The following is a 57671-nucleotide window of genomic DNA, read 5'->3' as shown; positions in this document are numbered from 1 at the left end:
TAAACTTTTCTATCTCATCTAATTGTTGTTTTACAGTTGTATAATCATCTGCTTTTAAAATTTTTATTGGATCACAAAAGCATTTATGCTGACCTTCAAAATCAATATAGATTTTCATATTAATAGCACTTATGAACAAAGTTATACATCATTTGCAATCCTGATTCGGTTTTTATGGCTTCTGGGTGAAATTGAACTGATTCAATTGGTAGTGTTTTATGACGTAGACCCATGATTAGTCCTTGTTTGTTACGTGCAGTGACGATTAGTGGTGAATTTTTTTGCAAAAGCTTATTGTAAGCAATTAAAGAGTGATAACGTACTACAGAAAGAGGGTTTTTAAGTCCTAAAAATAAGCCTTGCCTATCATGAGTGATTTCATCGATTTTGCCATGCATGGGAGAGGGGGCTTTAGTTATCGAATAGCCAAAATGTTGTGCGATAGCTTGGTGCCCTAAGCAAATTCCAAGAATAGGACAACAGTGAGCAAACGTTTCAACCACTGAAAGTGATATACCAGCATCATTGGGTGTTCCAGGACCAGGTGAAATAACAATTTTAGAAAAAGTTAACTTTTTTAACTGTTCAATCGTCATTTCATTATTTTTGATAACAGCAACCTTAACACCTGCTCGACAAAGATAATCGTAAATATTAAACGTAAAGGAGTCATAGTTATCAATTAATAAGATCAAAATATTTGCCTACTATTTACTTAAATTTTTTATTGCTGTATTGCCAATTAATAGATCTTATTACATTTCTATCTGATTAGAAAATTTTTTAATTCTTTAATATTTTTATAAAGTTAAATAGATAATAAAATTAATATAAACTTAACCGAGAATATAAAAATAATAGCAAATGCCTTAGAAAAAATGAAGTTATATATGAGGTAGATGATAGAAGAAATACCAAATAGTAATGCCGAGTATTTATTAGGGAAACGTTAATCCGTTGGACAATAGGTATAAAAGGCTACCGACCTGTTGATTATTACTACATGTTTGCAGATATTCCTTTGCATGATTAATAAATTGGATACTACTGTGTGTGGAAAATTAAGTAAACCATTATTAAATGAATAGTGTGATAAAAATAAAAAATTATAAATAAAACCTTTGACCAAATATTATTTTAATGATTATCATATCAAGGTTGGATTATCTAAATCGTGTTAAATTTCTTTACTATTAATTACAAAAATTAAAAGTATAAGAAGCTCATTGAATGAGCGAGTTGTAGTAAATGACATATATGAGTTTTTGATATTTTTAGATGTATTGACATAGTAGATTTCAGTGAGAAATTATGATACGCACAATAAAAGATAACTATGTTATTAATTATATTTAATAACATATTAATAATTAAATTTTTTATTAAATAGTGATTTGGAAATAATTGAATTTTTAAAACTGAATTCATCACACTTAAAATATAGTTTTCTTAATAGTTTAGATAGATTTTCAATAAGTGAATGGCAAGATTGCTTTAATTGAGAGTAATAACTTGTAGTAAAACATTAAAAATTGTGACTAGTTTTATCTAGCTATAAATGAATTATATAGTGTAGATGTTATTTTTTATGTAGTAGGGAACTAATATTGCGTATTTGGTAAGCTTGTAATATTAGTTGTTATCTTTGTTGTTTAATTGTGGATATATATTAACTATAAGTTTTTTTTAAAAATAAAAGTGAATATGCTCTTATTTTAGAAAATTTAGGTGAAAAGAAATAAAAGGTGAAATAAATTATGAACAAAAGTTTTTATCGAATCGTTTTTAATAAAGCGCGTGGATTATTTATAGTTGTATCGGAAATTGCTAAATCACATCAAGTAATTGCAAGCAATAGTTGTAAAGCAAAAACTAATAATATCAAAGAAGACATGACTAAAAGAGCAAAATTATGCGCTTTAAAACCATTGATTTTTCTGTCTTATGCTACATTAGGGATGATCAGTATAGTTGAATCAAGTTATGCTAACAATATTGTTGTCGATTCATATGCAAATCAATATCAACAACCTCATATTCGACAACTGAATAATGGTACCACAATTATCAATATTGCAGCACCAAATAATCGAGGTGTATCGCACAATAAATATACTCAATTTGATGTGTCAAAACACGGAGTAATTCTTAATAACTCTGTTAATAGTTCAAAGACTCAGTTGGCTGGATTAACTGTTGGTAATCCATTATTAAAAAATAGTGCCAAAGTTATTTTAAATGAAGTTAACTCGCGGAATATTAGTAAATTAAATGGGGCTATCGAAGTAGCTGGTCAAAAAGCACAAGTAATTATAGCTAATCCAGCAGGTATAACCTGCGATGGATGTAGCTTTATAAATGCCGAGCGAGCGACGTTAACCACAGGTAAACCCATATTACAGGATGGAAATTTAAAAGGTTATCAAGTTGATCGTGGGCATATTGAAATTACAGGTAATGGTCTAAAAAATACTGGACAAGATTATACAGATATTATAGCGCGTAGTGTAACTATTAACGCTGATTTGTGGGCAAATAAAGAAATAACTGTTGTAACAGGCAGAGGTTATGTAAATGCTGAACTTAATAATATCGAGAAACACGGATTTAATAATCTAGATCAACCAGAGTTTGGTATTGATGTTTCAGCTTTAGGTGGTATGTATGCAGGTAAAATAAAAATGATTGGTACTGAAGATGGAGTAGGAGTGCGTAATAATGGTCGATTAGGAGCAAGTGCTGGTTCAATTTTGATTTCTGCTGACGGTAAAATAATTAATTCAGGCAATATCAATGCAGTACAAGATGTGGAGTTAATTAGTAATAAAGGTATTGAAAACCATGGTAATGCAATAAGCAAAAAAAATATTACTTTTACGAGTAAAGAAGAAATTAAAAACCTAGGTAGTGTTGTTGCTCAAGAAAATCTTGATTTAAAAGCAGGAAGCTGGATAGGAAATCAAGGTAAATTGACTGCAATAAAAACTATTACAACTGATAGTAAAGATTTTACAAATAGTCATAATGGTGAAATCTCAGCAAAAAATATTGCTATTAATAGTGATGTAGGAAAAAATTATGGCGTTATCAAAGCAAATGGCGAAGTTAAAATTACTGCGTCAGAGACCGAAAATAACGGTAACTTATCAGCAGAAAAAATAACCATTTCAAGTGGCAAAATTAAAAATGATTGGTATGGCGTTATTGACTCAATTGATATTAATTTGATAGGAAAAGCTATTGAGAATTATGGTGAGATTAATGCTAGCTCTAAATTAGAGATCCATACAAATGATTTAAGTAACTTTAGTAAGTTATTCTCAAAATTTAATATCGCTGTATATGGTCAAAATATTATTAACCAACAAAAAGGAACGATTTATTCTGAAGACTTTATGACTTTTAATACAGAAAAATTATTCAACGATGGAAATATACATGGTGAAATAATAAAAGTTTCTGATGCTGAAGAGTTTGTTAATGGTAGTCATGGTGAAATTTTAGGCCGACAATTATATATTGATTCTAATAAAGTCAAAAATGAAAACATTCTTAAAGTATCTCAGATTTTGCGTATGACTGGTAATTACTTACTAAACGATTGGTTTGGTAAAATAGAAGCTAATCTTGTTAACTTATTAACTAATAAATTTGAAAATTACGGATTAGTCAGCGGTGTTGATGAAGTACATTTAGACAATAAAGAGCAATATAATTTAGGCGAAATATTGGCAAGAAATAATTTATTAATAAAAGGTAATAACTTTAAAAATGACTGGAACGGCAAATTAAAGGCTAATAACATTAGGTTAACTCAATACGATATGGGGGGGGATTTTAATTTAACAAATTATGGTACATTTAATGCAATTAATAAACTAACTATTGACCTTCAAGATATCAATAATCATGGACAATTATTAGCTAATAGAGATGTTACGATTAAAAGTAATAATTTCAAGAATGATTGGAATGGTGTAATAAAAGCTGATTATATTTCTATAGTAGGTGGAAAATTTGATAATCATAAAGAAGTCAGTGCTGTAAAAGAGCTAAATATCAATGCTTATGATGTGTATAACCAAGGCACATTATCCTCAAATAATTCGTTAGGAATAAGTAGTAATCGATTTAAAAATGATTGGAAAGGTGATGTTATTGGGCAATACATTGATATTATTGGTGGAGTGTTCCAAAACTATAAAAGTATATCTGCTACAAATGATCTAAATATAAATGCTGATAATATATATAATAATGGAGAAATTTTGGCTAACAATAATATAATTGTAACAAGCGATAAATTTAAAAACGATTGGGAAGGAAATATAAAATCGGAAAATATCAATATTAATGCGACAGAGTTTATTAATTATGGCTATATAAATATGGGTAATATGATAAATATTAGTGCAAAGGATATATATAATGAAGGAAAATTACTATCAGATATGCATATCCGTTTAAAAGCTGATAATTTTAAAAATGATTGGCATGGTCTAGTCAATTCGATCTATATTCAATCTAATGTTAAAAATATAATTAATTATGGCTCAATTATAGGTATAGTTAATGAAGAAAACATGTTATAACCAACCCCAATTATTACGTTTATAAATTCTGTTATTTATAAGTAGCATTGAGATTCTAGTTTACCGATCATTTTTATGATCAGGTAAGTTAGAATCTATAACTTTTTGTACAGAAAGATAATTTATTTTAAAAATAGCTTGTTACAATCATTTAAAAGAATATTGAAGGAATAATTAAATATGTTCGTAAATAACCTAAAACGCCATAATTCTCTATTATCCATTTTCCATTTTTAAGTACTAAAGTCGAAGTTGCTGCACTGCTTACATTTGGTATGGAATTTCGTTGTCAGTTACTTTACTTACCATGGCAACATGTCCATAGTTATTTTGAATAATTTATGATTAACACACTGATAATAATAGATTTTTATAAATTCAACATGTTGATGTTTTTGGCCTAAGTTATAACCGTTCTTAGTAATATTTCTTCCAATTACATTATAGATGTTACCGTTATAATAGGCTTTCCACCATTAAATTCATCAATAACTCTGCCAATTTCTTTGTTTAATCAATTTTAGTATTGGCAAAAGAATATGAATCAAAGGTATAGTAGCTTAATATTGAAAATAGCTAAATAAAGAGCAGGCTTTTTCTATATTTTAATAACATTTTTATTTCTATCGTTTTAATTATTTATTCGTGTTTATTTTATTGAGAAATAAATTTAGTTCATAATTAAAAATTTAGTAATAGTAAAGTTATTAATGAGTTTAAAATTAAACTAGAAATTTAGTATTTATTTTTTATATAAATTATTTACCATGGTAAGAAATTATATTTCGTATTTAGAATCTAAATTAGTATTTTATCATTAAAATAAATATGTTCGAATTATAATAAAATAAGGTTACAAAATGATTAAGAAAGTTAAAATAAATGTTGTCGGTCGTATGTAAGGTGTAGGGTTTCGTTTTTTACTTATCAGTAAACCCAAAAACTAAGTTTAGTTGGTTATGTTTGAAATTTATCTAATGGAGATGTTGAGATTATTGCTCAAAATGATAGCTGACAAATAAACAAATTAATAAAATGGGGATCCTGCTTCTTCGTTCATCTCACATGTTAATAATTTTGATTTATTGCCAAAAAACGATTTAACATTATTTTAATGTTCGATATTAATTTAATAAAAAATAAAGTAGAATAATCGAAGTTTTTATTTTATTAAAATAATAATTTTCCCTAATTTCAATTAACTTTAATTGCGTGATTAACTTATGTTATGAATAAAAAAAATTTAATCTATATTTTACTTCTTATCATAATTATTGGTGCCTATTATAATTATCAAAAAAATGATGATGTAACTACACAACCAACAGCAATTTTACCTAATACGCCGATCTATCAAAGTGATGATATGATTACAAAAGTTTATGATATATCAGGCGAAATTCTTTATGAAATTGAATCTGCCCATGTTTGGTATTTTGATGATACGGAAAATACAGAGTTTGATTTACCTAATTTAACACTTTATGATAAAGATCATGTAGCAACATGGCATATCCGTGCTAAAAAAGCAACGTTAACTAACGATAAACTCATTTACCTTTATCAAGATGTTCAATTGGATAATTTGATTCCCGATGCACAATTACATCAAGTAATTACCGATAATGCGGTAGTTGATTTAACAACACAGCATGTGACATCAAAAGATCCAGTTATACTTAAGGGAGCCGGATTTTATTCAACAGGAATTGGATTAAATGGAGATTTACAAGCCAAAACAGCCGATATTCTAGAAAATATAAAAACATACTATAATACTGAGGTAAAGTAAAACATGAGTTCGCAAAAAAAGGTCGTTATTTCACTATTTTTATTGCTGCCTGTAACATTTAGTTGCTTTGCAGCTGATTTTAACAATCAATCACCGGCTGAAAAACAAGAACAAAAAACACTTGTTGATAATAAGCCGATTACCATTGACGCCGACAATCAACAAATTGATATTGAAAAAAATATGATTACTTTTAGTGGAAATGTGCATGTTGTGCAAGAAGGGCTAACCATTATTGCAGATAAAGTCGTTATTACGGATATGCAAGATTCATCAAAACAAAAAATTACTGCTTATGGCAAACCAGTTAATTTTAAACAGATACTCCCTGAAAAGAATAAAATTGTTACGGGGCATTCTGCTCTAATTATTTATGATGTGAAGCAAAATAATGTGACATTAAAAGGTAATGCTGAATTATTTCAACAAGATAATCACATTACTAGTCAACTTATTAGTTATGATGTGAAAAAACAACAAATTTCTGCGCACCCAGGCAAAAATGAAAGAGTAAAAAGTACTATCATCCCAAACCAAATTAAAGAGATGAATAAATAAAATGTCAATTTTAAAAGCGGAAAATCTGGTCAAAGTATATAAGAAAAAACGCGTTGTTGAAAATGTCAGCTTAACTGTAAATTCAGGTGAGATTGTTGGATTATTAGGACCAAATGGCGCAGGTAAAACCACAACTTTCTATATGGTAGTTGGTATTGTTACTTTAAATGCTGGAAAGATTTATCTTGATGATCATGATATTAGCATTTTGCCTTTACATGAACGGGCGCAAAAAGGTATTGGTTATTTACCACAAGAAGCGTCTATTTTTAGAAAGCTTTCGGTTATTGATAACATTATGGCGATTTTAGAAACGCGCAATGATATTGATAAAAGAGAAAAAATTAATCGAGCTGAAGAATTACTTGAAGAATTCCATATTACTCATATTCGTGACAGTATAGGGCAATCTTTATCTGGTGGTGAGAGACGTCGAGTTGAAATTGCTCGAGCATTGGCGGCCAATCCTAAGTTTATTTTACTTGACGAGCCTTTCGCGGGAGTTGATCCGATTTCAGTAATAGATATAAAACATATTATTAAACATCTTAGAGATCGAGGGCTGGGTGTTTTGATTACCGATCATAATGTGCGTGAAACGCTTGATGTTTGTGAACGAGCTTATATTGTCAATAAAGGGCATTTAATTGCTGAAGGTACCCCAAATGATATTCTAAGTAACGAATATGTTAAAAGGGTTTATCTAGGTAATGAATTTAGATTATGATAAAACCAAGTTTACAACTGAAAATTTCTCAACAGTTATCGATGACGCCACAATTACAATTGGCGATTAAATTACTACAGTTGTCAACTTTAGAACTCCAACAAGAAATTCAAACTGCGCTTGAAAACAATCCATTGCTTGAAATTGATGATCAATATGACGAAGTGAACGTTAAACAAAACGATGAAACAGAAAATATTGATACGCGTGAGGCTTTAGATAGCAAAGAAATTCCTGATGATATTCCACTGGATGCATCTTTAGATGACATTTATAGCGCTGGAACTCCATCTGGAACTAACTCAGATTATCGTAATGATGAATTGCCTATCTATCAAGGTGAAACTCACGAAACATTACATGATTATCTGGAATGGCAACTTGAACTAACACCCTTTAGCGATACAGATAGGGCGATAGCGGTATCTATTATTGAAGCTATAGATGAGAGAGGCTATTTAACAGTTTCAACAGAAGAAATACTTGAAGAGCAAGGTAATGATGAAGTTGAAATTGCCGAAGTTGAAGCAGTATTGAAACGAATATGGAATTTTGATCCTATCGGTGTTGGTGCCAGATCGTTGCAAGAGTGTTTGTCTATTCAAATTCAACATTTAGACACTCCATCATTAGTTAAACAAATTATTGATAATTATTTAGACTTATTAGCCATACGCGATTATAGAAACTTAAAAAAAGTGTTAAATACAACAGATGAACAGTTAAAAGAGGCTGTTGATTTTATACAACGTTTACAACCTTATCCCGGCGATTTGGTTAATACTGCTTCTCCAGACTATGTCATACCTGATGTCATGGTAAAAAAGGTACAAGGAAAATGGATTGTGTATTTAAATAGCGATACAGTTCCAGCTTTACGTATTAACCAGCAATACGCTGATATGGCAAAATTAGCAAATGAAAGTGATGGGCAATATATTAGATCTCATGTGCAAGAAGCTAATTGGTTTATTAAAAGCATCGAAAACCGTAACGAAACCTTATTAAAAGTCAGCCAATTTATTGTTGAGCATCAGCAAGCTTTTTTTGAACATGGTACTGAATACATGAAACCAATGATTTTGTCAGATGTTGCAACGGCAATTGATATGCATGAATCGACCATTTCTCGTGTAACAACTCAAAAATATTTGCATTGTCCAAGCGGAATTTATGAACTTAAATTCTTTTTCTCAAGTCATGTTAATAATGATTCAGGTGGTGAGGTTTCATCTACAGCTATCCAAGCATTAATTAAAAAATATATATCGGCAGAAAATAGTAAAAAGCCATTAAGTGATAGTAAATTAGTTTCGATACTTGAAGAACAAGGTATTATTATTGCACGTCGCACCGTAGCAAAATACCGTGAAGCCTTATCAATTCCACCATCAAGTCAACGAAAACAGCTTTAAATTTGAATTTAAATTTTTTGGATATATATCGCTTATTTTAATCATGGGCGCAATTTGCGCCCTTTAATAAAATTAAGCTAAAAAGCTTGGAATTTTATGTTCAAAGTCGCTAATTGCATCTTCATGTTGTAGGGTTAAGCCAATATTATCTAACCCATTTAACAAGCAATGACGTTTAAAAGCATCAATTTTAAATGAATATTGCTTATCGCCGGCAATGACCACTTCATTAACTAAATCGATGGTAAATTCAACGCCTTCATTAGCTTCGACAATTTTAAATAGCTCATCGATATCTTCTTCGGATAAATTAACCAGTAATAACTGATTGTTAAATGAGTTATTATAAAAAATATCGGCAAAACTTGAACCAATAATAGTTTTAAATCCATAATCAGCAAGTGCCCATGGAGCATGTTCACGAGAAGAACCACAACCAAAATTTTCACGTGTTAATAAAATACTGGCACCTTTATAGCGGGGTTTATTCAAGACAAATTCAGGGTTAGGCTGTTCGCCAGCATCATCTAAAAAGCGCCATTCATGAAAGGCATGTTTACCAAATCCAGTGCGTGTTACTTTCTGTAAAAACTGTTTTGGAATGATTGCATCTGTATCAACATTAGCCGCATCCAAAGGAACGACTAGCCCAGTATGTTTTGTAAATTTTGCCATGACAAGTCTCTCCTTAAAATGGTTTGCGAATATCTGTAAAATGACCAGTAATAGCTGCGGCTGCTGCCATAGCAGGACTAACTAAATGTGTTCTAGCATCGCGTCCTTGGCGACCTTCAAAATTACGGTTGCTGGTTGATGCGCAGCGATCTCCCGGGGCTAATTTATCATCGTTCATTGCAAGACACATAGAGCAACCTGGTAAGCGCCATTCAAATCCTGCATCAATAAAAATCTTATCTAATCCTTCGGCTTCAGCTTGTTCTTTCACTGGTCCTGAACCAGGTACAACTAATGCTTGTACACCTTCAGCAACTTTACGGTCTTTAGCAATTTGCGCAGCAGCTCGTAAATCTTCTATACGTGAGTTTGTACAAGAACCAATAAATACTTTATTGATCTTAATATCAGTCATTTTGGTACCAGCGGTTAATCCCATATAAGCTAATGCACGCTCAGCAGAGTGTTTTTCAATAGGATCAGCAAAATTATTAGGATTAGGTACTGTTGCATCAATTGAAGTTACTTGACCAGGGTTCGTTCCCCAAGTGACTTGTGGTGCGATATCTTTTCCTTCTAACGTCACAACTGTATCAAAATGTGCACCTTCGTCGGTTTTTAGCGTTTTCCAATAAGCAACCGCTTTGTCGAAGTCTTCACCTTTTGGTGAAAATTGGCGATCTTTTAAGTACTCAAAAGTGACTTCATCTGGTGCAATTATGCCAGCTTTAGCTCCCATTTCAATTGCCATATTACACAACGTCATGCGTCCTTCCATTGATAATGATTTAATAACATCACCACAAAATTCAACTACATGACCTGTACCGCCAGCACTGGTTGTTTTGCCAATGATAGCTAAAATAATATCCTTAGCGGTAATGCCATCAACAACATCTCCTTTAACTTCAATTTTCATAGTTTTAGCTCGACCTTGTTTTAAGGTTTGAGTTGCTAATACATGCTCAACTTCGGAAGTACCAATACCAAAAGCTAATGCACCAAATGCGCCATGTGTTGCAGTGTGCGAATCACCACACACAATAGTCATACCCGGTAAAGTCATACCTTGCTCAGGACCGACTACATGGACAATACCACGTAGTGGGCTTTGTAAATCATATAACGAAACACCAAACTCTTTGGCATTTTTTGCCAGTTCAGTTAATTGAATGCGAGCCATTTCGCTGCAAGCATTTAAATCATTACTTTTGGTTGAAGTATTATGATCCATAGTTGCAAAAGTCTTATTGGGCTGGCGAACTTTACGATTCATTGCACGCAGGCTATCAAAGGCCTGTGGAGAGGTGACTTCATGAACTAAATGACGATCAATATATAAAATAGGCGTTTCATTTGGAGCCTCATAAACGACATGCGCATCATATAATTTCTGATACAGTGTTTTTGACATTGCAGATTCCTTATTATTTTTTACAACTGGTATTAGTTTTAAACTTTGACATTATTTACTAATACTATAATTAATTGAATTAAAAAGGATACAAGGAGCAGTTTATTCTGCATACTTGAGTATCCCTTTACTACACATTTAACATAGCTAATTCAATTAAATAAGCTTACAAATAATATCTCCCATTTCATCAGTTGAAACAGGTTGTTCTTTTTGTGCAAGATCGATAGTACGATAGCCTTGCTCTAATGCTTTATTTACTGCTGTTTCGATAGCTGAGGCAATATTATCACGTTTAAAGCTATAACGGACTAACAAAGCTAATGACAAAATTTGTGCTGCAGGATTAGCAATATTTTTACCAGCAATGTCAGGTGCGCTACCACCAGCAGGTTCATATAAGCCAAAGCCTTGTTCATTAAGACTAGCAGAAGGCAACATACCCATTGAACCAGTTATCATGGCACATTCATCGGATAATATATCTCCAAATAAATTTGAGCATAAAATAACATCGAACTGAGACGGATCTTTAACAAGTTGCATTGTGGCATTATCGATATACATATGCTCAAGTTCAATATCAGGATAGTTTTTAGCTACTTCATTGACCACCTCGCGCCACAAAATTGAGGTTTGTAAAACGTTGGCTTTATCAATTGAAGTTACTTTTTTGCGACGTAAACGTGCAGCTTCAAATCCCATTTTTGCAATACGTTCTATCTCAAAACGATGATAAACTTCAGTATCAAATGCTTTTTCTTGAGCACTACTACCTTCACGTCCTTTAGGTAATCCAAAATAAATACCGCCAGTTAATTCGCGCATACATAAAATATCAAATCCACGCTCAGCAATATCGGTGCGTAATGGGCAAAGATCTTCTAAGCCTTGATATAAACGAGCAGGGCGCATATTAGCAAATAATTTGAAGTGTTTACGTAGTGGCAATAACGCACCACGTTCAGGTTGCTTTTCAGGTGGTAAATTAGACCATTTAGGACCACCCACTGAACCAAATAAAATAGCGTCAGCTTTTTCACAGCCTTCAAGTGTTTCATTAGGTAATGGGCAACCATGAATATCAATTGCTGCACCACCCACATCATATTCACTAGTAGTAATAGAAAGTTGATATTTTTGGCGGATAACATCTAATACTTTATAGGCCTGTCTCATTACTTCAGGGCCAATACCGTCGCCGGGAAGTACTGCAATATGGTAGTTTTGTGACATTTTTTATTCCTTTACAATCTAAATTAATTTTCATGTTTTGCTGTTAAACGGCAAAACAAATTATTTTTTAGTCATGATGTAATTTTTGTTTTTCTTGTGCAACTTGATTTGCTCTATATACATTATTCAATACATTAATTAAAGCCAAAGCCGATGAGTGAACAATATCAGTTGCAAGCCCCACACCATGGAACTTACGACCTTTATATTCGGCAACAATATCAACTTGTCCTAAAGCATTTTCACCTTGTCCTTTAGAAGCTAATTGATATTTTACAATCGAAATAGGTTCGCCAGTAATACGGTTGATAGCTTGATAAACAGCATCAACAGGACCGTTACCCGTTGCAGCATCAGAATACTTTCTATCACCAATTAACAAGCTAACCGAAGCGGTTGAAACAACCGTCGAACCTGATTGAACATTAAAATAATCTAAAACATAATGTTCTTTTTCATCTTTTAATTGATTGATAAATATTAATGCCTCTAAATCATAATCGAATACTTGGCCTTTTTTATCAGCTAATTCTAAAAATGCCTCATAGACTTGATCTAAGTTATAATCTTTATCGTGATAACCAAGTTCTTCTAAACGATGTTTAACGGCGGCTCGTCCTGAGCGAGAGGTTAAATTTAATTGGATTTGATTTAATCCGATTGATTCAGGGGTCATAATTTCGTAAGTTTCACGATTTTTTAAAACCCCATCTTGATGAATTCCTGAGGAGTGGGCAAAAGCGTTACTACCAATAATTGCTTTATTACTTGGAATTGGCATGTTAGTAATTTGGCTAACAATTTGGCTGGTACGATAAATCTCTTGATGATTAATATTTGTGTGAACGTTTAAGATATTTTGACGAACTTTAATCGCCATAATAACTTCTTCAAGTGCGGTATTACCCGCACGTTCTCCTAAACCATTCATCGCCCCTTCAATTTGCCGAGCACCTTCTTGAACCGCGCTAATCGAGTTAGCCACCGACATGCCCAAGTCATCATGACAATGAACAGAGATAATCGCTTGATCAATGTTCGGGACACGTTCAAATAGGGTACGAATAATGCTACCAAATTGATAAGGGACAGTATAACCGACAGTATCCGGAATATTGATCGTTCTTGCCCCTGCTTTAATTGCTGCTTCAACGATACGACATAAGTTATCAATTGGGGTACGGCCTGCATCTTCACAAGAAAACTCCACATCATTAGTATAATTACGTGCACGTTTAATACAGTGCACAGCTCTTTCAATGACATCATCAAATGTCATTTTTAATTTATCTTTAACATGTAAGGTTGATGTTGCCATAAAAGTATGAATTCGAAACTGATCTGCAACTTTTAATGCTTCGGCAGCAACATCAATATCTTTATCAACACAACGAGACAGTGCACAAACACAGCTATCTTTAATGGTCTTAGCAATCGTTTGAACTGATTCAAAATCACCAGGAGATGAAACAGGAAAGCCAACTTCCATCACATCGACCCGCATTCGCTCTAAAGCAAGCGCTATTTGTAACTTTTCTTTAACGCTCAAACTTGCTTGTAACGCTTGTTCACCGTCACGTAATGTAGTATCAAAAATAATGACTTGATCGTTCATTGTTCTTCCTTTTATATATTTTGGCGCTAGCTCGGTATTTCAAGTTATAAAAACAAAAAAACCCGCACTTTAGCGCGGGTTCTTGTTTATTTGTTGAGCTGTTTATTAAATAACTTTTTTACTCCACACACAAGCTATCCGCGCAAGTTGATGCGAGGAGGAAACTGAGGTCGAGTAATAAATAGCTAATAAACATAAAAATCTCTATTTATAAATTCAATGAAAAACTAAATTGGTGATATTTTTATCAAATGATGATGATTGTGTCAACGATTATTTCCTCCTGTATTAATAATTTTCAATAGAAGAATACCTATTAACATAGTCTGCATGTCATTTTAAAAAATATAATCAGTTTGATTAGCACTTAAGTATCAAAATGAAACTATTAGATTAATAAGTTGAGCTAGGAATAATTCTAATTATAATATAAGTTATTTTTACATCTTAATGGGGACAAACTATGAACATTGTGGATATTTCCGAAAAACGCTACACAGCTAAACATTATGACGAAACACAAAAAATCCCAGCCGATAAAATAGAACAATTATTAACCGTATTAAGAAACAGCCCATCATCAGTTAACTCACAGCCATGGCATTTTTATGTTATTGATAATAACGCTGCAAAAAGTAAAATTTTACCGGCTATTACTGAATTTAACCAATCTAAAGTCACTGGATCTTCACACACTATTGTCTTTTGTATCAAAACCCCATTAGATGAAGCACATTTAGTTAACCTGCTTAATCAAGAAGAAAAAGATGGGCGCTTACCTACAGCAGAATTAAAACAGGCTCAAGACCAAGGAAGACGCTATTTTGTCCAATTAAATAGTGCAACACCCGAATCGCAACAGTGTTGGGAAGGAAAACAGGCGTACATTGCATTAGGACAATTACTTTTTGCTGCGGCAGCGATTGGTATCGATTCAACAGCCATTGAGGGATATAATTCTGAAAAAATGGATGAAATCTTAGATCTTAAAAGCAAAGGACTTAAAAGTATTGTTGTTGCCACATTAGGTTATCGAGCCGAAAATGACGGTAATGCCCATCGACCAAAATCACGCTTACCGAAAGAGCAACTTTTTACGTTTTTATAAACAAGAATAACGTTTTCAAATTATCCCACTTAGTAAAGGTGGGATATCTTAAAATAGCTTTATATTATTTCTGATGATAATTTTTATATTGCTTGAATTTATGCTCCAACACTTGTCATTATTCTGGGGATAAATTTTTAATAAAAAAGAATTAATCATTATATTTTTGAGTATAGAATAAATAGCCTTTGTTAAATTTTTCAATTTTATAAAATTAAGGATATTTAAAGAGCCAAGATATGCATTCAGATTGGATTTGAGCAATTTTATATAAATCTACAGTTAATATTATTTAATTACTCATATTATTATAAATAACCCTAGACCCAATACTCAGAATCATTACAATATACGCTATCAATTACACATCAACTGATGTGATTTGCTATTTTAAACAAAATTAACGGATGATGTTTTATGGCGCAATATGTTTATACCATGAATCGCGTAGGGAAGATTGTTCCCCCTAAACGCTATATTTTAAAAGATATTTCTTTAAGTTTTTTTCCGGGTGCAAAAATTGGTGTACTCGGTTTAAATGGAGCGGGTAAATCCACTTTACTACGAATTATGGCGGGTGTTGATACCGAAATTGAAGGCGAAGCACGCCCACAACCTGATATTAAAATTGGTTATTTACCCCAAGAACCGAAATTAGATCCTAAACAAACTGTGCGTGAAGCCATTGAGCAAGCGGTTAGTGAGGCTAAACAAGCATTGGCTCGATTAGATGAAGTATATGCCGCTTATGCTGATCCTGACGCCGATTTTGACAAATTAGCCAAAGAACAAGCGGAGCTTGAAGCCATTATTCAATCGCAAGATGCTCACAATCTGGATAACCAGTTAGAGCGAGCCGCTGACGCACTACGTTTGCCAGATTGGGATGCGAAAATTGAAAATTTATCAGGTGGTGAACGCCGTCGAGTAGCAATTTGTCAATTATTACTTGAAAAGCCTGATATGTTATTAATGGATGAACCGACCAACCACTTAGATGCCGAATCGGTAGCATGGTTAGAACGATTCTTACATGACTACGAAGGTACGGTTGTTGCAGTAACTCACGATCGCTACTTCCTAGACAACGTTGCAGGTTGGATTTTAGAACTTGACCGAGGTGAAGGCATTCCATGGGAAGGCAACTACTCATCTTGGCTTGAACAAAAAGATCAGCGCCTAGCGCAAGAAGCCTCGACCGAATCGGCACGTCGTAAATCGATCGAAAAAGAACTCGAGTGGGTACGACAAAATCCGAAAGGGCGCCAAGCAAAAAGCAAAGCCCGCCTAGCTCGCTTTGAAGAACTCAACAGTAACGATTACCAAAAACGTAACGAAACTAACGAGCTCTTTATTCCAGCTGGACAGCGTTTAGGCGATAAAGTGATTGAAGTAAGCAATCTAACTAAATCGTATGGCGATCGTGTGCTGATTGATAACTTATCTTTTAGTATTCCTAAAGGGGCAATTGTTGGCATTATTGGTCCAAATGGAGCAGGGAAATCAACCCTATTTAGAATGCTATCAGGCAAAGAACAACCTGATACAGGTACGATTACTTTAGGTGAAACAGTGCAACTTGCATCAGTTGATCAGTTCCGTGACAGTATGGACGACAAAAAAACAGTTTGGGACGAAATTTCAAACGGTCAAGATATTATGCGTATTGGCAATTTTGAAATACCAAGTCGTGCTTATGTTGGTCGTTTTAATTTTAAAGGCGTTGATCAGCAAAAGCGTGTAGGTGAACTTTCAGGGGGGGAACGTGGACGTGTACATTTAGCTAAATTATTGCAAGTGGGAGGTAATGTATTACTACTTGATGAACCAACCAATGATTTAGATGTTGAAACGCTACGCGCACTTGAAAATGCATTATTAGAGTTTCCGGGGTGTGCTTTAGTGATTTCGCATGACCGTTGGTTCTTAGATCGTATTGCGACCCATATTTTGGATTATCAAGACGAAGGTCATGTTGAATTCTTTGAAGGTAACTTTACCGAATACGAAGAATGGAAAAAGCGCACATTGGGTGCTGAAGCATTAGAGCCTAAACGTGCTAAATATAAACGAATCTCCAAATAGAATTAATTTTTATTTTATTCCGCCGATTTATATTGGCGGAATAGTTTTATCTTCTTGATAGCTATTTTAAATATTTTTCAAAATGTAATTATCTAAACTAACCCTTTAGATGAACTAATAATTCTTGAAAAAGTATCCATTAGCAAACGAGGTATAGCGTTTATACTACGTGATTTTGCATCATCACAAATGGCAATCGCAAGATCAGGTTTTGAACTTTTATGAATTGCTTTTTGAATAATTTGATGTACAGGCAGATCAATATGCTGTGTTGTATTATAAGCGGCAAGTTTATAGACATGACTAAAACCATGTTTAAATAAAAGTTTTCAATGTCTCGCGCAGGCAAAACCGTTAAGTAATCATCAGAATTTTTATCTTCACCACATAACGATTTTACCGTATCGGCATATTTTTTACCCGCCATATCCCCATCAGTAATTACATACCAATGAATTCCCATTTTATTGGCATATTTTATAAGCGGTTTTAAACCACACTGAGCAAACTCAATAAGCTGAACTCCCTCTGAACTCAGATGATAACCACTTTGTTCAGCTAGTTCACGTAACAACCACACTTCGGTTTCGCCCTCGACTAACAACCAACATCGTGCAAATAAGGCATTTGATCGGCGATAAAGAATATGAAACGCAATACGGCGACTATCACTAACGCTTAATGAATGAGGTTCAATGTATTTGGCAATAATTTTATCTGGCAGACGAATTAAACGATAAAGGTTTTCTAATGAAAATAACGATACCAGATCACTTGAGTTAGACGTGATAATTTTTTGTGTAGGGAAGTTTTTTAGTAAGCGAAATGCAACGGATAAAATGATTGGATGTAACAAACTTTCAGGCTCTTCTAAAATTAAAATAGGCATTGAACTTTGTGAAAGTGAATAATTTCCTTTAGCACCAATAATAGAGCCAAAAATGCCTAAAAATACAGTTCGTAAATAATCATTATCAAGATTATCCAAGACGTCATTAATTTGTTCCAAAACATTCCAATCTTCTGTTCTTGGTGTACTTTTGGCATTTTTTTGTTTGTAATGATTGCGGTGCGCTTGATCGACAAAATAATACTCTATTAATGATCGTGCAGCTTGTAGGCCTCGAGCTAATTCATCTTGGGTTAATTCGGCTGAATGGGCTTTTAGTTGGTTTGAAAGTTGGCTAATGTAGTGTTCGTATAATGGTTCGTTAGTAACCGTTAATTGCTCAGGATTAATTGCGTTTTTAAGTGTCATTACTGGATTTAGTTTGATTAATGTTGCAATTAATAATTTTTCGTTTTCTATATTAAAAGGGTTGCCTTGTGCATTAAGCAATTTATGTTGTGTTATTATTTGGTTATCTTGTTTATTAGCAGAAATTTGATAAGTGATTCGATGCAGATTATCTTGGTGTGATTGATACGAAACCGAGCTTAATGGCTGATAATCTTGATTATTTAATTCATGTAAATGCGATTGGCAATAAGTGATTTTAATAATAATATTATCGCCATAACATTGGTATCGGTCATGATAAAAATCAGAATCGACAAATTGATAAAAAATGTTATCCAGTGATAACAATTGCAAAGCGCTGATTAAACTTGACCGCCCCCAACGATTTTCACCCATTAGTACGCTAGAACTTGCATTTAATTTTAAAGATAGTTGACTAATACCTTTAAATCCGGAAATATCAATTTGTTCAATAAACATAGTGTATCCTTATTGTTAAAGATGATACTTTTCTGTCCTTTTACGAATTCGTTCAACTTTTCGATGCATGCTAGCTATTAGCTTAGATTCATTGCGCAAAATTGTTTTTAAAGGCTGATTAAAATACACTTTCAAAAAACGCCAAATATCACGATCGGTTAACCCAATATTCATGGCTGAAAAATAAAGCCCGATTAAATCTTTATCACGCCAACGAACAGGAACTGTTTTACGGATCTGAGCACGGTGTAAATCAATTACAGATAATTTTATTTGCTGATGATTTTCAAAAAGCGGAATATCAAGCAAAAAATGGCATAAATAACAATCACGATGATTAACCCCAGCCACATGCATTTGAGCAACCATTTTTGCCAAATAAATGACTAAAGAACGCTTCATATGATAGCTAGGAGGGTTAGTTAACCACGATTTAGTCAAATCTTCTAAACTAATTGTCGGATTAAGATCTTTTGTCACAATAAATGAATGACGAGTCAGCGGATTTATCCCTTTACGACCAAATGCTCGCCCATCCATCGTATTAACACCAACTTGCTCCAAACGCTCAATCGCATCCCACTCCTGTTTGGCATCTAAAACAGGTAAACGTAACGAAATGAGATTTTTAACAATCTCTTTAACAGTTGTACCACGATGAATTTTAATAAAATACGATTCATCATCAAGCTCAAAATTCAACGTTTTACGTTGTTTTACTGCACGATAAATTTTCCCCGATATTAACTCAACTTCTGCAAATGGATCTTTACCAGCCCATAATTGCTCAAAAGGTGATTTTAGCTTAATTTCATTCATGATTATCACAACCTAAAATAATCTTTGCAGCACGCTCTGCTAAGTGGTATAAATCAGCCGTTTTACCATAATGTATTGCATTGTAATGCCATGTTAATAACTGATCGTGATTTGTTATGGCATTTTTCACGGTCTCGTTTAACGCTGATTGTGCAAAAGGCTCATCAAGCACAACACCAGCATTGGCTTCATCAATATGATAAGCATAGCCCGAAATGCTTGACACAATCACAGGCACCCCAGCGGCTAACCCTTCAATAAGCACCATACCGGCTGCTTCTTGTCTTGCTGGATGCAATAGCAAATCTGCCGCAAACAAAAAATCAGGGATATCATTACGACCGGCAAAAAAACGTACTTGATGCTCAATGCCGAGTTGCTTAGCTAGTTTTTGATAAGCCTCAGGGTTATCCTGCCCCACAACTAAAAAAGTCACTTTTTGTTTTAAATCGCAAGGTAGTGCAGCAATGGCGGTTAAAGAACGATCTACCCCCTTACGCTTAAAATCTGATCCAATTTGCACAACAACAAAATTATTCTCATCAATTTGATTTGCCAGTCTAAATTGTTTACCTTTAGCACTTGATTGAGAATGATATTGGCGATCTTTCGCAATACCAGGTGGTAATAGGTAAAAGCGTGATGGATCAGTATGGTAATAACGCTCAAAGTCACTGATTTGCTGTTTTGTTAGTACCATAACTTTGGTTTGGCTTTGTTGATTAAATACCGCATTTTCAAAAGCTAAATAGTGCTTACAGCGTTTTGACAATTTATACAAAAAGCCTTTGTGTGAAACCTTTTCGGCATAACAAGTATCGCCTGCAAAATAAACATCCAAATCAGGCATTTTATTAAAACCAACCACACAATCAACTGGATTTGCTTGTAAATGAGCCTTCACCCAATGGTAATAAGATTGATTACGACTATGATTGGATAAGCCCTTTTTAGATACCAAAATAATGTCAAACCCACAAGGTACATCGCCTTGCCAATCCATAACATAAACACGAACATTATGTCCTAGATTTTGACAAGCTTTGGCTATTTGCAAAAAATCACGTTGCAAACCACCAAACTGGAAATATTTATAAATACAAAAAGCCAATTGCATGCAGATTGCCTCAAGTTTGAAAGGAGTATTATATACTTGTCGATAAGTAAGGTGCAAAATAGATTTTTTGTTTGTTTTTTATAAGTCATAATTATTTATGATCTTATCAGAGCTCATTATTTGCTTTCATCAAGCGATTAGGAAATAAAACTTGTCTTAAGCAAGGTCATTATTCAATACAAATTTTTGCACAGATAATTATATAGTCGCCTAAATAAAGGCTACATGATAGCTTGATTTTTTAAATATCCAGTTAAAAATAGATATCAATATTATTGTTTATTAATAAGTTAAAATGAAAGTGTAGAAGAAAATAATAGTATATCAATTTAAACAATTTCTACTTTTACCTTGAATGAAATCTAAAATTGAAATTGACAATCATGTTGTTAAAGTTGATGAAATAAATATCACCCTGTTAGGTTATAAAAAACAAAATATTCCTTAAAAAATATTAGTGCATCTATAGCATATAGGTATTATAACGTTAAAAGGCTATTAATAGGGGCCGCATTAATTCTTTTGGAAGTTAATGCGTTTTTCCATGTTATTTCATCATTTGAAGATTTCTGGGCACTTATTTCTTTGCCATTAGGATTATTTATATTTCTTAACAGTATTATTTTAGGATTAATTATACAACGTAGCGGAAATGATTATTTTACTTCCACTTCGTTTATTGAACAAAAAAAATCACATAAAATTAAATTAAGCTTTAATGAACCATACTATTATCTTTAATAAATTAAATATAAAAATACAGTTTATTCTATAAGTTACTACAATTTAAAACAATAACTATCGCCAATAGCACTACCTTGAGCACCAAACTGGCGTAAATTGTGATCAACGGCGTTCATCGATTGCCAATGGTTTTCACACCAATCAGGGGCAAGTAAAGTTGGTTTTCTGGCATTAGCTGATACGCGATGATACAAAATATTAGCTGGAGTTTGGCGAATGATATCGCCAGCAATATCGACATATTCATCTAATGACAATACAGCAATCCGCCCGGCTCGCCAAGATTTTGCCATAATACTGCCTTCAACAATATGTAAAGGATGCAGTTTCAAACCATCCACGCCACTTTCAAGCACACGCTCAAGGGTTATAAAATTATCCTGTTTGGTTTCTTTGGGTAAACCAATAATTAAGTGAGTACAGACCTTAATGCCAAGCTTACGTACTTTTTGAACGGTTTGATAATAATCATCAAAAGTATGCCCTCGGTTAATATCGTGCAAGGTTTTGTTATGAGCAGTTTGCAAACCGAGTTCTAACCAAACTTCATAGCCATTGGATTGATAATGCGCAAGCAAATCAAGTGCTTCATCAGGAACACAATCAGGACGAGTACCAACACAAAGCCCAACAATATCTGCACTATTCAGGGCTTCTTCGTACATATTTTTTAGAATTTCAACCTCAGCGTAGGTGCTTGTATAAGCCTGAAAATAAGCAAGGTATCGTTTAGACTTTTTCATCTGTTTGGCTTGTGAGGTTAATTGTTCAGAAATTGATTTAACCTGAATAGATTCATCAATGATTGAGGCAACATTACAAAAGGTACAACCACCTTGACCAATAGTACCATCTCGATTGGGACAGCTAAATCCACCGTGCAGAGTAAGTTTATAGATTTTTTCGCCATAACGACGTTGTAAATCGGAACCGAATGTATTAACGACTAAATGGAGTTGCATAATCAGATAAAAATAAAATTTTGTTTATTTTACGAAAATAGCAAACTTACTTCAAGTAATGATAATATTTTTAATATAATTACTTTTGTAATCTATAACAATTTTAGGGTTGTTACCATTATTGCTTTTAACTACATGTTGTTAAATATATATGTAATTATATGATTAAAATTTTAATTTTTTAGAAAAATTAACAAAACAAATTTTATGTGTAACTGTGTGATATTAAATGATTTTTATGCGATTATTGGTAATAAATGTGATTGTTTATATTGATAATTATTATTATTAGCAATAAGATGTTTGCACTAAATAATTACAAAAATGTCAGAGGTTGCTATGCCGTACATTATTCGTAACTTAGTTGTTGCTTTATTCTCATCAATATTCTTAATGTCTTTTTGTTATGCTGATATTAGATTACCAACACCTCAGACTAGTGGGGGAATGAGTTTATTTGAAAGTTTAAAAAATCGGGGATCAACCTCTGGTGCAGGTTTTCCTATGGGTCAAGTTTCAGATAATGAACTCTCAACTGTGCTTTGGGCTGCGAGTGGTTTAAATCGTGGGGATAAGGGGTGGACAGTCCCAATGTTTAAAGGAAAACCACCTTACGTACGAATTTATGTGGCTAGTGAAAAGGGTTCTTATTTGTATGAATGGGAAGGACACTATTTAAAAGAAATTAATAAAAAAGACATTCGTGCCAATATTGGTCTACAAGCTTTTATTAAGCGCGCGGCTTATTCACTGGTTTTTGTTGCAGAAGAAAGTGCATTTAAAGATGTAAAACCTGAGCAAATTAATAATTTTAGTTATACTGCTGTAGGTGCAATGAGTCAAGACATCTATTTAGCTGCTGCAGCTTTAAAATTAAATGCTCGTTATATCCATTCTATAAAACCAGCAGCTATACGCCAAGAATTACAATTATCTGAAGGCGATAAACCGCTTGCTATGTTTATAATAGGAAAATAAGAAGGTATAAAGTGTGGAGAGATTTTTAACACTTGCTTTGCTCCTTATTGGAAGTTTAATGGCTTTGGTTCCATCATCTTATGCTGCCGAAAAAAAGTATGAAAGTTGGAATGCTATTGTTGACGAAATGGACACCATCTTAAATGATGCTTATGATATCTATTTTATGAAAGATGTTGAACGTGCTAAAGCTCGAGTTAATAATGCTTATTTTGGCTTTTATGAAAAGCATGGGGTTGAGCGTGCGGTTATGTCTTATATTTCGGGTAAACGGGGAACCGATACCGAATATCAATTTGCCAAAATTAAGCGCTTAATGACAGATGGTGCGTCGAACAAAGTTGTTAGAAATGAAATTGATACTATTTTAAAAATGTTACATGAAGATGCTAACGAACTAGATGGTAAGCAAGAGAGCGGTTGGAGCATTCTGTTAGCTTCGTTTATTATCATTTTTAGGGAAGGACTGGAAGCGATTTTAGTGATTGCGGCAATTTCAGCTTATTTGGTTCGTTCTGGTCATCTTGCCATGGTAAAAGTAGTTTATATGAGCTCACTTGTAGCTATTTTTGCCAGTATTTTAGTGGCAATTGCTCTTCATATTGTGTTTGATATTAGCGGGGCAAATCAAGAAATCATGGAAGGAATTGCTATGCTCCTTGCAACAGTCGTACTATTTTTTATTAGTAATTGGATGTTTTCAAAGGCAGAAGCTGAGGCTTGGAAAAGCTATGTTGAAGAAAAAGTACAAATTGCAGTGTCATCAGGTAGTCGCTTTGCCTTAGGTTTTGCTGCCTTTTTAGCTGTTTTTCGTGAAGGAGCTGAAACGATCTTGTTTTACCAAGCAATGCTAGTTGATGCTAAAGAACATATGGATATGGTTTGGTATGGACTAGCTATTGGAACGATAATTCTTGCGATTATTTTTGTCGTTATTCGTTTTGGTACCATGAAATTACCAATTCGCCCATTCTTTATTGGTACTAGTATTTTAATGTATATCATGGCAATAGCTTTTGCCGGTGGTGGAGTAAAAGAATTACAAGAGGCAGATATGATTCCAGTCACCTCTGTTGATTTTATACATTCTGTCGAAGTTTTAGGTATTTACCCAACGGTCGAGACATTAGTTCCACAAATAATTATGGTATTTATTGTGGTAGTTTCTGTCATGTATTACAAAGCTAAACATAGTTGTAAAAAGCAATAATTATTAATATTGCCTATTTGTTTAAAATTGCATAAATGCGGATTTAAGAACTGAGTTGTGTTAATGCCAAAAAATAAAAGTAATAAATTTTCAAAAAGTAAAAGGAGGAGTTTTCAATGAAAAAGTTAGTTTTATCAGCAGGTATTGCTTCAATACTTGCTTTATCTTCATTTGTTCACGCAGCAGCACCGGCACCAGGCGAACAAAAAGGATTTGAAGAATTTCCAATTGGTGATGAAGTAACCGTGGGGCCATTACACATTGGTGCTGTTTATTTCCAACCTGTTGATATGGAACCCGCCGGTATGGGTGGTTTACCAGCCTCAAAATCAGACATGCACATTGAAGCTGATATTTCAGCTGCAGAAGGTAATAACTTAGGTTATGGTGTAGGTGATTTTGTTCCTTACTTAACTGTAAAATATAAAATTCAAAAGCAAGGCAGTGATAAAGTGATTGAAGGTAACTTTATGCCAATGAATGCATCTGATGGTCCTCACTATGGTAATAATATAAAACTAGATGGTGCTGGTAAATATAAAGTAACATTTATGATTGAAAACCCAGAAAAACAAGGTTATTTACTACATGTTGATAAAGAAACAGGTGTGGAAGGACGCTTTTGGAGCAAACCTATCGAAGTTTCTTGGGACTTTGATTACATTCCACGCGCATGGTAATGATTTTAAAATAACTAATTATATTAAATAATTAATAATCAGTTATTGGTGAGCATTATGCTCACCAATAATATTTGCAATAGTTAGGCAATGAATATGCTTCAATACCTTATCAATATTACCGATAATACTTTCGTTCCAGCAATGATGATGGCATTACTGAGCGCTGCGATTATAAGATCCACGCCTCATCATATTAAAAAAATTATTTTGTTTGGTTTTGTATTGGGCTTTATTGCTGCATTGATTTATGCCATTTTAAAACGCAACACAGGGTTTGCTGTTCGTGAATATTATGATCTTGGCGTGATCATACCTTGGGTTATTATTGCTATACCGCTGATTGTTGCTATTTGCTTGCAAAAATCCACCCATAATCGAACTGGTAAATTCTTTTTTACAATGTTATTTGTGCTAAGTATTGGTTTAATAAGTGCACAGTCTTTACCTAATTTAATGCTCTATCCATTCGAATTTTCTGTCGGGATGGACTCTATTTTTAATAATGATTACTTGCTTAAATGGGTTGGTTATGGATTTGCTTTACTTATAATCTTGTTAACTGGGCTATTTACTTTCCGTATATGTGGACGATTATCGACAAAATTTATTTTTGCTATTACTTCACTGTCAATTATTATTTTCACTATTCAAAATAGTATTAATATTTTACAAATTTTAATTGTTAGGCGTTTTATTTCATCCCAACCATGGATGATGGAGTTGGTTATTTTTATTCTTGGTCATGTTAATTTCTTTATTTTTATTTTCATGGCAATAGTGCTTTGTTTAGCCATTGTTTTGTATATCAAATCAAAAACAACTTCGTTAATGGGTAATAACCCTGCTCAAATTCGTAAACTTAAAGCGCAATTACGTAGCGATAGAAGATCTGCCCTAATGATTGTGGCTGGTACAGCAATAACCGCATATACTGTGACGCGCGCACGTTACATTTTTGAAAAAGGCGTAGAACTTACACCGGCAGAGCCTATATCGCCTAATGCTGATGGCTTAATTGTTATCCCTCTCGATAAAGTGAACGACGGTAATTTGCATCGTTATGGTTATCAAGCAACAGATGGAACTTTAGTTCGCTTTATTATTATTAAAAAAAGCGATAATGCTTATGGTGTAGGTTTTGATGCTTGTGATATTTGTGGTGCAAGTGGTTACTACCAACGCGGTGATCAAGTCGTTTGTATTTTGTGCGATGTAGTAATGAACATTGCAACGATTGGATTTTCAGGAGGATGTAACCCAGTTCCACTTAAATACGAAATTATTAACGGCAACATGGTGATTCGTCCAGCTAACCTTGAAGCAGAGAAAAGCCGTTTCAAATAAAAGCGTATTAAAAGGAATATTGTATGTTTTGTAGAATGTTATTAAGTGTTTTAATTCGCCAAAAAAAGAAACTTTTTCTTATTGCCTTAACGGTTGCATTGGGTGTTTCGCTTGCTACTGCTATGTTAAACGTAATGTTTGATGTGGGGGGTAAAGTTAATCAAGAGCTAAAAGCTTATGGTGCTAATCTAAATATAGTTCCTCGTGGTAGTGCAGTAATTAGCGAAATGTATCAACTGGATAATAACGATAAACAGCAGGCGATACAGTATATTAAGCAAGATGATTTAGTCAAAATCAAGATGATCTTTTGGGCTTATAATATTGTTGATTTTGCCCCTTTCCTAACGACGCAAGCCACCTTTAACGATAAGCCGATTACAGTTGTTGGTACTTGGTTCAATAAACAACTTAATATTCCAACAGGAGATCAAGTTAATACCGGTATGTTAGCTATGAAATCATGGTGGACAATTGAAGGAAACACCATGACCGATGATAATTTGCAAGGAGCTATGGTGGGTGAATCTGTAGCCAAACAGTGGAATCTAAAGCTAGGCGATACGATAGATATAATTTCAACGAAAACAAACAAAAAGTTTACATTAACTATTAACAATATTTTTCATAGTGGTGGTGCTGAAGATACGCGGATCTATGTATCATTGCCTGTTGCTCAAAATATTGCAGATAAATCAGGACTGGTTGAACGTGTTGAGGTTAGTGCATTAACCACTCCAGAAAACGAATTAGCTCGTAAAGCAGCGCAAGATCCAAACAGTTTATCTAGAACAGAATGGGATACATGGTATTGCACTGCTTATATTAGCTCAATTGCATACCAGCTAGAAGAGTTAATGCCCGATGTGCGTGTGAAAGCTATTATGCAAGTTGCTGAGTCAGAAGGATCCATTTTACAAAAAACACAATTACTAATGTTATTACTAACTATCTTATCATTGATTTGTTCGGCGCTTGCTATTTCGAATTTGGTTACTGCTAACGTTATAGAGCGCAGTACCGAAATTGGTCTATTAAAAGCGCTTGGTGCAACTAATACAGCTGTTGCAATGCTAATATTAACTGAAATCTTTATTATTGCCTTACTTGGTGGATTTTTTGGTTACTTTATTGGTTTTGGTTTTGCGCAAATTATTGGTCATACAGTGTTTGGTTCTTTTGTTGAGCCTAAGATGATAATTATTCCTTTAGCCCTAATTATGGTGGTCTTAATTACTTTTTTAGGTAGTTTACCTGCATTACGTATTATGATGTTTTTGCGTCCAACTGATGTGCTACATGGTCGATAAGGTGAAAGGTAAGTCTCATGATCAATAAAAATAGGCGCTTTATAATTAAAACCGTGTTAAGTTCACTTATCCGACGCCGTTCTCGCATTGCCATTGCCTTGCTTGGCGTTGCTATTGGAGCAACGGTTCTTCTTGGTATGATCACACTTTGTTATGATATACCACGGCAAATGGGACAAGAATTCCGTTCTTATGGTGCAAATCTTTTACTACTACCAGCCAATAATCAATCAACGGTAGCAATGACAGAGGTTAATAAAGCAGTTACCTTTTTACCAGAAGATAAATTACTCGGTGTTACTCCATTTCGTTATAATTCAATTCGTAGTAATCAGCAACCTTATACTATTGTGGGGACCGACTTTAAACAAGTGGTAAAAACAAGCCCTTATTGGTCTATTGAAGGTTCAATACCACAAAATTCACATGAAATAATGATTGGTACTGATATTGCTAACTTTGCTAAATTAACCATTGGTAGCACTATGCCGATTTCCGGTAAATCCAAACAAGATTCTCGCTTTGATGAAGAACTTACCGTTACAGGTATTGTTAAAACGGGACGTTCCGAAGATAACTTTATTTTTGTTGATCTGCACGATTTAGAAGAATTACTTGAAGAAAGCGAGCAAGCCGAAATTGTTGAAGTAAGCATTGCCGCCACGGAAATAGAATTAAAACAGTACATTGAAAAAATAAAAAACCAAATGACAACAGTAGAACCTCATTTAATAAAATGGGTAACAAAGTCAGAATCATCTGTATTAGGCAAACTGTCCTCGTTACTCTATTTAGTTACTTTTGTTGTACTCGTTCTTACCATGATTTGTGTAGCTACCACTATGATGACCGTGGTAATGGAGCGTCGTAAAGAAATTGGTCTTAAAAAAGCGATAGGAGCCAACAATAAAAGTATTGCAAAAGAGTTTTTAGCTGAAGGATTAGTTTTAGGTGCTATTGGTGGCATTATTGGGGCTATATGCGGGCTTATCTTTGCTCAAATTATTAGTACCAATGTGTTTGGACGTTCAATTATTATTGAGTTTTATCTGATCCCAACCACTATCATTATCTCAGTGATAGTAACGGTAATTGCGTGTTTAATTCCAGTAAAACGTGCTCTTGAAGTAGAGCCTGCGTTAGTATTACGCGGTGAATAGGATATAAAGTATGAATATACTCGAAGTAAAAAATGTGTCTAAAATTTATGGTTCGCTTCATGCACTTTCTGAAGTGAATTTAACAGTTGAAGAAGGTAAATGGTTATCGATTATGGGACCTTCTGGTAGTGGTAAAACAACTTTGATGAATATCATTGGTTGTATGGATAAACCCTCACTTGGTTCAGTTATTTTAGACGGGCAAGATATTACTCAGCTTTCTTTGTCAGAATTAACCGAAATACGTCGAGATAAGATAGGTCTAATCTTTCAACAATTTCATTTAGTATCGTATTTAACCGCACTAGAAAACGTCATGCTTGCTCAATATTATCATAGTATGGTTGACGAAAAAGAGGCTATGCAAGCACTCGAACGTGTTGGGCTTGCTGCTCGATCTAAACACTTACCTCGGCAGTTATCAGGTGGTGAACAGCAACGTGTTTGTATTGCTAGAGCATTGATTAACTATCCCAAACTGATTTTGGCCGATGAGCCAACTGGTAATTTAGATGAAAGTAACGAAGCGATGGTCATGAATTTATTACATGAGCTGCACAAAGAAGGTAGTACCATTATTGTAGTTACTCACTCACTAGAAGTGTCAAAACATGCACAAACCACCGTAGTACTAGAGCACGGCAAAGTTGCACGTGTAATTGATAATTAATCAACTGAAGGTTGTTATATATGAAAAACCGTCTTATTTCATCAAGTATTTTTATTATTATTGGCGTATTAATTATCTTATTTCCATTATATATATTGCCAGTTTGCCCTCTTCCAGACGTTGTAAGCATGCCCGTTGATACATTGAATCACGCTAGTAGCGAGGTAGCACATAACGGGCATATACATAGTGGCACAGGAAAAATCATGAAATGTTTTTGGACAGCAAGAGCTGAAATTGGCATTGGTTGTTTAGTGATAGCCATTGGTGCATTGCTACTAATTAGCCGTACTGCTTTTGTGCGAATAGGATTAAGTATGGCACTTGCGTGTATTTCTTTATTAGCGGCAGCTATACCAACAATTCTAATTGGTGTTTGCGGTAATGAAATGATGCGATGCAATATGGGGTCTAAACCGGCGTTAGTTTTATTATCAGGTTTATTATTTATTGCCGCTGTTATTAACATCTATTACTTAAATAAAAGAACAAAAAATTGATAGCGTTTTGTTATCAAACAAAGACCACTCTTATCTTTACCAGATATAGGTATAACATTTAAATCCAACAAGCAGGAAAGTCAATATGCACGAAAAACCGATCACCATGGCAAATTTAGCATGGCGCAATATTCAGCGACGACCGTTTAGAAGTTGCTGTTTGATTGTCATCATTACGCTTTTTTCGGCGACGTTGTTTGGTGGAAGCATACTGATGAAAAATCTCAGTCTTGGTATTTCAGGCATGGCTAACAGGTTAGGTGCTGATATTCTTATTGTGCCTAATGGTTACGAAAAAAATATGGAAGTAGCCCTGTTGCGTGGTGAACCGAGTACTTTTTATTTAAAAGTAGACTTGATTGATAAAATAAAAGGTATTAAAGGTATTGATGCCATTTCACCTCAACTTTTTATTGCATCATTAAATGCAGGTTGTTGTTCGTCTAAAGTCCAATTAATTGGTTTTGAACAGCATACTGATTTTATTATTAAGCCTTGGTTACAATCACAACTTTCAGAGCCACTTACTGATAATCAAGTCGTTGTTGGTTCTAAAATTAGTTCTGATGTGGGCGATGAAATCTTATTTTTTAATCATCCTTTTAAAATTATTGCTAAAATGGATAGCACAGGGATGGGATTTGATACCTCTGTCTTTATGACTATGCCTGCAGCACAATCATTAATGAAAAATGCAAAATTAATTGAAGGAGATGTTGACCATTTTACTGATTATGCCTCATCGATTTTTATTAAGGTCAATTCAGATTATCAACCTAAAGATATTGTTAATCAAATTATGCCCAGATACGCTATTGACTATAGTATTGATTTTATTATGACCAAAGGTATGCTAAGTAATATATCTAAATGGTTAACTAGCTTTTCAACCATTGTATATAGCCTATCAGCTATTTTTTGGATTTTAGCCATTATTGTGATCTTTGTTATCTTTTCTTCAACATTAAATGAACGTAAGCGTGAAATTAGCTTATTACGGGTATTAGGCGCGTCACGGCGTGATTTAGTTAAAATGTTGCTTCGTGAATCTTTAATAATTAGTGAATTAGGCGGAGTTAGTGGCATTGTTATCGCCTCGGTATTACTTTATGCATTTAGTTTATTAATCTGCCAATCTATTGGTTTGCCGTGTGTAAATATCTCACTATTTGATGCATTATTATATGCAATTGTTGTTTTTATTCTTACGCTAATTATAGGACCTTTATCAAGTATCTATAGTGCCTTATCTATGACTAAATTTGATACTTATAGTACCCTTAGAGAGGGCGAATAATGTTACTGAATGTTAAAAACCTACGTAAAGATTACACAAGAGGGCAACAAACCTTTTCAGCTGTGAATAATGTTAGTTTTTCAATGGCAAAAGATGACTTTATATGCATTATGGGTAAATCAGGCAGTGGTAAAACGACTTTGCTAAATATGATTGCTGGTTTACTTACACCAACGCAAGGAAAAATCACTATTAATAATACAAATTTGTTTGATCTTAATGATCAGCAAGTATCTGCCTTTCGCAATCAGCATATTGGTTATATTCCTCAAGGTAGCAGTTTGCTACCTAATTTAACAGCAATTGATAATATTCGCCTGCCTTTTTATTTAACCAAGCGAGAAAACCAAAATCCCTTAAATGAAGCTAAGAGGTTGCTTGAAAAAGCTAAAATAAGTCACTTGCAAGATGCATACCCAGCTAATATGTCGGGCGGTGAAATGCGCCGTATTGCAATATTGAGAGCACTGATTTGTAAACCACAAATGATTATTGCTGATGAACCAACAAGTGATCTTGATGAAGAAAGCGCTGCCGAAATTATGCTATTGCTGTCTGAAATTCATCAACAAGGTACAGCGTTATTAGTTGTCACTCATGATCATGATGTTGCTCGTTATAGCCAAAAAGTTATGAAAATGTCAGCAGGGCGATTTATTGATTAATGGGTTTATTTATTAACTGAATTGTTATATTAAAAGTGGATTACAACCCATATCGATCATAATTTTATTGAGCTTTAATAATGGCAACCCAACTAATGAATTAATATCATCACCTTCAAGTTTATCAAACAGGGTGATGCCCAGTTCATCACATTTAAAACTGCCAGCACATTGTAGTGGCTTCTCTTTGCTAATGTAGGCATCAATTTCTGAATCAGTTAAATGCCGAAAAGTCACCTTGAATGGTTCGCAAATAGTGGTTTGTTGTTGTGTTTTGGTATTAATTACTGTCATACCAGTATAAAAATAGAAAGCTTTACCGCTGCTTTGTCGAAGCTGTTTACGGGCATTATCAATTGTATGTGGTTTGCAAACAATATTACCGTCTAACACACCAACTTGATCAGAGCCAATAATTAAACTATCAGCAAACTGCGTCGCTAATGATTGGGCTTTAAGTTTAGCTAACCGAACCACTAATTGCTTGGCTGATTCTCCAGCTAGCGGCGTTTCGTCACAAATTGGCGGTACACACTCAAAAGGGATAGCTAATTTTTCGAGCACTTTTTTACGGGATACAGATGTTGATGCTAATATGATTCTCATATTAAATTCCTCTTATAGATCCAAGATGAAAGATGCGTATTAAATTCGATATGCCCATAATAATCAAAGGTCTGTTATGCAGTAGGATAATTGAACATGTTTGCCACTATTTTTCTTCACTTGTCTTAATTAATTTTTACTGATGCCTTGCCGTTGGTAACATTCATCCATAAAAAGGCTAGCTAGAATAAGTAATATATACAAAATCCGTTAAACAACTTGTAATGCTAATTCGCTTTTCATCATGTCAAGCTATTATAACCAATCTGGCATAATTTGAAATTGTATAGTATCAGTAATAGGAAGGCATTTTCCTAATGGCTATTGGCGATAAAACAGAATAATTTGTTCAAGTGTTGGTTTTATATTAAACCAATGAATGATCGTGCTCTCCCGCTATTAAACTAACAAAAAATATTTTACTTTTTCAAAAAAATTCTAGAATATTATTGTAATGTATTAAGATAGTTAACCATGAAAAGTAATTAAAGATTAAATTTAAAATTAGCATCATACTAATTCAATATTGCTAGTTGACAAAATAGATAGACGATAAATGCTTTAGTTTCTTAAGGGGATAATTATGTACAAACAGATTTTAGTTCCTATTGATGTATTTGAAGATGAATTAACTAAAAAGGTAATACCACATGTAGAGTGTTTAGCTAAATTGTCTAATGCCCATGTAATATTCTTTCATACATTGCCAGTCGCATCAGTTATTGTGAATGCGTTTTCTTTTGGTTTTGATGAATTTAAAGATAAAGCAACCATTGAAACTGAACAATGGTTAAATAACTTGATGGATTTGATAGATTTACCAAAAGAAAATCTATCCTTTTCGATAGCTTTTGGTAACCCACGGGACGAAATCCTAAATTTAGCGGAAGAAATGCAACCCGATTTAATTATTTTGGGATCTCGTCGCCCAAATATTGCTACGCATCTATTAGGATCAAATGCTTCAGGTGTAGTCCGTGGAGCTAAAACATCGGTATTAGTAGTGCGTTAGCGTCAAAAATAACCGCATATTATAAAATAACAAACGTTTTTAAATGATTTTTAAAGATCAAATTAGCTTTATTTCTGAATTTAAAAATCTGAATGCCTCTTTGGTTATTGGTTTAACTGATTTTTGCTGTATCTAAGTTGTATAAAATTTTGATTCAAGGTTTTTTTATTGCCCAAAATGTAAAAACCCCATATCATTAACAAGATTTAATATTAGGAATTATTGTATGAAAAAATTATTATTTATAACCCTATTAAGCTTTATTTTAGGTGGTTGTAATTCAGTAAAATACAATTATGTTGTAGACAAAAAACAATTTAGTTATCCAGCATTAAATGTTATTACTAAAACTTTTGTTGGCGATGACATCGTAAGGCAAGGTACAGTAGCCGCAAGAGATGTGATCGAATTTCCTCATACTACGGTTATTAGCCGAATTGTCGATTATACTATACAAGCAGGGGAATATCCTAAAGTAGGTGAAGACGAAAATTATATGTTTTTTGGTTTGAAAGAGTTGAATTCAGGTGCTGCTGTGGGTAAATCGATTTTTGCTGATATTCCCGCTGGTATTAGAACAGATAAAAGAAATAACGATTTATGTATTATAACCACTAAAGGTGGATCGCTTTGTAACAGCAATATTATATTTTCTTACCATAAGAAAAAAGCTACCAATCAAAATACCTTCCAACAGGTATTAATTTATAATGGAAAAATAGGAAACAAAATTAATATCGCTTATAAAGAATTTAATGATGATTATGCTCGCCCTGCATTTTCGAATAATGTTGAATATGATTTATCAAATTCAAGAAATATCAGATACAAAGGCGTTGAATTAAAAGTTATAAGAGCAACAAATCAATATATTGAATACAAAGTACTAAGTAACTTTAATTTTAAATAACGAATCAATTCACGCATTTTTAAACCCTCATATGAGGGTTGTTGTTTTGATGAGTAAAATATTTATTTCGTTAAGTATTATTAGGTAAGTTTTTATGTTTACTTAAAGAAAATTACCTAACAATACAAAGTATTGAGCTTAATTAAGCTCCCAGACGTTTGGTAAAAATTACAATGATTGATGCTTAATAATAAAGCAACAATGTATTTGCTTGTTGCGTTTAAAATCCAGCGATAGCGTTTTATTGGTAATTTCTTGATAGACTAGCCCTAGGTTTTGCATACCGATACTATCCATTTTAAAACCACGCTTATTATTCGAAAAGATAATCGTTCCATTAGGGCGTAACAAGCGTTTTAAATCGGACATCAATTTTAGATGATCACGCTGAACATCAAAGGTATCGTTCATGCGTTTTGAATTTGAAAATGTGGGCGGATCGATAAAAATTAAATCGAATTGCTCATCAGCTTGAGATAAATAGAGTAAACAATCCGCCTGAATTAATCGATGTTTTTTACCTGTTAAACCATTTTGTTTTAAATTACGATCTGCCCATTCTAAATAGGTGCGAGACATATCAACCGTGGTGGTTGATTTTGCTCCGCCAAGTCCAGCATAAACCGTTGCACTACCTGTATAGGCAAATAGGTTTAGAAAGTCTTTTCCTGCACTCATTTCACCAATCATTTTTCGTGCTAAGCGATGATCTAAAAACAATCCTGTATCTAAATAATCGGTCACATTAACCCAAAATGTGGTTTTGCGCTGATTAATCGGGTATTCATGGACTAAAAAATAGTCCTGTTTTTGTCCTAGCTTTTGGTACTGCTGTTTACCTTTTTGCTTTTCTCTTGTTTTTAATACTAACTGATCGGCGGTAAGCTCAAGCACTGACATGGTGGCATTAATAATATCAAAAAGCCGTTGGCGAGTTTTTTGTGGATCAATGTTTTTCGGTGCTGCGTATTCTTGCATCACTATTTTATCTTTATAACAATCGATAGCGACATTGTATTCAGGCAAATCTGCATCATAAAGCCGATAGCATTCTAGTTGTTCTTGAGCAGCCCATTTTTCTAACTTTTGTTTATTTTTCCGTAATCGGTTAGCAAAATCAGTAGCCGGCATTGTAGAATTTGTGATTGCTTCTTCAGTGTTACGCTTGGCAATGACATAATTTTTTTGTATACAGTCGAGTGGTCCATTTTTTGCTTTGAATTGTCTTTCTGCTCTCATTTGTAAGCAATCTAACAACTGTGGTGCACCGCTAAATAATGATAATCGCCATCCACCAAAATTTTGTTTGATCTGTCGACCAAGTGCCGTATGCAAAGCAATAAGCGCTGGTTCGCTTTCTAAGCGTTCTCCATAAGGTGGATTACTGATGATCATGCCTACCGTTTCAGTTGGCAATGGATTGGTCAGTTGTGTCACATCTTGCATCGAAAAAGTAATTAAATCTTCCACACCAGCTTGAAGAGCATTTTGTTTGGCCCGTTCAAGTACTGTAGCATTATTATCATAACCGATAAATGGTGTGTTTGTTTTGGATACGTTATGCTTTGCGGTGAAAAGCAATTCATTCCACAATGTCGGATTAAAGCCTTTCCAAGCAAAAAATCCCCACTGTTTACGATGTAAACCGGGTGGGATTTTTGATGCAATCATTGCGGCTTCAATTAGTAATGTACCTGAACCACACATCGGATCGAGCAATGGCTCATTTGTTTTCCAACCAGAACGCATAATAATAGCTGCTGCTAGGCTTTCTTTTAGTGGGGCTCTACCTGTTTGTTCTCGATAACCACGCTCATGTAAACTATTACCACTTAGATCTAAAGATAGTGTGACACGGTTTTTATTTAAATAAGCATGAAGCCGAATATCTGGATCTTGCTTAGCCACATTGGGGCGTATGTTGGTATGACGTAAAAAGTGATCGACAATAGCATCTTTGATCTTTAGCGCACCATATTGACTATTACGGATAAACTCGTTTACGCCAACAAAATTAATCACGAAAGAGTTATCAACAGCAAAAATATCTGACCATTTAATATTAAACACACAAGAGTACAGATCCAAATCGCTATAGATGTTGAACTCGGCAATAGGTAGCAAGATGCGAGATGCTAAACGTGACCACAATAATGATTGATATAGCGTTTTTTCATCGGCATCAAAATAGACACCACCTTGCGCAATTTTACAATTAATTGCCCCAGTTTGTTCTAACTCTTTTTTTAATAACTCTTCAAGCCCGTGAGATGTACTGGCAAATAGCGTTTTCATGCATAATCCACTTAACAATAAAATTGCTGGCATTATACCGGCTAATTGCAATAGTGGGAAATGAAGACAATTTTTTATTGTTGGTATTAAGGTTAAATTTTTGGTTTTTTCATTTTTTTAAGATAAAAATATCTATCGATAATCTTTTTTATATTAAAACATGACCAAGAAAGCCGTTTTTAACACGATTGTTTTGTCCTAATAACATATTTCAAAAAAATCAGCGATGCCTTTACGTCCATCCAATTTGATATCGCGATACTTTATAAGAAAACCCAACAATTTAATGTCTTTGATATTTTAATTACCTATATCATAATTATTGTTCTAAAATAGATTAATTTCGTCTTTGGCTTCATAGCCCAATAGATTGGTAAGTGAACATGTGTTTTCGGTAAACGAGATAAATATATCGGGGCTTTTTCAACTGAAAAGAGACAGTTAAATTAAGTGGCGTGTTGGCATTATTACCGGCGACAAAGGTAAAAAGGATATATTTACGTACAGTTTGCGGCACCTCAAACAATTCACATGTGGAAAAACATTAAATAATCGCGTCGGCGTTGTTGTTTTGTTTCTTGTCCTAATTTTTCATAATTCAAAACTGGTTAAATTGATGCAAATTTCTTTGTCTCTTTTGTCCCCCTCAGAATATAAATAATTCCTTGGTGTAAATGGAAAAATTGATTCAAAAATATCCGTATTATATTTAGTTTAGAAGCGGAATGCTATTAACCTACTGACTAAGTTCAAGGATTTTAATGGATTGAGATAAACCTTCACCATATAGCTATTGCCAAATTTTGGTTTGTAATTAATAGGCAAATTTCCTAACAAGCATTGCCAGCCAGATTCAGAGCAATTAATGGTTTGCAAATCGTTATCAACAATTAATGCAGCGAGTGCTCGATTTTGCCTACCTAATAGGCTACACATCATTAATGTTGGCATTGCCAACTAATACATACAGATCATCAATAGTGGTTAATTTGCTATGTACATAGATTTATTTGGTGACAGTGCGAGTGCGGTAGCCTAACAGCTCAAATTAAGTAAGATAACATATTTGTTATACTCTTTTAACTCTATTTTTTGTATTCTTGGTCCATTTTATCGTAATAGATAGGGTCCAATTTTGCCAATCTTTATGTGGTATTTTATTTTTAATCAGTTGTTAATAAATCTATAAATGTTTGCGAATGCGGCTAAGAAAACTATCATGACAAACTACAATAGTTTGTACGGTTTGATGAATGGTAGCCATAATATATTCTGTATTTAATAATTCTTCGGGATATACAGGTATAGTTATATAGACATGAAAAGGTTCAGGCTTAAAGGAAAAAATTACACTGGCAAATTTATTGCTTAATGTTTGAATAATTTTATTTTCAGGCAAGCTATCAGCTGTATTAGATAACAGTGTTGTTGCTCAAGGTTTCAATGGCATTTCTGTTATTGTTGCCTCTAATAGTTCATTATTTAATGGATTATTATAAGGGTGCTATATTCAAAAATAACAAATTTATTTTCCAGATAAATATCAGATTGCGGCTTCGATGAAAGATGCTTTTAAAAGATAAGCTGTTTATAGATAATTTTTGCATGTTATGGTTATAGCCTGCTTTGCTATCTGAATTATATTTAGTATCAATATTTATATTAAGTTAAGGTAATTAACAGACATGTTGGCTTTTTCAAAAGATCGATTGCTTGGAATGTAATAATTGTAATGTCACTACCTTATAAGAAAGTAAATTGGTTTCCGAGAATAGCGCAAAATAAAGAGAAGGGAAACAAAGTTTTTATCTTTAAACAGCTAATTATTAAAGAACTGCTAGAATAAAGTACAACGATTCATTGAGTCGCGTTTTTTAAGTGTTTAAATTTTTTCTATTCAGTTAAATCCTTGAAGTTCACTGAATAGAAAAATTATGATAGAACCTTTGTTACACCATAGCTAGTGATAGTATCAAAAATACTACACTTAGTTTAAACTTTGTTAGTTAGATTTTATTGGTCGTTTCCAATCAGCAATTTGTCTTTGTTTTACACGACTAACCACCAATTCGTTCTCATTCACATTATTGGTAACCGTTGTTCCTGCTGCAATAGTTGCCCCTTTACCCACTTTTACAGGTGCAATTAATTGCGTATCAGAACCGACAAACACATCATCTTCAATAATAGTTTTAAATTTGTTTGCACCGTCATAATTACAGGTGATGGTGCCTGCACCTATGTTGACGTTACTACCAATTTCGCTATCGCCAAGATAGCTTAAGTGTCCCGCTTTGCTTGCTTGGCCTAGATGTGCTTTTTTTAATTCAACAAAGTTGCCAACATGGGCTTGTTCATCAAGCTGTGAACCAGGTCGTAGACGGGCGAAAGGCCCGATAGTGCACTGTTTAGCGATAGTTGAATCTTCAATAATGCTATACGGACTGATTGTTGAATTGTCATCAATTGAGCAATTTTTTAAGACACAGCCTGCACCAATAAATACGTTATTGCCTAGTTTGACATTTCCTTCAATAATTACATTACAATCAATCGTAACATCTTTACCATGCGATAGTGTGCCTCGTAAGTCAAAGCGATTTGGATCAAGTAGTGTTACACCAGCTAGTAATAAATTCTGAGCTTGCAGTTGTTGATATTGCCTTTCTAACATTGCCAATTGCAGGCGATTATTAACACCTTCAACTTCAAATTGTTGAACTGGGTGTGAGGTTAAGATTTCATAACCATCTTGATGCGCAAAAGCAATAATATCGGTTAAGTAGAATTCTTTTTGTGCATTATTGTTGGTTAAAAGTAATAACCAATTTTTCAATAATTTTCCATTAACTAGCATTATACCGGTGTTAATTTCGTTGATTTTTTGTTGCTCTGATGAAGCATCTTTTTGTTCAATAATAGCAACAACTTTGCCATTTTTGCGTTCAATGCGCCCATAACCAGTTGGATCTTTAAGAATAACGGTTAATAAAGCGATACCTTGTTGAGGTTTATTAGCAATTAAAGTTTGTAGTGTTTGAGCCGATATAAGTGGGGTATCACCATATAAAATTAAGATATCTTCGTCATCTTGAATGTAAGATATGGCTTGTTGTACAGCATGGCCAGTGCCGAGCTGTTCAGCTTGATAAATGAGCTGAACATTTTGATCTTTAAGCGCTTTTTCAAGTTGTATTTTGCCATGCCCATAAACAATATTGATATGATTAGTATTAAGTTGTTGAACTGTATCAATAACATGTTGTAACATCGGTTTAGATCCGATTTTATGTAAAACTTTAGGAATGTTGGAATACATTCGTGTGCCTTTTCCTGCCGCCAAAATAATAGCACTCAGTTTTGGTGGTGAAATTGCCATAATTGGTTCCGAACTGGTTAAATTAACTTAACACTATAATCAAAAATTTTAATAAAATCATCCTTATTTTGTTACTTTTTTGATAAAAAAGTATTATTAGAATTGAACAAGTGTTTTTAAGAAGGAAAAATGATGAGCACTGCAATAAAAGTTTTATTACTCTATACAACTCATGAGAAGCAAACGCTTAAAATTATGAAACGCATAAAGAAACAAATAGAAGACCAATGTGATTGTGATGTGATCGAGCTTTTACCTAATACAAAAATCGATTTATCAAAATATCAATCCGTCTTATTAGGAAGTTCTATTCGCTATGGTTTTTATAGTAATGTGATGAAAAAGTTTATTAATGATAATTCTCAAGAATTAAATCAAATTAAATCAGGTTTTTTGGGAGTAAATATGGTTGCAAGAAAACCTAATAAAAATACTCCTGAAACTAATTTATATACTAAAAAATTTTTAGCTAAGATTGCTTGGAAACCAACTTTAACAGCAGTATTTGCGGGCGCTTTATATTATCCACAATATAACTGGTTCGATCGTAATATGATCCGTTTTATTATGTGGTTAGGCAAAGGGGATACCGATGTGACAAAGCCTGTTATTGAATACACAAATTGGGAAAAGGTAGATGAATTTGCGTATCAATTTTATACACAAATAGCAAATTAATCTAAAAACTTTAACAAAAAAATTCAATATTTTTCTGATTTTTTCAAGTTATAAAGTTCTTTTTAATAAACTTTGTGATATAGATCAACATTTCAACTAAAAAGGTGTACAATACTGCGCCTAAAGAATCTATCTCCTAATTGGGATTTTAATTGTGATTGAAAATTTAAGAAATATAGCCATTATTGCCCATGTTGACCATGGTAAAACTACTCTGGTTGATAAATTGTTAAAACAGTCAGGTACGCTTGATAACCTACGTGGCGATGACAATGAACGTATAATGGATTCGAATGCGCTTGAAAAAGAGCGTGGTATTACCATTTTAGCTAAAAATACCGCAATTGATTGGAATGGTTATCGAATAAATATCGTTGATACACCAGGGCATGCTGATTTTGGCGGTGAAGTTGAGCGTGTTATGTCAATGGTTGATTCGGTATTATTGCTTGTTGATGCAATGGATGGACCAATGCCTCAAACCCGTTTTGTAACGCAAAAAGCATTTGCTTATGGTTTAAAACCGATTGTCGTTATCAATAAAGTAGACCGACCAGGAGCTAGACCTGATTGGGTGGTTGACCAAGTGTTTGATTTGTTCGTTAATTTAGGGGCGACTGATGAACAGTTAGATTTCCCTATCGTTTATGCTTCTGCATTAATGGGTATTGCGGGCTTAGAACATGAAAATATGGCTGAAGATATGACGCCACTATTTGAAGCGATTGTTAAACATGTTGAACCACCAAAAGTTGATTTAGATGGTCCATTCCAAATGCAAATTTCACAACTTGATTATAATAATTATGTTGGTGTTATTGGTATTGGACGAATCAAACGTGGTCGTGTTAAACCAAATCAACAAGTGACTATTGTTGATAGTGAAGGTAACAAACGTACAGGTAAAGTAGGACAAGTGCTAGGTCATTTAGGCCTACAACGTTATGAAGCAGAAGTTGCTGAAGCTGGTGATATTATTGCATTAACAGGTCTTGGTGAGCTCGGTATCTCAGACACGATTTGTGATAATAGTTGCGTTGAAGCTTTACCAGCGCTAACTGTTGATGAACCAACAGTAACTATGTTCTTTAATGTTAATAGCTCACCATTTGCTGGTAAAGAAGGTAAATTTGTGACATCGCGTCAAATTCTTGAGCGTTTGAAAAAAGAACTTGTACATAATGTAGCACTTCGTGTTGAAGAAACACCTGACCCCGATGCCTTTAGAGTATCTGGTCGAGGTGAATTACACTTGTCAGTGTTAATTGAAAATATGCGCCGTGAAGGCTATGAGTTAGGGGTTTCTCGTCCTAAAGTTATCTTTAGAGAAATTGATGGTAAAAAACAAGAACCATTTGAACAAGTTACGCTTGATATTGAAGAGCAGCATCAAGGTTCAGTAATGGAAGCACTAGGTTTGCGTAAAGGTGATCTAACAAACATGTTACCAGATGGTAAAGGCCGTGTGCGTTTAGATTACGTCATTCCAAGCCGTGGACTTATCGGTTTCAGAACTGAATTTATGACGATGACTTCAGGTACTGGTTTACTTTACTCTACTTTTAGCCATTACGATGATGTTCGTCCAGGTGAAATTGGTCAGCGTAATAATGGTGTAATGATTTCAAACGGTACAGGTAAAGCATTGGCTTATGCGCTTTATGGCTTGCAAGACCGTGGTAAATTATTCCTAGGTCATGGTGCTGAAGTTTATGAGGGTCAGATTATTGGTATTCATACTCGTTCAAACGATTTAACTGTTAACTGTTTAACGGGTAAAAAATTGACTAATATGCGTGCATCTGGCACTGACGAAGCAACAACACTTTCACCACCAATTAAAATGTCATTAGAACAAGCGTTAGAGTTTATTGACGATGATGAATTAGTTGAAGTAACACCGTTATCTATCCGTCTTCGTAAACGTCATTTGACGGAAAATGACCGAAAACGTGCATTTAGAAGTGGTAACAAAGACTAATTAATATTTGTTCTATCGTAATATGAAAACCTCGCTATTTAGCGAGGTTTTTTTTGGCTTTTACTCTAGCAATGGCATCGGCGATAGACTGTTTTCGGTCGATCGATGTGCTAGTTTTGTTTGCCATCGGTGTGGTCCGAGGAAACAAAATTGTTGGCGGCACCAATTGGTTGTGGTTTAATCGCTGTTGCTTTTTCTCAGTTAGCGCTAACTCTTCTGATTCACTTAATACAGTGCCTAAAGTGCTTAATGTAATACAGTCTGTTGGACAGGTATTAATACAATTACTACACGAAGTACATAACTGTGGCAAAATAGTGTGTAATACTTGCTTACTGCCCACTATAGCATCGGTTGGGCAAACACGAATACATTTGCCACAGCCAATACAGTTTTCTTCGTCAATAAATGCTTTATATTGTTCTTGGGTTTGCATAATTACTTCTTGCATTAACTTAAACCTACAATATTACCATCTTTGTCAATATCGATTTGTCTATAAGCAGGATTAGTACCTAGCCCAGGCATGGTCATCACATTACCCGCATAAACACGAATAAAACCAGCGCCGGCAGATATCGCTAAATGACTGATATCGACATCAAAATCGGTAGGAACATTTTTTAAGTTTGCATCAGCACTAATTGACATTGGCGTTTTAGCAATACAAAGTGGCAAATGATCCAGTTTTAATTCTTCGATCTCTTTGATGTTTTCCAGTGCAGTGGCTGATAAATTAGCCTTGTTAGCACCATATTTTTTTACCATGGTTTGAATCTTATCAGCGAGAGGCATATTATCAGGATAAGGCAATTTGATTTCACTTGGCATATCACATGCTTTAATAACATGTTTTGCTAATTTTTCAGCGCCTTTACCGCCTTGAGTAAAGACTTCGCTTACTTCACAGGCAAATGCACCTTGTTCAATCGCATATTTTTGTAAAAACGCTAATTCTTCTTCACTGTCGTGTGGAAAGCGATTAATAGCGACAATTACTTGTAAGCCATAACTTTTGGCATTGTTAATATGCCATGCTAAATTAGCTGCACCAATTTCCAGTAATTCAACGTTGGGTTCTGAAATTTCTTTCGGAATAGCTTGCCCCGGTTTAATATTATACTTACCGCTATTGGATTTTAGGCTTCGCACCGTTGCAACCAATACCACACACGAGGCTTTGATGCCGGATTGGCGGTATTTAATATTAAAGAATTTTTCCATGCCCATATCCGAACCAAATCCTGCTTCGGTCACAACATAATCGGCAAGTTGTAACGCAATACGATCAGCAATGACAGATGAATTGCCATGGGCAATATTAGCAAAAGGACCTGCATGAATTAGTACTGGTGTATGCTCAACAGTTTGCATTAGGTTTGGATTAATGGCATTTTTAAGTAATACCGTCATAGCACCTGCAACTTCAAGTTGTTCAGCAGTAATGGCTTCGCCTTTCGTATTATAAGCAAGAATAATACGACCAATACGTGCACGCATGTCGTGTAAATCTGAAGCTAATGCCAAGATTGCCATAAGTTCTGATGCCGCAGTAATTTCAAATCCATCTTGGCGTTCAACACCATTAAAGCCACCACCAACACCAACTATAATTTTACGAAGTGCACGATCATTATGATCAATTGCCCTTTTCCAAACAATGCGATTAACATCAATATTTAAACGAGGCAAACCAGTTTGTGCGGTAAATTCATCGCCTAAACGCTCTTCATGATAAAGGCGTGAATCTAATGCGGTCGATGCCAAATCATGCGCCGCAGTAATTGCATGAATATCACCTGTTAAATGTAAATTTAATGTTTCCATCGGTAATACTTCAGCTTGCCCCCCCCCAGCAGCGCCACCTTTAACCCCAAATACAGGACCTAAACTGGGTTGACGGATACAAGCGATTGCTGACTTACCAATATAATTTAATCCCTCACTTAGCCCGATAGTATTAACTGTTTTACCTTCACCAAGTGGAGTTGGCGTGATAGCAGTAACTAATACCAATTTACCTTCAGGTTTGTTTTGGTTTGTTTTAAGAATGGATAAATCGACTTTTGCAGCATGTTTGCCATAAGGTAGGACAAATTCTTCGGGAATGTTGCATTGTTTAGCTATTTCGGTAATTGGTCGTAAAGACATATTTTTCTCATATAACTGTAATTTGGGCTATCAGTATAAATAATTTGATTTGCCGAATAAAGCGACAATTATATCTTTATTGATTTTCGGCACAACTTTCAATTATCTTGTTATAATAACTAAATACATTCAATTAAAGTATATTTCATTAAAGGGTAATAATTAAATGAATTGGTTTTCTATGTATTCACTTTTCTTAGCTGAAACAGTAACAGTGGTTATAGCTATTCTAGCCGTACTTATTTTTATATTAAGCCAACGCCGTAAGTCCATAACAGCGGCAGGGCGTTTATCAGTTAAAGATATTAGCCAAGAATATGAGCAAGTCAAAGATGATATGTTAATGTCAAGTATGGACGAGCTAGAAGCTAAACTGTTTATGAAAGATCTTAAAAAACAGAAAAAAAATGAGAGAAAGCAAGCGAAATTAGCAGCTAAACAAAAAAAGAAACAAGATAAAAAACAAGAAAAATCTGCCGAACAAACATCGTCAGATAATGTAGTTAAACCAGTAGAAAGTAATACAAACCAACAAGTAAAACCTAAATTATTTGTATTATCTTTCAATGGCAGCATGGATGCACACGAAGTTGAAGAATTACGCCAAGAAATTACTGCTGTATTAGCTGTTATTAAGCCTGAAGATAAAGTTGTCATTAAGCTTGAAAGTCCAGGTGGTGTTGTTCACGGTTATGGTCTTGCTGCATCGCAATTATTACGGTTTAGACAGCGTGATATACCTTTCACTGTAGTGGTTGATAAAGTTGCGGCGAGTGGGGGATATATGATGGCTTGTACCGCTAACAAAATTGTGGCAGCACCATTTGCAATTGTCGGGTCAATTGGTGTGGTTGCGCAGATCCCTAATTTTAACCGCTTACTCAAAAAACATGATGTAGACATTGAATTACAAACGGCAGGCGCTTATAAGCGTACATTGACTATGTTTGGTGAAAATACCGAAGAAGGACGTCAAAAATTCAAACAAGAATTAGAAGAAACTCACCTTTTATTTAAAGACTTTGTTAAAGAGTATCGCCAAAATGTCGATATCGAACAGGTTGCAACAGGCGAACACTGGTTTGCAACACAAGCTAAAAATAAAGGCTTAGTTGACGAAATTAGCACTAGTGACGACTTTATTTTATCTCACTTAGAAACACATAAAATTATCTCAGTCTGTTATCAACGTAGGCAAAGACTATCGGAAAGAATTTCGAAGAACGTGATAAAAAGTGTAGAAAGATTATTTTTTAGACAAGAAAACGGGCTGTAATAGTCCTTTTTTGTGATGAATGTCAACTTTTTAATTGATTTTTTGAGCTAATTATACTGATAGTTATAATTAGCTACCTTTTATCGTTATAGTGTTGATTAGATTAAAGTCGTTTGATGATAATTGAAGTATTTATCCCCCCAAATGCAAAATTGTTGGTTTGAAAATACTCAATATCTAAATTTCGACCGGTTCCTATTATATAGTCAAGCTCACCACATGCTGGATCAATATTATTTAGGTTAATTGTTGGATTGAACCAACCTGAGTGCATCATTTCAAGTGTTAGCCAAGCTTCTAATGCCCCACATGCACCAAGAGTATGACCGAAATAACTTTTTAACGATGAGATAGGTGTTTGATTACCAAATATTTCAGAAGTTGCATTACTTTCAGCTATATCACCGCGATCGGTAGCTGTACCATGAGCACTGATGTAACCAATATCCGCTGGTGATAAATTAGCTTTTTTTAACGCTTGTTCGATACATAGTTTCATTGTTTCTTTACGTGGTTGAGTAATATGGCTTGCATCACAATTTGTCATAAAACCGACTATTTCACCATATATTTTTGCTCCTCGTGCTTTTGCATGCTCGTATTCTTCAAGAATTAAAGCACCAGCTCCTTCACCAATTACCAAGCCATCGCGATCTTTGTCAAATGGACGAGGAGAGCTTTTAGGATTATCATTCTGTTGACTGGTAGCAAATAAAGTATCGAAAACGGCTGCTTCTGAAGGACATAACTCTTCTGCACCACCAGCTACCATTGCTGTTTGTATACCGTATTTGATGGCTTCATAAGCATAACCAATTGCTTGACTACCTGATGTACATGCACTCGACGTTGTAATTAAGCGGCCTTTTAGACCAAAAAATAATCCTGTGTTTACCGCTGTCGTGTGAGGCATCATTTTTATATAAGTGGTTGCTGTAATATTATTGGTATTTTTGTCATTTAACATAGCACCAAAGGCGGCTACTTGGTCAGTACTTCCTGTTGATGAGCCAAATGCAATTCCTGTATCGCCATTAGTTATGATTGGGTCATCTAATAATCCGGCCTTTTCAAGGGCAATTTCTGTGGCTTTTGTTGATAGTAGAGAAACACGTCCCATTGAGCGTATTTTTTTTCGTGTGTAGTGCTCAGGTATTTCAAAGTTGTCAATAGGTGCACCTAACTTAGTGTGCAAACCTTCATAAACTTCCCATTCTGGCATATACCTTACAGCATTTTCTAATTTTTTTAAGCTTGACTCAATACTATTCCAATCATTACCCAAGGAGGTAACTCCCCCCATTCCAGTTATGACAACTCTTTTAGTCATATCATTCCTCCATTGATTGAAATTACTTGTTTGGTTATATATCCTGACAAATCAGACATTAAATAACTAGCCAGACCTGCTACTTCATCCACTTGTCCCATGCGTTTTAATGGGATCATTTTCATTGCTTCTTGTAATGCAATAGGCTCCATATCTAAAATGCCGGTATCAATTAAACCTGGAGCAATACAATTCACGGTTATTTTTCGCTTAGCTAGTTCAAGTGCCAATGCTTTACTTGCACCGATTACTCCCGCTTTTGCTGCGCTATAATTAACTTGGCCACGGTTACCCGCTATACCTGACACTGATGAGACGATAATGATTCTTCCGCCACTACGTAGCCCTATCATTGGCATTACACAAGGATGTAGTACATTGTAAAAACTGTTGAGATCAGTATGGATAACTTTAGTCCAATCATCTTCAGTTAAAGAAGGAAAAGCGCCATCTCGAATAATACCAGCATTGTTGATAACACCATAGTAAGCACCATATTGTTCTATATCGGCGTCGATATTTTGTTTGCACTGTAAACGATTGCTCACATCAAATTGTATTAATCGAGCTGTTCCACCTGCCTGTTCAATGATATGTTGTGTTTCTAGTGCACCTTGTTTATCACTATGGTAATGGACAACAATATCAAACCCATCTTGCGAAAGTTTACAAGCAATAGCTTTACCAATTCCTTTACTTGCACCAGTTACAAGGACTGTTCGTTTCATTATTCTTCTTCTCCTAATCGTGTTTTACCAAATAATTGATCAAGTTCTGATAAAGTTGGTTCGTAAACATTAAGTTTACTTGTCGCTACACATTGTTCATCAATCATTATATTACAGTCAAAATTGGCTAATCTAGCATCGTTAAGCACTAAATTAGTATGTATCATTAAGCGACGATTATGAGGGAAGTTTTGTAATGTTGTTTTTATTGATCGTCCACCTAATAGCATTCCTAAAACTGGTTTACTATTCTTCATTAAGCCATAGTATCCATTCCATACGCCAATTGTTTGAGCCATTAATTCAATGGCGTAAAAATTAGATAACGAGTAATCGCTATTTAAAAATGGTGCTAAAACGCTGGTTTTGCTTACTTGTACACTACAAATACATTGTTCATCTGTGATTAGATGAACCTTTTCTATCATTACCATAGGACTTTCATGTGGTAAATAATAATTTGCTGGAGAATATCGCATTATATTTTTCCAATAATAAGTGATGAGTTGTTACCACCAAAAGCAAATGAATTTGACATTATAATTGGGGTTTTTAACATCATGTTTTCAGTAACTATGTTGATTTCATCAAGATTTTTATCAAATGCTGATTTTGAAAAATCTTGCTGTGGTAAATAAATATCTTGATCTAATAATAGGTAACTAATAGCCAATTCTGTTGCCGCTGCACTACCTAAAGTATGCCCCGTTAAGTGCTTTGTTGAACTACAGGGAGCCAAGTTTGGGCTAAATAACCTATATACCGCTTTACTTTCAGCAAGATCATTTAATATGGTTGCTGTGCCATGTAAATTAATGTAACCAATATCATTTAAGGATAGATTTGCATTATCTAATGCTGCTCGCATGGCTTTTTCTGCCCCTAACCCTTCAGGGTGAGGGGAGGATATATGATAAGCATCAGACGATTCCCCCGTTCCTAATATTGCATAATCACTTGTTTTTTTATTAGTCAGTAAAAATATAGCACTAGATTCTCCAATGTTTATGCCATTACGGCTTTCTGCAAAAGGCATACATGGAGTGGTAGAAAGTGATTCAAGCGCATTAAAGCCATTAATTGGCATTCTTGCTAAACTATCGGCGCCACCAACAATTGCTGCATCAACTAACCCTGCTTCAATCAATCTTTTTCCACTAATGATCGCCCTTGCACTTGAGGTACAAGCAGTTGATATTGTGTAGCTTGGGCCTTTTAATTCAAGTAATGCCGTTAAGAAACATGAAGGATCTCCTAATTCTTGTTGATTATAGGTGAAAGAAGAAGCACTGTTTTGTGTTTGCAAATAATGTTTTACATTTATATCCCCTTCATGAATCCCTGAAGTACTTGTACCCATAATAATAGCAATTCGTTTATGACCATACTGTTTAATAGCTGATTCAATTTCTGATTGAATTTGTAAGTAAGCAGCATAAAGTAATTGGTTGTTGCGTGTTACGTATTTTTGCAAGTGTTCAGGGATGCTAGGTAAATTAGCATTAACTTTTCCTAACCAAGTTTTCTGACCATCTAGTAGCCAACCCTCTTGTTCAATTAAGCAATGTTGAGCACAATAGTTTTTAGTTAAACCCTGCTTAATTTCAGTTAAATTATTACCTAAAGAATTAATTGCACCAACGGCAGTAATATAAACCATTTTAATTTGTGTCCATGCTTTGTATTGTAATTTGATAACCAAATATGTGATGTTCAATTTGAATAGGTTTTCTAATATGCTCTGATGCTTTTTCAGTATAAGTAATATCAACGATAATTTGTTGTTTATCATCGCTTAGTGTTCTATGCAGATCTCTATCAACAAGCTGCCAACCTTGAGGTAACACAGTTTGCCATTCTGAAATCGGTAAGATACTTAACATAATATCTGATAATACTTGTTCAGGCGGGGGGAGCTCTTTAACAAAGATATTATTTTTTGAGTTAATAAGCTCACCATTATATTCAATTTCAAAAAGCCGAATACCAAGAGCTGAAAGACCAACAACTTTTAATTGATTATCGTTTACATCAACTAAAGTAATGATTGAATTTTCCTGATCATTATATTTAAACTTTAATAGCTGTTGATCATGATAATTTTGTTTCAAATTGATCATTGGGAGGTTAATTTTAACTTCTTTCGTTAACCATGCTTCTGATTGAGTTTTGGTTGCACAAGCTGAGACAAGCATTGTTAACAAAAATAAAATTAATATCGTAAATCTTTTCATCCTTAATTACCTGATTATTATTTATTTTAATACACTGTATATTTTTTTATGGCTAGTGGAGCAAATAAAAAAGCGGCAAGAATACCACTGGTTAGCACTAGCCCAAACCCCATGATTGCATTTGTATGACTTATTATAAGTAATCCAAAAGACAATAAAGTTGTTAATGCCGCCATTGTTACAGCTAATAAAGCACTTCGAGTTTGGCTTTTATAATTACTTAAAAAGAGACTATAATCTATACCGATGCCAATGACAAGAATGAGTGCTAACATCGAAAATAAATTAAGTGCTTGATTGATAATACCATGTACAGAAAGTGCAATACCGATTGATAATAATGTTGGTAGCACACTTTTTAATGCAGTTTTTAAACCATATTTACGATTGTGGAAAACAAAACATGAACATATTATTACTACAGCCCCAGTAAGTAGTTGGGATAGATGAATTCTGTAGTTAGTAAACATATTATTAAATTCAGTACGACGATCTAACCAATAAACTCCTTTATTTTCATAAGATAATTCCCTGATTTTATCTAATTTATTTATACCACTGATTGGAATAAGTGTGGCGCTTTTGCCATTTTTTTGCGTTAACCAAAGTAGTTTTCTACCTTGGCTAATTTCACTATTTTCCCATAATGTTGGTGTAATAAGGGTTTTTGTGTCGTTCAAATTTAGTAATTGAGTTTCTATGCCAATTTGTTTAAGTGAAGATATTATTTCAGGCATGTATTGATCGACTAATTCTATATTCTGTTGCTGTTTTGCAATGGACGGTAAATTTATGGATTGATATTGTTTAAATAAACCAGCTTGTTTTGCTTGTTCTAATTTCGGTAAAAATTGTTCCAATCGCTGTAATGTCTGTTCTGCTGTATCACCAAACACAATGAACCATTTTTGATCTGTTGTTTGATGCGTTATATCTATAATAGCTTGTTCTTCTTTTTGTAGTTGAACAGGCAAAGCTTGTAGTTTACCTATATCATCATCTATAGTTAGATTGTTTATACCATATCCTATAAATATTATTGCTGATAATATCATTGACCATTGAACGCCTTTATTTTGCCAAAGATTAAGCCAAAAGGTCAAAAACCGAGATGCCACATTTTCGCGAGCAGGTAATTTGGGGGTTAAGAAAGGATACCAAAAAATAACAGTTAGAAATGCACCTATTAATCCAAATATAGCAAAAACTGAAAGCTGCTTTAATCCTGGAAATGGTGCTATTAATAAAATTAAGTAAGCAATAAGGCTTGAGCATAAAGCAATAGTTAATGTTACTAGCAATTTTTTTAAGCTAACATAGGTTGAATCTTGATTACCATGTAATAATCGCTCAGTTAGATAATGTAATGAGTAATCAATTGTAATGCCTATTACACTGGTGCTCATAACTAGCGTCATGACATGGATTTCACCAAAGATGGTTAATACAGCTACTGCACCGCAAACTATACCTATAAAAATGGATAATAGTGACAGCAAGATTGGTATAACAGATCGGAATACTATAATAATTAATATAATGATACCAATTATTGATAAACTGCCTATTGTTGAAATATCTTCTTTAGCAGCTAAACTTGCATTATCGCTATAATATAATACGCCGCGTTTTAAGATTTCTGTATCTGGCCACTTAGCTTTTAATTGCTCACTAAGTTTATTTAGTTGCGTAACAATTTGGTGTGATTGTTGCATATTAAACGATGAGCCATTTAATTCTGCATAGGTCATGTACCACACATTACCTTGCTGATCTTGGCTTGATAACCAGCCATTTTTGACGGTTAGGCTACCTGTGTTGCCAAGTTGATTTAATTGCGATGAGCGCGTTAAGAGAAGTGGATCGCTATTAAGCTCTTTTGCGCTTACACCACTAAATGGTGAATATATTTGGCTTTGAATCCAAGCAAACTGTTTATGAGCTTTAAGTCGTTCGATCGTTTTTTCATCCATAAGTTGATAACGATATTGATAAGCAAATATCCCCCAGTTTTGTTGAAATTGCTCATCCATAAGCCCACTGATTCTGTGGATAAATGGTTGTTTATTTAGATTTTGATACCACCATTTTACTGATTCTAAATTATTAGGATCGGCAGGTTTAATTAACCATACTAATTGTTTATCAAGTCTGTCTTGAAATCCATTGATAAACTCCATAGGAACATTGTTTGTTTGCTCTTGAGGAAGCAAAGATAATACGCTGCTATTAATCTTACTATTAGAAAAAAGATAAGATGCAGTTAGCAGTAAACAAACTACAGTAATAAGCCATCCAATAGCACAATTTTTTAATTTTTTTATATTATTATTTGAATAATGATTGTTCATGTTGTGCTAATTTCGTTGTTTGATGATTCAAAAATTCAAGGGTAGTTTTATCATGTTGCATATCATTTATGGTAATTTTTTCTAAATGTGTTGCTCCAATGAGTATTATTTGTTTAAAAATTTTATTTAATGGTGTTACTTTTGGGGTGAGTGTAAGAATCCAATGTTTATTTTGTTCAGATAATTCGATATCAAAATTAGTTTCTAGCATCTCTTTATCAGCAATAAAAAGACTTGTAAGCAAATTGTTAAACTGAAAGAGTTGGGGTTGGCTTTCAGCAGTGATGATTTGAGGTTTTTGATCTTCAATACTTTGTTCCATTCGTTTTGAATTTATCTTTAAGGTAATGACAAAAGGCGTTTGCTGTTGCCACCATAAACCTAAATCTTGGGATATTATCATTTTTCCAGTTGAATGTAATGGGTTTGGTAAACCATTTATATAGCGATATTGTATAAAATCAGCTCGCATAATTTTATTTTTGCTAAATTGCTGCTGAATATCTTCAAGTGTAATTGCTTGTGCAACAGTCGTAAAAAAAGCTATAAAAAAAGTTAATAAAGCGACTAAGTAATTTTTCATTTTAATAATCCGAACTGTTCTAAAAAAATTGTAGGTGTAACAAAACTCATCTCTTTCGTTGTCATGCATACAGCCACTTGAATGGTATAACCAGACGTTGTTTTTTTACCAGTTTTACTGTCCCTAATGGTATAGTTAATTTTTATTCGATTTTCATACTCTTCTAATTGAGCCGTAATTAGTAGAGTTTGTTCTACAAAAGTTGAATTAGTATATTTGATGCGAGCATCAACTATTGGCCAAATATATCCTGACTTTTGCATATCCATATATCCATAATTATATTTCTGGAATAATGCTTCTCTAGCTCTTTCAAAAAGTTTCAGATAATTACCATGCCAAACTACACCCATTGCATCGGTATCATGAAATGATGTTGTATATTCAATTGTTACACTGTGGTTAAAATTATTCTTCATCTTTATTATTACTTATGTGTATGTCATTTGTTTTAGGTTGAGTAAATTGCCAAAAGTCGTAAAAATTAAACCAATCGAGAGGCGATAATAGGCAATAATGTTCTAATCTTTTTGCATAATTTTGTATGATTAAATCAAGTTCAGCTTTACGGTTTTTTCTTGATATTTTTAATTTATCGGCAAAATGCTCAAAGTATATTTGAAAACGTCCGTTTGGTTTTAATCCCCAGGCTAAATAAACAGGAACACCTAAAGCTGAAGATAATATGAATGGTCCTTTTGGAAAAGGAGCTGGTTTGCCTAAGAAATCAGCCCAGCTTACTGATTCATCAAGCATTCTTTGGTGTGGATTGCTTGATGTTCTGTCACCAACAATCGCAACCCATTCGCCTTGTTCTAATTTTTGTTTAAGTAAAATTGCAGTGTCAGCACCAATTGAATCTACTTGTATTAGATTGAAGGTTGATGCTTGATTAGTTTCTTTAAGAATTTGATTAAAACGAGCAGCATGTTTTCTAAAAACAAGAGTATTAATTTTGATATTATGTGATAGTTGAGCAAGCGCTCTGCATATTTCAACATCTCCGAGATGTGAGCATATTAAGATAATACCCTGTTTATTAGATATTAAATCTAAGTAAGTATCCATATTGGGCGAATAAATATCGTCTATTTTTATGTCTCCTTGCCAACATGCTATTTTATCTAGAAACGATTCACCAAAGCGCTGAAAATGGTGAAAACTAGTGAGCTGATTTTTATTAATAAGAGGAATATTTTTATAATAATTACTTATTATTTCTATATACTGCTTAGATGCTTGACGTTGTTTTTTTCCTGTTAGCCAAAAATAGGTGATAACAGGAAACATAATTAATTTAGAGGTTTTTCTACCAAATATGCGGTAAAACTTCAGAATTAATCTAATTCCAAATAAGCCCTTTCGTTCTTGTGTTTGCGACCAATGAATTTGCTCATCGTTTTTTTTATAATTCCTTTTTATTAACGGTAGTATGCGTGGAAGCATTCCCAAAAATAATTTAGTATGCATCTTGGTAATGAGTAAATTATCTTTAAACGCTTTGAAATGTGATATGCCATCTTTAGGATATGTGACTTTAGTTGGCACAAAAATAGACGGTATACCTTTCCAATATAATTGGACCATGATATCTGTATCGAAATCCATTCTTTTTCCTATATTGGATTGCTTAATAAGATTACATGTTGCTTGTAAAGGATAAACACGAAATCCACACATACTATCTTTTATTGAAAAAGATAAGGTTTCAATCCATACCCAAAAATGCGTTATATATCGGGCAATAAGCCGATGTTTAGGGACACTATTATCATATATTGGACAACCAGATATTAAGGCATGAGGATTTTGTAATGATTGTTCAATAAGTTTTTTTACAATCTGGCTATCATGTTGACCATCCGCATCTACTTGTATTGCATAGGCATAACCTTGGTTATATGCATATTCCAATCCTGTCATAACTGCCGCACCTTTTCCTTGGTTTGTTTTTAAACGGAGTAGCGTGACCCACGGAAACAAGGCGATAATTTGATCCATTTTTTGAACTTCATTAACTGAACTTCCATCATCGACTAAAATGCAATTTATCTCATAAGATGCAAGATGTTTGAGAACACCAAGTAATGCTTCACTGTGGTTATAGCAAGGAATAACAAAGCAATAATTAGAAGGAATAAAAAATGGAACTACCGACATAATGTTAATTTTCCTAAACTTGCTATTTTTGCATTATCATTAGGTGTAATAAATGTGTAAGTAAACTCTAATTTATTAGTATCTTTATCCCATTTCAAATGCAGCATTAAATGATCTTCTGGTAGGACAGGGCATTGAAATTTAATCACATCTACTGATGATAAATATAATGCTGAATCAAAACATTTTTTAGCATAATGTACAACCCAATTAAGCTGAGTTACGCCAGGTAGTAATGGTTGGGATGGAAAATGTCCTTTAAACCAGAACAGATCTGGTGATATATGCAGTTCAATGTCAGCTTGCGTGTCACTAAAATTAATGCTAATTTCCTTTGAAAATTCTTTTTTCATTCTTTTCTCTGATGTTTCAAATAATTTCTTTAATTCAATATACGTACACTTCCCTTGAGAATTTTTAGGTAAATAATCAATAAATCGCCATTTTTTAGGCATTTCGTTTAATGATAATGTATCTATCAATAAATGTCGAAAATATTGTGTTAATTTGAAATGATCTTTGTGCTTTAGTTGTTGTTTGTATTTCGGCGATAATTCGATAATTGCCCCCAATACTGTTCTATTATTTTGTTCTATTGGGATAATAATTGCCTGTTGTACTTCATTGAGCTGGTTAATTTGGTTTTCAATATAAGTTAGCGAGACTCTATTTTCAGAAATTTTAATAATTTTATCTATTCTACCAATCAAGTGAAAATGGTTATCATCAACCTTTTTTAGTTTATCGTTTAACGGCTCAGGTTGTGCTAATAAAGGTGAAATTAGCTGAGGTCTTTCTGAGATATATTCAATTTTCATTGAAGAAAATAATTGCCAAGCAGTATTAATATGTTCTTGCTGGCGAGTTGCGATAATGCCTGTTTCGCTAGAGCCATATATTTCATTTGGAAGTACATTAAAATTTTGTTTACAGAATTGAGCCTCTTCATAAGTGAGTTTCCCTCCAGAAGAAATAACTTTGTCACAATCAATTTTGGGTAATTTACTATCTAAAGTTTTAATAATGGAAGGCGTTGTAATATAAATAATTTTTTTATTATTATAAGTTATGAGCTGTTCTTGGTAGAGTATTGCTTCACAAACAAAAGGTATTTTACTACATAGAGATAACATTATTTTAAATGTTAGACCATACATATGTTCGTGTGAAACTGATGAAAGAAATAAATCATTGTTAAATTCCCCCCAATTGTTTTGGAGTTCTTGAATTTCGTACTCAAGCTGTAAAATTGATTTGTCAATTGATTTAGGTAATCCTGTCGATCCAGAAGTAAATAGTGTTAATGTTTGTTGTTTAAAATCATTGTTAATTAATTGAGAATCCTCTATTAAGTTATTAGAGTTAATTTGATCTATAGTGACAATCTCTTTTTTCAGAAGCTCTTTTTTATTAATCTCTACGTTGTCTGTTAATAATCCTTCAAAATGATGCTGTAATTCTTGATAATGTGGATTAAGTAAATATGGATGTTTACCAACATAGAAAAGAGCAAGCAACCCCGCAACGAAATTAAAACTGTCTTGCATATATAACGCCCAATGTTTATTAGGGTTATGATGTAATGCGTTGCTTAGTAGTAA

General features: G+C 33.8%; 49 protein-coding genes (2 of these 49 cut by a window edge). 22 read left to right on the top strand and 27 right to left on the bottom strand.

Translation table 11 applies throughout. The annotated features are described in order from the left end of the window. Both pabB and A9G34_RS02665 read right to left on the bottom strand, forming a co-directional pair. Positions 1–118: the start of an aminodeoxychorismate synthase component I gene (gene pabB / locus A9G34_RS02670; protein WP_065568794.1), read on the bottom strand. The gene continues 1631 nt to the left of window position 1, outside the view; only the first 118 of its 1749 coding nucleotides appear in the window; it begins with the start codon at positions 116–118; the stop codon falls past the left edge of the window. Position 119: 1 nt separating this feature from the next. Then, positions 120–695, bottom strand: coding sequence for an anthranilate synthase component II (locus tag A9G34_RS02665; protein WP_065568793.1), 576 nt, complete (start codon positions 693–695; stop codon positions 120–122). A gap of 1062 nt (positions 696–1757) precedes the next feature. Between A9G34_RS02665 and A9G34_RS02660 the strand changes: the two genes are divergently transcribed. The 5 genes from A9G34_RS02660 (at position 1758) to A9G34_RS02640 (ending at position 9084) form a co-directional block, all read left to right on the top strand. Beyond that, a complete protein-coding gene (locus tag A9G34_RS02660; RefSeq protein WP_065568792.1) occupies positions 1758–4592 on the top strand; it encodes a two-partner secretion domain-containing protein in 2835 nt (944 codons plus the stop codon). A 1228-nt stretch (positions 4593–5820) separates the two neighbouring features. After that, the gene (gene lptC / locus A9G34_RS02655; RefSeq protein WP_065568791.1) at positions 5821–6384 is read left to right on the top strand and encodes an LPS export ABC transporter periplasmic protein LptC; all 564 of its coding nucleotides are present in this window, start codon (positions 5821–5823) and stop codon (positions 6382–6384) included. Positions 6385–6387: 3 nt separating this feature from the next. Continuing rightward, positions 6388–6942, top strand: a complete 555-nt coding sequence (gene lptA / locus A9G34_RS02650; protein ID WP_081295246.1) for a lipopolysaccharide transport periplasmic protein LptA — start codon at positions 6388–6390, stop codon at positions 6940–6942. A 1-nt stretch (position 6943) separates the two neighbouring features. Next, positions 6944–7669 (top strand): LPS export ABC transporter ATP-binding protein, encoded by a 726-nt coding sequence (lptB, locus tag A9G34_RS02645; RefSeq protein WP_034943566.1) that lies wholly within the window; start codon positions 6944–6946, stop codon positions 7667–7669. Next, positions 7669–9084, top strand: coding sequence for an RNA polymerase factor sigma-54 (locus tag A9G34_RS02640; protein WP_065568805.1), 1416 nt, complete (start codon positions 7669–7671; stop codon positions 9082–9084). The genes lptB and A9G34_RS02640 overlap by 1 nt, the downstream gene beginning before the upstream one ends. Positions 9085–9156: 72 nt before the next feature. Here A9G34_RS02640 and leuD read toward each other — a convergent pair whose 3' ends face one another. From leuD to leuA, 4 genes are all read right to left on the bottom strand, one after another. Continuing rightward, positions 9157–9759, bottom strand: coding sequence for a 3-isopropylmalate dehydratase small subunit (gene leuD / locus A9G34_RS02635; protein WP_065568790.1), 603 nt, complete (start codon positions 9757–9759; stop codon positions 9157–9159). 13 nt (positions 9760–9772) lie between these two features. Next, entirely contained in the window at positions 9773–11173 is a 1401-nt protein-coding gene (gene leuC, locus A9G34_RS02630; RefSeq protein WP_065568789.1) for a 3-isopropylmalate dehydratase large subunit, read from the bottom strand. A gap of 156 nt (positions 11174–11329) precedes the next feature. Next, positions 11330–12409 carry a 3-isopropylmalate dehydrogenase gene (gene leuB / locus A9G34_RS02625; RefSeq protein ID WP_065568788.1) on the bottom strand — a complete coding sequence of 360 codons (1080 nt, stop codon included), beginning with the start codon at positions 12407–12409 and terminating at the stop codon, positions 11330–11332. A 67-nt stretch (positions 12410–12476) separates the two neighbouring features. After that, a complete protein-coding gene (gene leuA / locus A9G34_RS02620; protein ID WP_065568787.1) occupies positions 12477–14024 on the bottom strand; it encodes a 2-isopropylmalate synthase in 1548 nt (515 codons plus the stop codon). 463 nt (positions 14025–14487) lie between these two features. On the opposite strand from leuA, the gene nfsB reads away from it, so the two are divergent. Both nfsB and ettA read left to right on the top strand, forming a co-directional pair. After that, complete coding sequence (gene nfsB, locus A9G34_RS02615) at positions 14488–15132, top strand: oxygen-insensitive NAD(P)H nitroreductase (RefSeq protein WP_065568786.1); 645 nt, start codon at positions 14488–14490, stop codon at positions 15130–15132. A gap of 417 nt (positions 15133–15549) precedes the next feature. After that, complete coding sequence (gene ettA, locus A9G34_RS02610) at positions 15550–17217, top strand: energy-dependent translational throttle protein EttA (protein ID WP_065568785.1); 1668 nt, start codon at positions 15550–15552, stop codon at positions 17215–17217. Positions 17218–17377: 160 nt separating this feature from the next. Here ettA and A9G34_RS02605 read toward each other — a convergent pair whose 3' ends face one another. From A9G34_RS02605 to A9G34_RS02585, 4 genes are all read right to left on the bottom strand, one after another. Next, complete coding sequence (locus A9G34_RS02605; protein ID WP_081295245.1) at positions 17378–18937, bottom strand: DUF2813 domain-containing protein; 1560 nt, start codon at positions 18935–18937, stop codon at positions 17378–17380. Between the two features lie 15 nt (positions 18938–18952). After that, the gene (gene rfaP / locus A9G34_RS02600; protein ID WP_065568784.1) at positions 18953–19756 is read right to left on the bottom strand and encodes a lipopolysaccharide core heptose(I) kinase RfaP; all 804 of its coding nucleotides are present in this window, start codon (positions 19754–19756) and stop codon (positions 18953–18955) included. Continuing rightward, positions 19749–20873, bottom strand: coding sequence for a glycosyltransferase family 4 protein (locus A9G34_RS02595; protein WP_065568783.1), 1125 nt, complete (start codon positions 20871–20873; stop codon positions 19749–19751). The genes rfaP and A9G34_RS02595 overlap by 8 nt, the downstream gene beginning before the upstream one ends. Before the next feature lie 779 nt (positions 20874–21652). After that, a complete protein-coding gene (locus A9G34_RS02585; protein ID WP_065568782.1) occupies positions 21653–22579 on the bottom strand; it encodes a TIGR01212 family radical SAM protein in 927 nt (308 codons plus the stop codon). Positions 22580–22918: 339 nt separating this feature from the next. Between A9G34_RS02585 and A9G34_RS02580 the strand changes: the two genes are divergently transcribed. From A9G34_RS02580 to A9G34_RS02535, 10 genes are all read left to right on the top strand, one after another. Continuing rightward, positions 22919–23557, top strand: a complete 639-nt coding sequence (locus tag A9G34_RS02580; RefSeq protein WP_034944694.1) for a nitroreductase family protein — start codon at positions 22919–22921, stop codon at positions 23555–23557. 13 nt (positions 23558–23570) lie between these two features. Next, positions 23571–24767, top strand: coding sequence for an FTR1 family iron permease (locus tag A9G34_RS02575; RefSeq protein WP_034943543.1), 1197 nt, complete (start codon positions 23571–23573; stop codon positions 24765–24767). 116 nt (positions 24768–24883) lie between these two features. Beyond that, positions 24884–25447, top strand: coding sequence for an iron transporter (locus tag A9G34_RS02570; protein ID WP_034943540.1), 564 nt, complete (start codon positions 24884–24886; stop codon positions 25445–25447). A gap of 96 nt (positions 25448–25543) precedes the next feature. Then, positions 25544–26794: a Fe-S-containing protein gene (locus A9G34_RS02565; protein WP_065568781.1), complete on the top strand. Its 1251-nt coding sequence runs from the start codon at positions 25544–25546 to the stop codon at positions 26792–26794. A gap of 23 nt (positions 26795–26817) precedes the next feature. Beyond that, the gene (locus A9G34_RS02560; protein ID WP_034943538.1) at positions 26818–28104 is read left to right on the top strand and encodes an ABC transporter permease; all 1287 of its coding nucleotides are present in this window, start codon (positions 26818–26820) and stop codon (positions 28102–28104) included. Positions 28105–28121: 17 nt separating this feature from the next. Then, a complete protein-coding gene (locus A9G34_RS02555; protein WP_065568780.1) occupies positions 28122–29264 on the top strand; it encodes an ABC transporter permease in 1143 nt (380 codons plus the stop codon). A gap of 10 nt (positions 29265–29274) precedes the next feature. Continuing rightward, the gene (locus A9G34_RS02550) at positions 29275–29934 is read left to right on the top strand and encodes an ABC transporter ATP-binding protein (RefSeq protein ID WP_065568779.1); all 660 of its coding nucleotides are present in this window, start codon (positions 29275–29277) and stop codon (positions 29932–29934) included. Between the two features lie 20 nt (positions 29935–29954). Next, complete coding sequence (locus A9G34_RS02545; RefSeq protein ID WP_065568778.1) at positions 29955–30434, top strand: DUF4418 family protein; 480 nt, start codon at positions 29955–29957, stop codon at positions 30432–30434. 85 nt (positions 30435–30519) lie between these two features. Next, the gene (locus tag A9G34_RS02540) at positions 30520–31731 is read left to right on the top strand and encodes an ABC transporter permease (RefSeq protein ID WP_065568777.1); all 1212 of its coding nucleotides are present in this window, start codon (positions 30520–30522) and stop codon (positions 31729–31731) included. Further along, positions 31731–32396, top strand: coding sequence for an ABC transporter ATP-binding protein (locus A9G34_RS02535; RefSeq protein ID WP_065568776.1), 666 nt, complete (start codon positions 31731–31733; stop codon positions 32394–32396). The genes A9G34_RS02540 and A9G34_RS02535 overlap by 1 nt, the downstream gene beginning before the upstream one ends. A 24-nt stretch (positions 32397–32420) precedes the next feature. Here A9G34_RS02535 and A9G34_RS02530 read toward each other — a convergent pair whose 3' ends face one another. Then, on the bottom strand, positions 32421–33002 hold the full coding sequence (locus A9G34_RS02530) for a Maf family protein (RefSeq protein ID WP_065568775.1): 582 nt from the start codon (positions 33000–33002) through the stop codon (positions 32421–32423). Between the two features lie 583 nt (positions 33003–33585). On the opposite strand from A9G34_RS02530, the gene A9G34_RS02525 reads away from it, so the two are divergent. Further along, complete coding sequence (locus A9G34_RS02525; RefSeq protein WP_065568774.1) at positions 33586–34014, top strand: universal stress protein; 429 nt, start codon at positions 33586–33588, stop codon at positions 34012–34014. 226 nt (positions 34015–34240) lie between these two features. After that, complete coding sequence (locus A9G34_RS02520) at positions 34241–34924, top strand: hypothetical protein (RefSeq protein ID WP_034943524.1); 684 nt, start codon at positions 34241–34243, stop codon at positions 34922–34924. 168 nt (positions 34925–35092) lie between these two features. On the opposite strand, the gene rlmKL is transcribed toward A9G34_RS02520, so the two are convergent. The 4 genes from rlmKL to glmU all read right to left on the bottom strand — a co-directional run bounded on the left by rlmKL (position 35093) and on the right by glmU (position 40598). After that, the gene (rlmKL, locus tag A9G34_RS02515) at positions 35093–37219 is read right to left on the bottom strand and encodes a bifunctional 23S rRNA (guanine(2069)-N(7))-methyltransferase RlmK/23S rRNA (guanine(2445)-N(2))-methyltransferase RlmL (RefSeq protein WP_065568804.1); all 2127 of its coding nucleotides are present in this window, start codon (positions 37217–37219) and stop codon (positions 35093–35095) included. 714 nt (positions 37220–37933) lie between these two features. Next, the gene (locus A9G34_RS10545) at positions 37934–38170 is read right to left on the bottom strand and encodes a hypothetical protein (protein ID WP_065573960.1); all 237 of its coding nucleotides are present in this window, start codon (positions 38168–38170) and stop codon (positions 37934–37936) included. After that, positions 38148–38198, bottom strand: coding sequence for a hypothetical protein (locus A9G34_RS11060; RefSeq protein WP_442902642.1), 51 nt, complete (start codon positions 38196–38198; stop codon positions 38148–38150). Before A9G34_RS11060 ends, A9G34_RS10545 begins: the two co-directional genes overlap by 23 nt. Positions 38199–39221: 1023 nt before the next feature. Then, positions 39222–40598, bottom strand: a complete 1377-nt coding sequence (gene glmU, locus A9G34_RS02505; protein WP_141670315.1) for a bifunctional UDP-N-acetylglucosamine diphosphorylase/glucosamine-1-phosphate N-acetyltransferase GlmU — start codon at positions 40596–40598, stop codon at positions 39222–39224. 132 nt (positions 40599–40730) lie between these two features. Between glmU and hemG the strand changes: the two genes are divergently transcribed. Together hemG and typA are read left to right on the top strand one after the other, a co-directional pair. After that, on the top strand, positions 40731–41276 hold the full coding sequence (hemG, locus tag A9G34_RS02500; protein WP_065568772.1) for a menaquinone-dependent protoporphyrinogen IX dehydrogenase: 546 nt from the start codon (positions 40731–40733) through the stop codon (positions 41274–41276). Between the two features lie 154 nt (positions 41277–41430). Then, positions 41431–43257: a ribosome-dependent GTPase TypA gene (typA, locus tag A9G34_RS02495; RefSeq protein WP_034943518.1), complete on the top strand. Its 1827-nt coding sequence runs from the start codon at positions 41431–41433 to the stop codon at positions 43255–43257. 34 nt (positions 43258–43291) lie between these two features. Here typA and A9G34_RS02490 read toward each other — a convergent pair whose 3' ends face one another. Both A9G34_RS02490 and A9G34_RS02485 read right to left on the bottom strand, forming a co-directional pair. Beyond that, positions 43292–43708 carry an RnfABCDGE type electron transport complex subunit B gene (locus A9G34_RS02490; protein ID WP_051634234.1) on the bottom strand — a complete coding sequence of 139 codons (417 nt, stop codon included), beginning with the start codon at positions 43706–43708 and terminating at the stop codon, positions 43292–43294. Then, positions 43708–45408, bottom strand: coding sequence for a formate--tetrahydrofolate ligase (locus A9G34_RS02485; RefSeq protein WP_065568771.1), 1701 nt, complete (start codon positions 45406–45408; stop codon positions 43708–43710). The genes A9G34_RS02490 and A9G34_RS02485 overlap by 1 nt, the downstream gene beginning before the upstream one ends. Positions 45409–45574: 166 nt before the next feature. Here A9G34_RS02485 and sohB point away from each other — a divergent pair, with 166 nt between their 5' ends. Continuing rightward, positions 45575–46684: a protease SohB gene (gene sohB / locus A9G34_RS02480; RefSeq protein ID WP_065568770.1), complete on the top strand. Its 1110-nt coding sequence runs from the start codon at positions 45575–45577 to the stop codon at positions 46682–46684. Positions 46685–46787: 103 nt separating this feature from the next. Here sohB and A9G34_RS02475 read toward each other — a convergent pair whose 3' ends face one another. The 10 genes in view from A9G34_RS02475 to A9G34_RS02430 are tightly spaced (at most 26 nt apart) and all read right to left on the bottom strand, a layout consistent with a single transcriptional unit that may run on beyond the window. After that, positions 46788–48014, bottom strand: a complete 1227-nt coding sequence (locus A9G34_RS02475; RefSeq protein ID WP_065568769.1) for a beta-ketoacyl-ACP synthase — start codon at positions 48012–48014, stop codon at positions 46788–46790. Beyond that, the gene (locus A9G34_RS02470) at positions 48011–48742 is read right to left on the bottom strand and encodes a 3-ketoacyl-ACP reductase FabG2 (RefSeq protein WP_034943512.1); all 732 of its coding nucleotides are present in this window, start codon (positions 48740–48742) and stop codon (positions 48011–48013) included. The genes A9G34_RS02475 and A9G34_RS02470 overlap by 4 nt, the downstream gene beginning before the upstream one ends. Beyond that, entirely contained in the window at positions 48742–49221 is a 480-nt protein-coding gene (locus A9G34_RS02465) for an ApeP family dehydratase (protein WP_065568768.1), read from the bottom strand. The genes A9G34_RS02470 and A9G34_RS02465 overlap by 1 nt, the downstream gene beginning before the upstream one ends. Further along, entirely contained in the window at positions 49221–50402 is a 1182-nt protein-coding gene (locus tag A9G34_RS02460) for a beta-ketoacyl-[acyl-carrier-protein] synthase family protein (protein ID WP_065568802.1), read from the bottom strand. The genes A9G34_RS02465 and A9G34_RS02460 overlap by 1 nt, the downstream gene beginning before the upstream one ends. Position 50403: 1 nt before the next feature. Then, a complete protein-coding gene (locus A9G34_RS02455; protein WP_034943506.1) occupies positions 50404–50976 on the bottom strand; it encodes a DUF3261 domain-containing protein in 573 nt (190 codons plus the stop codon). A 26-nt stretch (positions 50977–51002) separates the two neighbouring features. After that, on the bottom strand, positions 51003–53327 hold the full coding sequence (locus A9G34_RS02450) for an MMPL family transporter (protein WP_065568767.1): 2325 nt from the start codon (positions 53325–53327) through the stop codon (positions 51003–51005). Then, on the bottom strand, positions 53305–53910 hold the full coding sequence (locus A9G34_RS02445) for an outer membrane lipoprotein carrier protein LolA (protein ID WP_034943504.1): 606 nt from the start codon (positions 53908–53910) through the stop codon (positions 53305–53307). Before A9G34_RS02445 ends, A9G34_RS02450 begins: the two co-directional genes overlap by 23 nt. Then, positions 53907–54329: an acyl-CoA thioesterase gene (locus A9G34_RS02440; RefSeq protein ID WP_034943503.1), complete on the bottom strand. Its 423-nt coding sequence runs from the start codon at positions 54327–54329 to the stop codon at positions 53907–53909. The genes A9G34_RS02445 and A9G34_RS02440 overlap by 4 nt, the downstream gene beginning before the upstream one ends. Further along, positions 54319–56070 (bottom strand): glycosyltransferase family 2 protein, encoded by a 1752-nt coding sequence (locus tag A9G34_RS02435; protein WP_051825016.1) that lies wholly within the window; start codon positions 56068–56070, stop codon positions 54319–54321. The genes A9G34_RS02440 and A9G34_RS02435 overlap by 11 nt, the downstream gene beginning before the upstream one ends. Next, positions 56061–57671: the 3' portion of an ApeI family dehydratase gene (locus A9G34_RS02430; protein ID WP_065568766.1), read on the bottom strand. 126 nt of this gene lie beyond the right edge of the window; only the last 1611 of its 1737 coding nucleotides appear in the window; its start codon lies off the right edge, out of view; it ends in the stop codon at positions 56061–56063. The genes A9G34_RS02435 and A9G34_RS02430 overlap by 10 nt, the downstream gene beginning before the upstream one ends.

It is taken from the genome of Gilliamella sp. Choc4-2, assembly GCF_001690355.1.
In the GTDB taxonomy this organism is placed as follows: Bacteria; Pseudomonadota; Gammaproteobacteria; order Enterobacterales; family Orbaceae; genus Gilliamella; species Gilliamella apicola_A.
Note: the sequence above shows the minus strand (reverse complement) of the source record. Positions and strands in the feature narration are given on the sequence as shown.

Coding starts and splice junctions, on each gene's coding strand:
- A9G34_RS02455 (WP_034943506.1), bottom strand. CDS start 50,976: ATGAAAAGATTTACGATATTAATTTTATTTTTGTTAACAATGCTTGTC.
- ettA (WP_065568785.1), top strand. CDS start 15,550: ATGGCGCAATATGTTTATACCATGAATCGCGTAGGGAAGATTGTTCCC.
- hemG (WP_065568772.1), top strand. CDS start 40,731: ATGAGCACTGCAATAAAAGTTTTATTACTCTATACAACTCATGAGAAG.
- sohB (WP_065568770.1), top strand. CDS start 45,575: ATGAATTGGTTTTCTATGTATTCACTTTTCTTAGCTGAAACAGTAACA.
- A9G34_RS02535 (WP_065568776.1), top strand. CDS start 31,731: ATGTTACTGAATGTTAAAAACCTACGTAAAGATTACACAAGAGGGCAA.
- A9G34_RS10545 (WP_065573960.1), bottom strand. CDS start 38,170: ATGCCAACATTAATGATGTGTAGCCTATTAGGTAGGCAAAATCGAGCA.
- A9G34_RS02555 (WP_065568780.1), top strand. CDS start 28,122: ATGATCAATAAAAATAGGCGCTTTATAATTAAAACCGTGTTAAGTTCA.
- rlmKL (WP_065568804.1), bottom strand. CDS start 37,219: ATGAAAACGCTATTTGCCAGTACATCTCACGGGCTTGAAGAGTTATTA.
- A9G34_RS02490 (WP_051634234.1), bottom strand. CDS start 43,708: ATGCAAGAAGTAATTATGCAAACCCAAGAACAATATAAAGCATTTATT.
- A9G34_RS02550 (WP_065568779.1), top strand. CDS start 29,275: ATGAATATACTCGAAGTAAAAAATGTGTCTAAAATTTATGGTTCGCTT.
- A9G34_RS02530 (WP_065568775.1), bottom strand. CDS start 33,002: ATGAGAATCATATTAGCATCAACATCTGTATCCCGTAAAAAAGTGCTC.
- lptB (WP_034943566.1), top strand. CDS start 6,944: ATGTCAATTTTAAAAGCGGAAAATCTGGTCAAAGTATATAAGAAAAAA.
- A9G34_RS02585 (WP_065568782.1), bottom strand. CDS start 22,579: ATGCAACTCCATTTAGTCGTTAATACATTCGGTTCCGATTTACAACGT.
- nfsB (WP_065568786.1), top strand. CDS start 14,488: ATGAACATTGTGGATATTTCCGAAAAACGCTACACAGCTAAACATTAT.
- A9G34_RS02545 (WP_065568778.1), top strand. CDS start 29,955: ATGAAAAACCGTCTTATTTCATCAAGTATTTTTATTATTATTGGCGTA.
- rfaP (WP_065568784.1), bottom strand. CDS start 19,756: ATGAATGAAATTAAGCTAAAATCACCTTTTGAGCAATTATGGGCTGGT.
- leuB (WP_065568788.1), bottom strand. CDS start 12,409: ATGTCACAAAACTACCATATTGCAGTACTTCCCGGCGACGGTATTGGC.
- A9G34_RS02560 (WP_034943538.1), top strand. CDS start 26,818: ATGTTTTGTAGAATGTTATTAAGTGTTTTAATTCGCCAAAAAAAGAAA.
- lptC (WP_065568791.1), top strand. CDS start 5,821: ATGAATAAAAAAAATTTAATCTATATTTTACTTCTTATCATAATTATT.
- leuD (WP_065568790.1), bottom strand. CDS start 9,759: ATGGCAAAATTTACAAAACATACTGGGCTAGTCGTTCCTTTGGATGCG.
- A9G34_RS02465 (WP_065568768.1), bottom strand. CDS start 49,221: ATGCGATATTCTCCAGCAAATTATTATTTACCACATGAAAGTCCTATG.
- leuA (WP_065568787.1), bottom strand. CDS start 14,024: ATGAACGATCAAGTCATTATTTTTGATACTACATTACGTGACGGTGAA.
- A9G34_RS02605 (WP_081295245.1), bottom strand. CDS start 18,937: ATGTTTATTGAACAAATTGATATTTCCGGATTTAAAGGTATTAGTCAA.
- A9G34_RS02660 (WP_065568792.1), top strand. CDS start 1,758: ATGAACAAAAGTTTTTATCGAATCGTTTTTAATAAAGCGCGTGGATTA.
- leuC (WP_065568789.1), bottom strand. CDS start 11,173: ATGTCAAAAACACTGTATCAGAAATTATATGATGCGCATGTCGTTTAT.
- A9G34_RS02450 (WP_065568767.1), bottom strand. CDS start 53,327: ATGAACAATCATTATTCAAATAATAATATAAAAAAATTAAAAAATTGT.
- A9G34_RS02525 (WP_065568774.1), top strand. CDS start 33,586: ATGTACAAACAGATTTTAGTTCCTATTGATGTATTTGAAGATGAATTA.
- A9G34_RS02570 (WP_034943540.1), top strand. CDS start 24,884: ATGAAAAAGTTAGTTTTATCAGCAGGTATTGCTTCAATACTTGCTTTA.
- A9G34_RS02470 (WP_034943512.1), bottom strand. CDS start 48,742: ATGAAACGAACAGTCCTTGTAACTGGTGCAAGTAAAGGAATTGGTAAA.
- A9G34_RS02580 (WP_034944694.1), top strand. CDS start 22,919: ATGCCGTACATTATTCGTAACTTAGTTGTTGCTTTATTCTCATCAATA.
- A9G34_RS02565 (WP_065568781.1), top strand. CDS start 25,544: ATGCTTCAATACCTTATCAATATTACCGATAATACTTTCGTTCCAGCA.
- A9G34_RS02540 (WP_065568777.1), top strand. CDS start 30,520: ATGCACGAAAAACCGATCACCATGGCAAATTTAGCATGGCGCAATATT.
- A9G34_RS02485 (WP_065568771.1), bottom strand. CDS start 45,408: ATGTCTTTACGACCAATTACCGAAATAGCTAAACAATGCAACATTCCC.
- A9G34_RS02440 (WP_034943503.1), bottom strand. CDS start 54,329: ATGAAGAATAATTTTAACCACAGTGTAACAATTGAATATACAACATCA.
- A9G34_RS02520 (WP_034943524.1), top strand. CDS start 34,241: ATGAAAAAATTATTATTTATAACCCTATTAAGCTTTATTTTAGGTGGT.
- lptA (WP_081295246.1), top strand. CDS start 6,388: ATGAGTTCGCAAAAAAAGGTCGTTATTTCACTATTTTTATTGCTGCCT.
- glmU (WP_141670315.1), bottom strand. CDS start 40,598: ATGGCAATTTCACCACCAAAACTGAGTGCTATTATTTTGGCGGCAGGA.
- A9G34_RS02435 (WP_051825016.1), bottom strand. CDS start 56,070: ATGTCGGTAGTTCCATTTTTTATTCCTTCTAATTATTGCTTTGTTATT.
- A9G34_RS02595 (WP_065568783.1), bottom strand. CDS start 20,873: ATGCAATTGGCTTTTTGTATTTATAAATATTTCCAGTTTGGTGGTTTG.
- A9G34_RS02475 (WP_065568769.1), bottom strand. CDS start 48,014: ATGACTAAAAGAGTTGTCATAACTGGAATGGGGGGAGTTACCTCCTTG.
- A9G34_RS02445 (WP_034943504.1), bottom strand. CDS start 53,910: ATGAAAAATTACTTAGTCGCTTTATTAACTTTTTTTATAGCTTTTTTT.
- A9G34_RS02460 (WP_065568802.1), bottom strand. CDS start 50,402: ATGGTTTATATTACTGCCGTTGGTGCAATTAATTCTTTAGGTAATAAT.